Genomic DNA, 57,671 nt, shown 5'->3' with positions numbered 1-57,671 from the left:
CCTGATTGCACTCGGTGCTCATTCGCCATTTGAGGTACTTTCCGCCGCTTTCGGACCCTTGAGGTGTTGGGACTTCGATCCCGCGAATTTCAATGCCATGTTGAGACGCCCAAGATATCTGTTTTTACGAAGAAGCACTCCTCCATCATCGCGAGCAGGCGAAGAGAAGACCTGTTACGCGAAGCATCTTTCGATACGCATGAATTTCGAGTTGAGCGAAGAAGGCCCGCCGTGAAAGCGAAGTTATGGGCGAAGAGCCAAGGCCTACACAATCACTCTGGTCCCTCGATTCGGCACTCCCAAACGCTACCCAAGGGAATGGGCGAGGCAGCTGAACCTGCACAGGCAGCCGAGCCCCGACGAAGTTCGGGGGACGGTCAGTCATAGAGTTCTCCGAACCTTCAAGATCATGAGCATATTTCGGCGCATCTATGCAATCGGTCCGGGAATCTGTCGGCCGGCCGTGCTTAGGGCCGCCAAAACCCATAGCTCACCTCAATGCTCGCTTCACGACTCCGCCCGCTCCGGGTTCGAAGTTTTTCGGCAGAGTACATGTCTTCGCAAAACGCGACATACCTTCGCATCGATCGGCGCGAATCCACCCGGGGTGGCTCAGACTGGATGCTCCACGGCGAACCTCCCCCCCTTGCAAGAAATCAGCGAGAAACAAACTTGACGACGCCTCGCTTCATTGCCATTGGTCCCCCTTCTATCGCGGGAGCCTGCAAGGCAATGACCCGTTGCGACAGAGGTCGGCAGCGACGGAACGGGCACGGGTTTTCGCTGCTGGAGGTTCTGGTTTCCATCGCGGTGCTGATGCTGGGTTTGCTCGGGGCTGCCGGCATGTTGTTGCAGGCCATGCGCACCACCACGGAATCGGGCAACTTCACTGCCGCTGTGAATTTCTCACGCGAGTTCTCCGAAAAAGTTCGGACCAACAAGACGGTTGCCGTTTCCACCGACGCGGCCAAGAACAAATACCTGCTCAGGCGCAACCCGGGTGATGCGACCCCCGCTTCCACCGGAAAGAACTGCAGCAGCATCGCATGCGAGCCGCAGGAGCTTGCCGCATGGGATGCGCGTGAGTGGGTGGCACGCATCGATAAGGCGCTGCCGGGCGCTAAGGTGGCTGTGTGTTTTGACAACGCCGCACTCAAGGCCGATGGCTCCTACGACTGGGAGTGCAGCAACGCCGGCATCTTGGTCGTCAAGATCGGCTGGACGCCTCGCGACAATAGTCGCGCGGAGCAATCGACGATAGACAAGGGGGCGGATCTCGCTCCACGCATCGTATTTCCGCTGGCTCCCGGCCAGAGTTATGCCGGCACCAGTCCGCCGAGTTGAGACGCATGAAAAGCATCGAACGCATATCGCGGGCTCAGCGAGGCCTGACATTGGTCGAACTGATGGTCTCCATGGCCTTGGGACTGCTGGTTGTGCTGGTGGCAAGTGCGGGCTTCATTGCAAGCAAGCAGCTTTTCACCACCGACTCCCAGTCCCAGGCCTTGCAGGACTCCTCGCGCTTTGCGAGCTATCTGGTAAGGACTATCGTCCAGCAGTCGGCGTATACCGACTACACGCCCGACGTGGACACGCGCGCTGTAGCGAGCGCACTCACCTTGGCACCAACCGGCAGCATCTACGACCTGAGCTTGGCCGGCGCAACGCGTGTAGGCAGTGCAGTGCCGGCGTCAGCAATCGGCTATGGCACGAACGACAGCGCGCCCAGAGGAGATCTGGGCAACGATTCGTTGATGGTCCGCTTCTTCGCTCGTGCCGACTGGGAGGTCGGCGACAGTGACCAGTCGGACGGAACCATGATCAATTGTGCGGGCTTACAGCCCGAGCCTCCGGGCGCATCACCTTCTCTGGACGATCGGGCCTGGAGTGTTTTCTATGTTGCGCAGGGAACTGCGGGCGAACCGGAACTGTTCTGCAAGTACCGCGACAACAGCGGCGCATTCAAATCTGTCTCCGTGGTACGCGGGGTCGAGGTGTTCAAGGTCGTGTATGGCGTGGACACGGACAACGACGCAGACATGACGCCGAACGCATGGATGGATGCCGGACAGATCAAGGATGCGGAGATCGCCGGCGCCAGGACCGAGATCGAGAAGTGGCGCAGGGTGACGGCAGTTCGCATCGGCATGGTGATTCGCAGCGCCTCCGGCGCAGCTCGCACGGGGAGCGCGCCGGAGACCATCAAGCCCTTGGGTGCCGAGTTCGACGACGTGAGCTTCACGCCAACCGACGACGGGCGACTGCGCCGCGCGGTGACGCAGACCGTGGTCATCCGCAATCCGCTGAGGGCGCCCGCATGAGGTGCACAGGCGTTCCCGCGAAGGCCATGCGGCGTCAGCGGGGCATGTCCCTCATCGTCGTGTTGTTGCTGCTGATCATCACCACGGTGCTCGGCGTCGGGGCGGCCTCACTGTCCCTCGTCAACGAAAAAGGAGCTCGCAACGATCGCGATCTCGAAGTCGCGTTCCAAGCCGCGGAGGCCGCCTTGCAGGACGCCGAACTCGATATCACCGGCCCGAATCGGTCCAGGAAGGCGCGGCTGTGTGCGTTCAGCGAGAAAGGCGACGTCTCGGCCTTCAAGGCGGGCTGCGGGGAGGATGCGGCGAGCCGCGGCCTGTGCCTGGGCAGTCCTGCAGGCGACGCCCCGGCTTGGCTGGGCGTGTCATTTTCAAGTGACGACGCGAGATCGGTCGAACTGGGCACCTTCACCGACCAGACCTACTTAGCCGCCGACAAGGACAACCCGCGCGGGGTTTCGACCGCGCGAAGGCCGCGATACGTGATCGAGGCCTTGCCGAACAACGGGGGCTATGCCCCAAATGAGTTGGTCGGAGCGGGCGCTGATCAGCGCACATACCTTTTCCGTGTCACGGCCATCGGCTATGGCGTGCGCGCGGAGACGCAAGTGGTGCTGCAGGGCATCGTCAGGAAGTTCAACGCCAGCCCCGGCTGCTAAGCCGGGGGAGAAAAAATGAAGATGCGGATTCAACAGAAATTTCGGTGGTTTGCGGCCGCACTGTGTGTCATGACCGCACAGGGACTTGCCATTGCGGCGCCTCCCATGGCCGACATCGCCCAGGGCCCGCTGTTCGCTGCTGGTGCGCTGGTGAGCCCGAACCTGGCGCTCGCACTCTCAGTGGAGTATCCGACCACGGGAGAGGCCTACAAGCAGGCGTTCTCACCAAGCGAGACTTATCTGGGCTATTGGGATCCGATGGGGTGCTACGACTATCGCTACGTGAACGATAGCAGCGGCTATTTCGTGCGTGTTGCGGATGCAAGCAAGACTGCAAGCGCCATCGAATGCAGCAACAAGTGGAGCGGAAATCTGCTGAATTGGTCCGCGTCGTCAGCCATCGACATGATGCGCTACGCACTGACCGGCGGCGATAGGATCGTGGACGCCACGACTCAGACGGTATTGCAGCGCGCAGTGCTTCGGCCCGACGACTACAAGGCAGGCAACTTCCCGCGCAAGAGCATCGCCGGCAACCTGGACAAGTTCATTCCGTTGACCAAGTTCAAGGGCCTCCAGGCCAACGGCACGGTCGAGTTCGGTAGTTGCTACGAGAAGCTATACGTCGGCGTGGCGGGCCCGGGGGGACAGAGTTGCGCTGCACGTGCCGACGGCGAGAGGTACGGTCCTCAAAGCTCGGCTTCCACCAATGTGGCAGGGGCCTACTTCGCGCGCGTGGAGGTGTGCGCCACTGTCCAGGAGGCAAACCAGAGACCCGAGTTGTGCCAAAGATATCCAAACGGGCAATTCAAACCGGCAGGCACAATTCAACGGTATGCGGAAAAGATCCGTGTCGGCGCTTTCGGGTACCTGCTCGACTCGGCCCCCAGCCGCTATGGCGGTGTTCTGCGTGCGCCCATGCACTATGCCGGGCCCAAGACAGTCGACGCCTCATTCATGAAGGTGGCCAACCCCAACGCCGAATGGGACGCCCAGACAGGCATCTTCGCAATCAACCCGTTCGGCGGCGAAGAAGGCAGAAGCGGCGCCATCAACTATCTCAATCAGTTTGGGCGCACAGGGGCTCCCGGAAACTACAAAGCCGCAGACCCCGTGGGTGAGCTCTACTACGAGACGATGCGTTACCTGCAAGGGCTTCAACCGACCCCACAGGCAACCCAGGGCATAACGGCAGGCATGAAGGACGGCTTCCCCGTCTACAACAACACGGCCTTCTGGGGCCAGGGGGCCAGGAAAAACTGGGATCCGGTCGTGGCAAGTTGCCAGCGCAACTACATCCTCGCCATCGGCGACCAAGAGACGCATCGCGATCGGTCATTCCCGGGCTTTCCGATCGGTGTGGCCCGGGGGCGGTCCGATGGGGACTTCTCCCGCAACGCCAATCCGGATGATTTCGAGCCGGACATCTCGCGCTGGACCGCTCTGCTCGGTGCATTCGAAAACAGGGAAGCCATTCCATATACGCATCCGTCCGGCAAGACCGGACTGACAACGGCGGGGAATCTGGGGCCGGTCACCTGGCAAAGGGGCGAGAACTCCCGCCAGCTGTCGGCGTCGATCATGGCGAACGCGGAGACCGGTTCTGCCTTCGGCTCCTATGGAATGGCGGGCTTGGCCTATTGGGCCAATACACAGCAGATTCGCGCCGACTATCCCGACGCCCGGATCAAGACCTACATGATCGACGTCGACCAATACGGCGATGGCTCCTCCAGGGGCGCGCGCCAGTCCGACGGCTTCACCAACATGCGCGGAAGCCAGATGTATCTGGCCGCCAAGTACGGCGGCTTCGACGACTCGAACAACGATGGCAATCCGTTCAAATCGTCCGACGGCAACTATCGTTCGGAATGGGCCGACGGCGTCGACGACGACGGCAATCCGAAGCCGGCCAATTTCTTCCTCGCATCGACGCCGTCTCGAATGATCGCGGCGATTCAGAGGATCTTCAGGGAGGCGAGCAACAGCAGCGGCACCGTCATGGGGGGCGCGACCAGCGGTTCGCGCGTCGCAAGTCCCGTATCGGTCTATGTGCCGGAATTCGATCCGGAGAGATGGTCAGGATCGCTGCTGGCCTACGCGTTGATGCTCGACCCCTCTTCCGAGGAGATCGTGCAGGCCCCCGATCCAAGCTGGAATGCAGGAATGTTGCTGACCACAGGAAGCTCGACGGGCGTCGCTGGCAGCAAACCGCCCGCGCAGACTGCCAGAAAGATCTTCTCGCTCCTGGGCAATGGCAGTGCCGTCCCCTTTCTCTGGACCTCGCTCGACGATTCGGCCAAACGACTTCTCAACACCGCCCCCTATGCCAGCCCGCCCGAGCAGGATGCGCGCGGCCAGGAACGGCTCAACTACCTGCGTGGCGATCGCAGCGCGGAGGCCGACGTAGCCGGCACGGCCACCCCGCTGCGCAGGCGAAGCTCGATCATGGGCGATGTGCTGAACTCCGCCCCGATTTTCGTGGGCGCGCCGGGCGGCAAACACTCGGGGGCCCTCTATGCGGCTTTCGTGAGTACCCACAAGAGCCGCAAGCACGCCGTCTACGTCGGCGCGAACGACGGCATGCTGCATGCCTTCGACGCCCAGACTGGCGTAGAACTCTTCGCTTATGTACCGCGGATGGTCTTTCCCGCGTTGGCGGCCTACACGAGTCCGAGCTACGAGCATCGCCCTTACGTCGATGCACCGCCCGTCGCAGAAGAAGCGAAGGTCGGTAGCGCTTGGAAAACCGTGCTGGTGTCCGGCGTGGGCGGCGGTGGGCGCGGCGCGTTTGCGCTTGACGTGACCGACCCGAGTGCCTTCGACTCGGATCATGTGATGTGGGAGTTCAGCGGCACCGACGACGCCGACATGGGCTACGTCACGCAGTCGCCCAAGATCCTGAGCTTCAAGACCCGGGCTGCGGAGGGATCGAACGCTGCCGTCTACAGGTCATTTGCCGTAGTGCCCTCGGGCTACAACAACGGCAACAGTACACGGCGGGCCGCATTGTTCCTGCTTGCACTCGACAAGCCCACTTCCCAAGCCTGGCAGCTCGGCACCAACTATTACAAGATCCTTCTGCCAGATCCGGTCGACGGCATGGTCAATGCGTTGTCTACACCCAGCGAATACGCGACCAGCGATGGCACGGTCAGGTTCATGTACGGCGGCGATACGCAGGGCAATCTCTGGAAATTCGACTTCACGCAGAACGCGCCATGGTCCGATGCCAACGCACTCGCGTTCGAGAAGAAGCCGCTGTTCGTTGCACAGGACGCCAACAGCAAGCGGCAGCCCATTACGGTCGCGCCTCAGGTGGCCCTTGGGGCGGGCGGCGGTGCCGTTGTGCTATTCGGCACCGGCAAGTACATCGAAGCCGATGATGCACGGGCCGCGAGTTACGTGCCGCAGTCAATCTACGGTGTCTTCGACAACGGCACGCGGATCACGAACGGTCGCGCGAGCCTCATGGTCCGGACGGCGGCGCCCGGTGATGACAAGAGCAAGCTCACCGTGACCGGCGGCACCTTTGCCTACGGCGCCTACGACGCCAACAAACCCGAATCGACGCCGCGGCGTGGCTGGTATTTCGATCTGGCGGATGCGACCTCGCACGGCGAGCGCCAGGTGACGGCCATGCAGTTGGTGGACGGCCGCCTGATCTTCAACACGCTGATGCCAAACCCAAATGTGTGCGGTGCCGGCGGCGGTGGACGTACCTGCCTGGTCAATGCGGCCACGGGGTTGACAGAGGGCCAGTCCTGCAATATCTCGAGCATCGGCATTCTTTCGTCGCCCATCGTCATGCAAGAGGGCTATGGAACGTTCACCGGCACCAACTCGCTTGGCGCACGCACGGAATCCAAGCGGCTGCGCACCCTGAACCTGGGCACCGGCTCAGGCGATGGCAAAGCTGGCCAGAAGATCGAAGACCTTGGAAAGATCAGCGCGCTGGCAGCGCGCATAAGCTGGCGGCAGGTGCCCAACTACAAGGACGTCAAGACTCGGCTCGATGGTGCGAAAGCGCAACCCGGGAAGGGAGGAAGCGCACCATGACCAAGCGACGGATGTCTGGCGGCTTCACCCTGATCGAACTGATGGTGACAGTGGCCATCGTGGCGATCCTTGCAGCGGTGGCCTACCCTACTTACCTTGATTATCTTCGGCGGGGCTGGCGCGCGGAAGGAAGGGCCGCGCTGATGCGGGAAATGCAGCAGCAGGAACGTTTTTTCACGCAATTCAATACGTATAGCGTTTCGCTGTTGACCAAGGAGAGCTCGAATCCCGATGCTGGAGTGGGGCACTACACCCTCAAGGCAACGGGCTGCAAAGTCGCAAGCGATGTTCGCGATTGCGTCAAGCTGACTGCTGCCTTAAACCCCGGATTCGAAGATCGTGTCGTGGCCAATATCTGGCTGCAGAGCTCGGGTGAAAAAATAAGAGGCTGCACCGGGACCGACTCCGACACCCCCACATCGAGGTGCTGGAAGTGAAGCGGACGCGGCTACTGCCCAGCCAGAGACTGCGCGGTTTCACGCTCACCGAGTTGCTGACAGTCATCACGATCGTCGCCGTGCTTGCCGCCGTGGCAGTACCGTCGTTCAGAAGCCTGTTGCTCAACCAGCGCCTGGCGTCTGCCGCGAGTGCCATGGTTTCTGCGCTGAACCTGGCGCGGAGCGAGGCGATCAAGCGTTCGTCTCGCGTCAGCGTGCTCCCAGCTCGCGCTGCCTGGGGCACGGGATGGGACGTCAAGGTGGATGCCATCGATGAACCGCTTCTCGGCTTTCCCGGACTCGAAGATGGCATCGCAGTGGATGCCACGACGGGCAACGGTTTTTCCGGAAAAGTCACCTATGACCCGAACGGGTTTGCGCGCGATGCACTGGGGCGCTTCGGCGCGGGATGCCTGGCATTCAAAGCTGCAACGCAGAGGCGCGTCGCGGTGATCGTGTCGGACACCGGGCGCCCCCGTACCTGCGATCCCGATCGGTCGGGAGACTGCGGATCCAATGAGTGCGGCGCCGCTTCGCCCTCCTCCGCTCCTTCGTCTGCGCGGGGACCTTGACGGTGTCAGTCATCTGACTCAGATGACCCTCTGAAATCAACGCGCACCCGGCAAGACGCGCCCGCCTCTTCGCAAAAATATCCGCCCCTTCGCGGCACACGATGTCGCCGCCACGTCGAGCCATCAAACTGCCTCGAACGCGAAGGATCTCATGCCTCCAGGCCCCCCCCTATCCGTCGGCCCGAAGTCCCAGCCAACCGGGCCAGGTGACATCGAACTCAGCCGCATTCCGATACCGACGACTTCCGCCCGCTCCAGAGCCAGCAGCTACCACACTGCTCCCGAGGGGCTGACGCGCCAGGCAAGCCCGGCGGGCAGTTCCGGCTCATCGGCGCCGCGTCGATCACCCCCGCCCCGCCGATCCGCCTCCGAGGAGTCGCTCGACCCGAGCTTCTTCTCTGCGCGCGCGTCCATCGAGGAATCTCCGCCGACACCGCCGCCTGCGCACCTCGACGAAACCCGCGAACTCACAGAGGCCGTACCGGGCTCCTTCCCCGCCCTGCCTCATCGGCTGCTCGCCCATCCGACCATTCATCGTGCCCCGCCGGGACTCGCCTCGCTGGATGCGCCAATTGTCCCGAGCCATCGAGACGTCAATCCGCGCATGGACATGAGCACGCTGTCTCAGAAGCTCCCCGAGGACGTGACTGGATGCGTCGCCTACATGCTGAGCTCGATGCGCAAGTCGCCCGGGGACATCCCTGCGCTCAAAGAACTGGCGACCCAACAGGCCGAAGTCCTCGGCACACACAACATCCGCACGAGAGAACAGTTCGTCTCAATGCTCAAGCAGGTGCAATGGCGCGATATCGGCACAGGCACACTGCACGGTATGGCGTCATCGAACGGGTTTACCGTGGGCAGCGCACTCGTCGATTTCAAGCTCGCCGACCTGACCCTGTCGGGCCTGTCCAAGGCGATGCCCGAGCTGCCTGCGGCGCTGCCTGGCCTCGTGGCCGGTGCCGCGCTCGGCTTGGGCCTGTCCATCATGGATGTGGCGGCTGGCGCCTCCACATCCAAGACCTTTGGCGACGCCTATTTCACGCGACCGCCGGACGACAAGCTTCCCGCGCCGCTTCACGGCGCCAATCCCCCGACCAAGACCAGCATGGCGCGGGACGCGACCATTGCCGCTGGCCTCAGCTACGGCGCCGCGCGCAATGGAGGCTTGCGGGCTCCGATGATGCTCGCGTTCGAAACCGCCGGGCAGCCGGCCGACCGAGCCCTTGCGGACAACATAGCGGATACGGTGGGCGGATCGATCATCGGCGGCGGCGGCATGCGCACGATCCTCAATGACCGTGACGTCAGCGCGGGCCGCGCGGGCTTGCAGTACTTCCTGGCCCGCAGCGATCTGGGCGAGTGCATCGATCATCTGCGCAAGCCCGCTCTCGAGCAGATCGAAAGCGGCCTGCGCCGCACGGTGAATTACATGAAGAGCGTCGGGACGACACTTCCTGAAGCGATCGAGAACGCGTTCGCCAGCAAGCTCGGGTGGACTTCGCACGCCATCCTCTCACCCGGATTCGGCGCGCTGTTTTCGATGCTAACCACCATGCCTAATCAGCTGCAGGAAAGGGGCTGGCCAGAGAAGGACGCGAACATCGCGACGCAACTGTGCAAGTTCGCGGTGCTGCAGGTGCTGTATCACGCGTGGGGCGGCGCGCTTGGGGCCGTCAGGGGACCAAGAGCGCAGACGCCTGAGGCGAACTCGGCAGTCTAGAGTGCTGTCCTGTCAATTCGCCCGCGTGGTCTGGTGCTGTGGCAGTCCAAGAAACGCTCGACTTGATTGAGCCCACTTCAGTTGGTTGGCACGAAGTGCATGCGCCAGCGAGGCCGCCCGGCCAATCATGGCCCTGCCTTGATTCAACGTACAGAGAGTCACGCAGCCAGAGAGGTGGACTCCCTTGTGACGGGGCGAGGTATCCGTTGTCGGAGTCAATTCGCACAGGGTTGTAGAAGCCCTCGTTCCAGTTAACTCTCGCAGGCCAGCCGACTCCCGCATCGCACATCGCCGCGCGCACCGCCGCGCCGCCGCCCGCGCACGCCCCCCGGGGTCTTCTACCGACGTTTTTCCCAGTTTGCGCAAGCGAGGCCGGCTGCGGCTGCGCTCCCCCTTGTGCGCTCCTGCCATCCATAAGTCGGCGTCCCGTGCGGGCGCTAGAGAGAAAACACGTTCATGAACATACACGACTTCAGGCGCTCGTGACGAGGCTCGCCAGTATCGGCGGCGCGCAATGGGCCCCGCGAGAAGGGCGATGACAATGAACCGTCCCATCTTCCGCGAGTAACCGGTTCTTGCGGTTTGTAGCGCAGAACTGGATTTGCTGCTTGTCGAAGTTGTTGTCAATGGGAAGCGCTGGGTTCTCCAGGTAGCGCATGAGCGTGACCAACGCTTCTTCACGCTGTAGTTGATCGCCCTGGCCTTGCCAGTACCGTGATTCTGGTTCGTAGCGCCTTCGCGTCGATTGCCAACGACGTGCTGCCTCTGTTAATTCATACCGCTTGGTAGCCTGACGGGTTGTTGAAATTTCTCGGGTCTATAACCGGCAGTTGTCGACCGCGACCATTGCTTCAATGGAAAAGCTCTCCCCCACCGCGCGTTCAAGCAGGCAGTCGCAGTTTCTGGAAAAACTCAGATGCCCCCGGACCTCGTCGGCGGCGATTCGGAATCGGCACCCCCATCATCCGAATCCTCGTCGACAGCCCGGCACTGCGCGACGCACTTGTGTTTTCGTAGCCGCATCTTCGGCAGAACGGGGCTTCAACAGAATCGGCGCCAACACATCACAGCCTCGCAATTTGAACGCGCACTTCGCGCGCCGCCTGTCGCGACATGGCGCGTCGGGCTTACCGTCATTGGCATCGCAACACAGCCATCACCCCCTCTCAATCCGGTGAGTTTGATCATGCCCGTAGCCATACTTTCCGTGACGGCCCATCCCTTGAACGACGCATCGTGGAGCGAGCCGGCGGCCATCGGCGCCGGCCCCACCGCACCGGTACTTGCATCACAGGGGCAGCAAGAACTGGACTTGATGATGTCGTCCTACCTGAAGCAGTTGTTGATCGCCACGCACACCGACGCGCGGTTTGCAACTGAAGGCTTCGACAAAGATGCCTCGCAGAAACACGATGACCGAGCGACCGACCCGATCAGGACGATCAACGACCATCTGAATGCAACCCACAGCCTGAGCCACCCCAACCTCAAGGGCATCCGGGAGCCCCGGATGCGGTCGGATGGCAGCGCTCGGGACGACTTCTCCGTCTACCTGGAGCGCGCCGGCATGGTCCTGTCCTTCGTCATTCCCGCGGTCGGCAATGTGCTCAAAGGCGCGGGTGCCGCAGACCAAGACCAAAAGGCCAGCGTCAGTGAAGTTCTGCGCGGCGGGGTCAACGGCTATTTGAACCACTTGAGGAACCTGGAGAAAGGCGCCGTGAACACCATCAAGTCGGGCCGATTGACGCCCTTCAATCTGGCATTCAACCTGATCCAGGAGTCGGTAAAAGACAACCTCAAGGACATCGCCAGGTATGCCGAGGAATAAAACCTTCCGATACCGCAGGCCACGCCATGTGCGCGGCCGGCGGACGCCCCCCGATGCTCAACTTTCCATCGGCGAAAGCTCGCTCCCGGGTACGGCGTAGGCATTGGGCTTTGCAAGCGTCGTACCCAGATCGGGCGGCTTGATTCCGAACGCATCAAGATCGGTCCTGATGCCGTCGTACCAACTGTTGATCGCCTTGTCCTTCTTCTCGTCGGCCTTGATGCCCGAGACGATCGAATAGATCATGCCGCCGAGGGCGGCAACGCCGCCGACGGCACCGGCGACCGTACCCGCCAGGCCACTCACCAGGGTGGCAGCGTCGGCTACCGATGGAATGACCCGTCCGACCACGTAGGACGCCACTTCGGCGCCGCTCACCACCGCGCTCAGCCCGTTGAGCGCCGCGAAGGTACCCTGGAAGCCCGCGCCGACCTTGTCCCCGCGCGCGGCCGCATCCTTGGCGCCTATGGCTCCGGTGATCAGGCCTATCGCGTTGCCGACGACGCCGCCCAGCCCCTTGCCCACGTTCTCCGCGTCCTTGAGCCAGTTCGTCAGCGAGTCCGGCGGAACGGCGGTCTGGCCCGGCACGTTGCCGCGGTTGAACTGGTCAAGCAGGAACTTGGAGCCGCCCTCCACCAACAGACCAGCCGTCTGGAAGGATTGTCCCGTCACCACAGCGGGACCCGACTGCGATCCCGTGGCGCCGCCGGCGGCCAGCGCACCGGCGAGCAGCACGCCAGAGGCTGCGTGCATCACACCGGACTTGAAGGCCTCCGACATCCCGGGCTGCGCCTTCCAGCTTTCCTTGACCTTGGTCATCGCGTCATCGAATTTGGCCCCGCCGCGGCCGATGTCGTCGACACCACGTAGGAAGGACACGATGTCCCGGGAAGACGGGCTGTTCGGGCCCGGGGGCACAATCTTGTCCAGATTCTTCTCGACCAACTGCTCCAGCGCCGGATCGTTGGCGTCCTTGACGCCCAGGCCCTTGTAGAGGTCCGGCAGGCTCTTGCCTTGGAGCAACTGATCGCGGCCGATGCGGGCGCTGGTCTCGTTGAACTTGTCGGTGCCGGCCGCGACCGCCTTGTCGTCCAGCACGTTGTCCAACACGGCCTTGTCAACGCCCGACTGGATCAGCGCCTTGTCCGGCGGCATACCTGCGGCAATCAGGCCCTGAATCTCCTTGCCTGAGGTGATGTTGTCGTAGTCTGCCTTGACCTTGTCCTGAAGTTCCTTGGGCGCTTTCTTCAAGGCCTCCTGCAGATTGGGCTTGATGCCGAGTGCCTGTGCATAGAAGTTCGGTGCCTTGACGAAATCTCCGAGCGCCTGTGCCGTGCCGACGACCTTTCCGCTCGGATCCTTCCGGTCGAACGCGACCTGCAGCGCACGCGGGCTCGAGGTGTCGTCGAAACGCCGCTGCAGTTCGGCCTTGAGCTTCGGGTCGGCTTCGACACGCGCGTGCAAGGCATCGGGCACCTTCTCGTTGACGAACTGCTGCACATCGGGGTCCTTGGCCAGCTGATCGACTTTGGCCTGCGCGTCCTTGTAGAACGCTGCGCGCTGCTGGCCCGGTGAGGGGCCTTCGCCGTGGTATGGGCCCTCGTCACCGGGGCCGGTGGTCTGGTAGGCCTCCTGCCCCACCTTGTACTTGGCCACCGTCTCGCTCAGCTTGATAAGCGCAGCCGTCTTGTCAGCACCGTTGGCCGAGGTCTGGCCGTTGGCGAAGTAGTCCTTGCCGAGCTTGGACGCATCGCCGCCGGCCGCTTTGACGGCATCGGCGGTGGCATCGCCGTTCAGGCGCGTGATCTGGTCGTCGGCGCTCTTGTTGTCGATGCCCTTGAGCGAGTCGTAACCGTACTTTCCGAAGTCCTGCAGCCGGCCCGCCTCGGTACCGTGGTTGGCAACCTCTTTGCCGCCATCCCTGGAGAAACCGTCGATGCGGTCGTTGGTCGGGTCGTTGCCGCTCGACTTTTTCGTGATGGGCTGACCCTTTTCATCGACGTTTTTGATGTAGTCGATGACCTGCGACGCCCGGTAAGCGGCGTCGGCGTCGTGCTCGTAGTCGCCGACTTGCTTCTTCAGGTTGTCCTTCAAGCCACCCTGGTTGCCCAGGTTCCTGAGCGTCGGATTGGCCTCCACGATCTGCTGAGCGCTGCGCTTGTCGTTGTCCGGGCGCCCCTGGTTGTTCATCGGCAGCGAGGGAATGACCGGAGGCGGAGGTGGCGCTGGCGGTGCTTTGACATCGCCGCCCTTGAGCGACGAGTAGCCGAATTTGCCGAAGTCCTGCAGCCGACCGGCCTCCGTGCCGTGCTTTGCGTCGCCTTTGCTGCTGAAGCCGTCGACGGTGCTGTTGCCGACGGCGTCTATCGCAGGCGCACCCCGGGTGCCGGGGCGATTCTTGATTTCCTTGCCGTTCTCGTCGAAGTGCTCGATGTGTTCGAGCACCTGCGCGGCGCGGTAGGCCGCATCGGCATCGTGTTCGAAATCACCGACCTGATTCTTCAGAGCCTGCTTCAGGCTCGGGCCGCCCTTGTCGCCATGTTGGTCGCCCAGGTTCTTCAGCAAGGGGCTGCTGTTGATGATGTCCTGGGCGCTGCGGTAGTCGCCTTCAGGGCGCGTCTGCTGAGGGCCAAAGGTGTTATTCGCGGGGTCGGGGGCGGCGCCCGGATCCTTGAGCGCGCGCTGAACGACGTCCAGCATGATCGTTTGCACGTCCGGCACGGCGCTGGCGCCCTGCTCTTGGTTCACGGGAGGGGCGACGCGGGTCACCGGAGCGATGGTCATGGGTTCTCCATAAGAAAAGTAGAGGGCTTGCGTTCGCGGCCAAAGCGCGGCGTGGCCGGCAGACAGCATTGCGCTAGTACGGTCCACAGCGCCGTGGGCGATGCCGCCGCGCCGCCATTGCTTTGGCGTGAATTCGTAACTGGCTTCATCGTCTGCCTCGTTGATCGCGATGCGCCGATATTGCGCAGGACCATGGACTCATCGGCCGATGCTGAAGCGATCGTCAGGAAGTCTTCAGGCTGCGGCGCGGCGCGCGCGCCGGTGCTCGCTCGAAAATCGACGCATCGATCAACCGGCGCTGTACTCGGCCTGCCGCATCAACCATCCCTTGAAACGAGAGAGGCCCTTGGATATGTACTCGTCCTCAGGTCAGAAGGACCAGGGTCCACAAACCCATTCCGCGCAACTGCGGGCAGACAGGTCCGGCGAAGTTTTCAGAGCATTGGAAGAGAGCCTGCGGGAAGCCATCGACCTCGTGAAGAAAACAGATCCGGACGGCCGGCCCGAAGCAGCGATACAACAACTGGACGTCGCGTTCGAGGCGGCCCAGCGGATTCTGGCGAAAGCCCGATCCATTGCTGTGTCCCGGGCTTGAAATCCGGCAGCACACCTCAAAGCGAATCATCTCGCTTCGCGAGCATGAACCTGTTGCTTACAAACTTGAAGCCCAGCGCGGTATTCATAACGTTTGGTTTTTTCTTTCCGAGGTATGTCGATGAAAGACGCTCCCGCTTCCCAACGCTCCCCGGAGGGAACGGTGCCAGGCACGGTCTATCGCTCGCTCTTGCAGATTGCCGCGCTGGGCAGCGAGTTGGGCGAATACCTGGCCGCGAGCCAGATCGCCGGCGTGCTCCAGGGCCTTCGCCCAGGCCTGCCGCAGGCAGGCATCGTGCGGGCGATGAACACCTTCTGCGGCGGCGACACGGGCGCGGGCATTGCCGAGTTCGGTGAGGTGCTGGCGCAGTTTCCCGACAGCCATCTCGCCAAGGCGCTGCTAGCGGTCTGTATGAAGATCGACAATCGCGCCGGGTGGCCCCAGATGCTCGAAGCGGTGATCGACGACGGTCGCGACAATTACGCCGTTGGCCTGGCCTGCACCATCCTCGGACGTTCGCAGGTCGTGGACGAGCGGCCGTACGAACAAGCCATCGGTGCCTTGCCTGCTCACGTTATGTGGGCATGAACGTGCATCGAACAGACTCGCCGGCGTCGGCGCGACCGCCTCCGGCCGCAGCAGCTACGGCGCAGTGAAAGCATGGTGGTGCGCCACGGCAACTGCCAGCGCGCCGTCGGGGAACAAAACAATGCCCCCCGTTCGCGTACCCCAATAGCGGAAATGGACGTTATGTCATGTTCGCTGCAGAGAATAAGAAAACGAGGTTTTCTGCACACCCAGTGCGGCCTCGAACTTCTCCGCAGAGAAACAGAATGAACAATAGCAGCAGCTCTCTCCATGCAATGCTTGCCGACATCCGCAACCTGAGCACCGCAACCGACTGTTGCACGTCCGAACTCCAGACTCTTGCTGAAGAGGCCATCGGACATGCGCGCGCCACAGGCGATGCGCGACTCATCGTTCATGCGCTCCAAGCCGCGTCCTCGGTCTGTGAACTCGCCGGGGATACGGCCGAATCGTACAGACTCGCGCTCGAGGCCGAGCAATTGGCCACCGCGCAAGGGTTGCGTCTGGAGGCAGGATGGTCCCAGATCCAACTCGGCAAATGCTTGGCCGTCGCGGGGCAACTCGATCGCGCAATCGCGCGGATGCGTACGGGCCTGCAGTTGTTCCGGATGCTGGGCGACCTCCGAGGCAAGATCTCCGCCTTGCAGATGCTCGCTCGGCTGCACATGGACCACGGACAATACAAGAGCATGCTCATCTACCAGCAAGCGGTGCAGCACTTGCTTCGCCCCGACAGGTCGACGCCGCAGAGCAGCGACGCGTATGTGCACATTGCCGAGGGACAGGCCAGCTACGCTACCGCGCTCACGGCACACGGCCTGCATCTCGAGGCGAAGAATCTGTCCCTTCGCGCTCTCGACCTGCTGGCGCAATACAACGAGGCGGACGTCGAGAAGTTGACAAGCAATGCACGGTTTCGCCTGATCGACACGACAGCGCGACTACACCTTCTGCAGGGAAAAGACGCATTGGCTCTGCGTTGCGCCAGCACCTTGCTGCGCGGCGGGCGCCGCCGGGGCGCGGTTCGGCTGGTTGCCGCGGCATGTGACCGCTTCGCGGACGTTCGGCTCGCTCAAGGGCGGTGGATCCAGGGAATTGCCTGGCTCCAACGGGCTCGCACGCATTGGGCGCAGATCAATCAGCATCGCGAGTTGATCAAGGTGCTCGACAAGCTCTCCGATGCCCATGAAGGATTCGATCAACACGCCCAGGCGCTCGTCCACTACAAGGAAGCCCGCCGCATCGAAGAGCGGGGCCGCTGCGAGCAAGCGGCCCTGCGTTCAGCGCTGACGGCCATCGACGTGAAAGCCGCTGCGCGCAACGACGAACAGGAAGCAGTCAGCCATAATCATCGGCTAGCCGCGCTGGGACACATGGTGGCCTGCATCGCACACGAGGTCACGCAGCCCCTGGCTGCCATGCGGCTCGTGGCCGAGAACGCTGCAGTCGATCCCGCGCATGCACAAGAGAGTCTTTCGAGCATCGTGACGCGCGTCGACCAATTGATGGTCTATGTGGCCCATCTGCAGCGGTTCAGCCGACGCGAGCCGGTCCGGATGCAGGCCGTGCACCTGTCGACCATCGTGGAAGCAGCACTCGCGATCGTGGAGCCAAAGAAGAAGTGCTGCGGCGTCGCGCTCAGTGTCGAGCGGAATGCGGCAATGGAAAGCATCGTCCTGACCGACCCAGCGTGCGCCACGGGTGCCCTGGTGAATCTACTGAGCAACGCCTTCGATGCCGTGGCTGGAGCGCGCGAGGCCAAGGTGGTTTTGAGCACGCGGGTTCGCGGCGAGCGCGCCGTTCTTTCGGTACGCGATCACGGCCATGGCTTGAGCGCTCAAGCCATGGCGCATCTGTTCGAGCCATTTCATTCAACAAAGCCTCTGGACAAGGGCTGCGGCCTTGGCCTTTCGTTGTCTTCGGAATTGACCCGCCACATTGGAGCGCGTCTCAGGGGCATGAACCACCCTGGGGGCGGAGCGCTGTTCACATTGGACGTGGCCCTGGCATCCGAGGTCCCTCAGCACAAGACTGCGGTGCATGATCCGATTTGCCCCGCATGTACGTCGGCAGCGTTTGACCTGGACGCGTATTTTTTGCCGGTCCCGGCGATCATGCCCCGATCCGCCACCGTGTACGCCTTGGCCTCCTGAATTCATCGAATCTTCGGGGCCGGACACGATGGCAAGAATTCTGGTGGTCGAGGACGACCCTTTGATCGGTGCGGTCCTGCAAAACGCATTGCGGCGCGCAGGCCACGAAACAACCCTCTGCGCCAATGGCGAAGAAGGCTTCTTTCTCGTCATGACCTCGGCATTCGATCTGCTGATACTCGACGTGGTTCTGCCAGGCCGCAACGGCCTGGATATTCTGGCCGGCGTGCGAAGGTCCAATGCGGCTATTCCGGTACTGATGTTATCGACGCTCGACGAGGTCAGCGACAGAGTGCGCGCGTTATCCCTGCATGCGGACGACTACCTCGGCAAGCCGTTCGCGCTGGAAGAGCTCCTTGCACGGGCCGGCGCCCTGTTGCGCCGGGTACGGCCAATCGAGGAGACCCGACTCAGGGTGGCGGATCTGAATCTGGATCTTCTGACCCGCAACGTCACGCGTGGCGGCCATTCCTTGAAGCTCACGCTGCGCGAGTTCGAACTGCTCACGTATCTGATGAAACATTCGGGGCGAGTGGTCTCGAAAAACATGCTCGCGCAAGACATTTGGGAAAACATCGATCGGGCTACGCCCATTGACAACATCATCGACGTCCACATATCGAGACTTCGACGCAAGCTAGATGCAGCCGGTCGAACGGAACTGTTGCGAACCGTCAGAGGCATTGGTTTTTGCCTAGACGGGCACGAGGTGAACAACCTCTAGCCAATACGACGCCGATACGTCTAGCCGGACGTTGGCAAGTGAGCGGCGGCTCGATCGGGTAAGTGATCTTGCGCGGTCAGGGGTTCGTCCGCTGCTCTTAAGTGATCCCATGACCGAACCGCCGAGGTCGACAGAACCAAGTCGCCTGCTGAGCGCAGTTAGGATTCGAATTCGTCGGGTGCTCGGTAGCCGAGCGCCGAGCGGATCCGCTCGGCGTTGTGGCCCTCCTCGATGAACCACGGCAGCCGCGTTGCCATGTCTCGTGCAGGTCTCGCAGACTGACTCCTTCAGTGCGCATCGGTACGTTTCGCTTGCGTATTGACCGCCTCCGTCCGTGTGATGAGTAGAACCGGGGCGCAGGGTCAAATTGGTTCGCTTCGAGCGCGCCGCCCGAGGACTTGGCGGTGCCGGCGCGGCCGTCCGTGGCGGTGACGATGTAGAGGAAGCCGGACCGAGAACGGCATCCCCCGCTTTTTGCAACGACAGCCCCGGCTTCGTATGTGGATCCGCCCGCGACGGCGCATTTCCGAAGAATGCAACCCAGCATCGGAACGCAACCGGATCGACGGCTTCGTCGATCCCCATTGCGTTGCTGGACGCTTTGTTCAAACTTTCAATCTGAGATCACGTATGGAATCGACACGACTTCTTCGACCAGCACTAGCCCTCGTTTGCAGGCTCTCGACAACCCGCCGAGGCACAAGGGCGCTCGGCTTCGTCAAAGCAACCGGTTACGCCGTCCGGCGCGCAATGGAGCGGCCCGCAAGGCCGCGCCAGCCCCTCGGGCGCCGCGAAACGATCATGAAGACGTCATCCGACAGGAGTGGGCATAGCGAAGCCCGCAACAGAAATGCGCAGGGCCGCCAGTGACTCATTTGGTCAGTACATCAATGGTTGAGAAATCTCAGCTATCTGAGAGTCGCAGGATCTCTGAGTGCATCAATCAACACGCATCCACCAGAGCGCTGCCGGTTCGCATTTCGCGCCTGTTTTACGCGTTGACGTCGCCTAGGGAACCCGGCGCAGCGCACATTGTTCGTTCGTCCCCTTCAACGAAATGCCATCGACCCGTCGGCACTCACGTAACGTTGAGCCGTACAGTAAAAAATGGGAATAGCAGCGCTATGGATATCAACCGAAATAACTCGCCGACTGCACGATCTACGACGCCTGAGCTTGCTTCAGCAATACATCCTATTCAGTCCCGTGTGGGTACAGAGTCCGCGCGGTCGCGGGCGGGTCCCTCATCACTGCATGGGTCGATGCTTGACTCAACCCGAACAAGCAGGAGCGGATCGATGGCACCGCGCTTGGCCTTGTCGCGCAGCGAAATTCCGGTGCCAGAGCAACAGGGCGTGCGTCGCCTCTACAAAAGCTACTACGAAGACGGCCGGTACTATCAGGGCACAACAAGCACGCTCGCAGAAAAGCGTCAGCGCGAAGGCATGGATCCTTCGAAGAAGACCTCTACTTCCGTGGACGCCGCCCACCAACTGGGCATCCTCGATGACCACGGCATCTCTGACTTTCGAGACACCGCTCTGAGGCACATGTATCACTCCAAGCTAAAGCACGGCAATGACCTCGCTATGGGAGCGAACGACTACGCGAGACTTGCGACCACAAATGGTGGAGAACCAAAGATCGTCAGATCGATCATTCCGGATGACGTTGCGCAAGGTATTAACTTGCATCCAGATCCGGACACGGGGGCCGTCTACCTGCAATCCGGCAAACCGTACAACCCCGCCGTCAGGCACGACGGGAAGTTGGACCCGGGATTTGTTCTCGGTAGTCAGAGCGGTCCAGCAGACCCTCCGCAGCCAGCGATGCCCTCATGAACAGGTTCAATAATGACGAGCGCGCTCGAAAGGCCTTGAGGATCAACACGCAGATCGGCCCGGAGCTTTCGGCAGAATTGCTGAAGGAAGTTCAAACCCCGTCTCCCAGCGACTTCAAGTAGGCGAAAACTTCTTGTCGTGATTCGGACGCTTCCGCGCAGCCAATCAACCGATCTGTGCGCACTGTCCAAGCCATGCGCTTCGAGCGAGCCGGCTTCGGCGACTCACGCACCTCCCACCCGGCAACTGAACTGTCAGAGCAACGCAATTGCGTCTTGATTCAAACCGCAGTCATTGCCACCGGCGCCAACGACCTTCGTACAACCCCATGCCGCGGAATTGACGCTCCATCAAGTGTGCTTGATCCTGCAATTCGCGGATTCGGTCGTGGACCATGCGCTGAATCTGCGGCGAGCCATACCGATCCGCCAGTTTCCCGATCGGGATCCCCCTGGAGTCCAGCATTGGGTTCGCTCCCGCGTCGAGCAGCGCCTTGACCACCTCCGGCCGACCGTCAACGATCGCTTGGCCCAATGGGCTGCTCGCGTCAGGCGCGCGAGAGCCGTCGACGTCGGCACCGTTCCTGTGCTTTGCCAGCAGACGAATGGCAGGCACGTTGGCATATTCAACCGCGATCTCCATGGCTGTGCGGCAACCTTGCACTCCGGTCATCGACATGTCGGCCCCGGCATCCATCAGCACCTTCAAACCCTCCAATGCCGTCGGATGCATGGTCTTGGCGGCGTATATGGCAGCGGTTTCGCCCCGGCGATCCCGAGCGTTCAGCCTTGCGCCGCCCTGCAGCAGAAGCGACAGCGATTTCGACGACCATGTTGCAGCGGCCATCAACGGCGTGCGGCCGCTGCCAGGATCGCCGACGTTGCAATTCGCGCCGTAGTGCAACAATACTCCGGTACAGTCCGGTTTGTCCGCGCAGATCGCTCGCTGCAGTGGAGACACCCCCATGCGGTCAGTCAACTCCACGTTGGCCCCGACTTCGATCAGTCGCTCGATCACGGTCCGGTTTCCGCGACTGGCCGCGTATGCGAGCGGAGTGACACCATGGCTATCCTGAGCATCCACGGCTGCGCCGGCCTCGATCAAAGCCCCTGCGGCACCAGCATGGCCAAAATGGGCGGCGTAGCACAACGGGGGCAACTGTGCGAAGTCTCGCGGGAGTTCGTGCGCGTCGCCGATCTCGACAGTCGCATCGGCCTGCGCCAACGAACGGATCACATCTGCCTTCCCGGCGATCGCCGCATAGTCGATGGCTCGCCTGCCGTCCAGGCGATTTCGCGTGCCAGTAGCCGCCCCCGCAGCGAGAAGCAGTGGAACGGCGTTCGAGGCCTTCTTCGACGCATGCATGAGCACCGTCTTCCCCTCGTCGTCGGGAATCTCCAAGTTCAGGCGCCGCGAGCTGGACAGGATGGCATCGATTGCCTCCACATGGCCCTTTTCGGCGGCGATGTGCAACGGCGAGCGGCCGTAGACATCGGGCGTTGTGAAGTCCGCCCCATTGGCAACGAGGAAGCGCACCGCATCGGCTTTGCCACTTGCCGCTGCGTGAAAAACCGCTGAACGCCCGAATCGATCCAGCTGGTTGATCTTCGCGCCGAGTTCTAGAAAGCTATCAATAACGCCGATGCTGCCTCCCTTGGCCGCGCTCAACAGGGGTGTCAAGCCTGAATTGTTCGCCATGCTCATCCATTGGCTCACGATGTCTCGGCGGACATCGGCTGCGGGCTGACCACGCCCCACGCGGCACCGTTCGAAATCCGTCTGCACCACGATCTCCATCAGGTCGTCGACGATCGATGCCATGCCGTGTTCGGCGGCTGCGTGAAGCGCCGTCATGCCATCAGATGGCCTTTGGAGCAAGACATTGAGACTGCCAACGCGATTGAGGATGTGCTTGGCGATCTCACTGTCGTTGTGGGTGATCGCGGAGACCAGCGCAATGCCTCGCTGGGTCGCATTCTTCATGCCTTGGACGCGTTCGATCGCACGATCGACAAGCCCCGCGTTGTTGTACGAGCCCGCGGCGCGGTACCTTTGCAGGCCCGGCGACGACATGTGATCCATCAAGCCATCGAAGCTGCCGATGTTGATGGCGCGCCAGACGTCGGGGTACTCCACCTTGGATAGAAGCATTTCGTCGAACGTGTTGTCCAGCGCAGAGAACATCATGCCGTCCTCGACACGTCGAAGGCCCTTGGCTTGCTTCAGCTCCAGCATTTCACGAACCGTGAACGGATAGCGAATCTCGGCACCGTCGCTCGAGTCTTCCTTTACGTAGAGCGAATCCGGTCCAACGGACTTGATGCGCCGCGCCCCGGCACCTCCTTCGCCGTTCCTGCCTGGGGCGAGTTCCGGCAGGCTCGAAACGACCTCGAGCTTCTCGTGCTGAAGCGCCTCTTGCGAACGCAGATTCCTGGCGATGTCGCGCATCAACAGCACCTTGCTGTCGATCAGGCGATAAGACTCTCCATCCCTTGCGGCGTTGTAGTACTCGTTGACGACAGTGGCGAAGGGTATGCCGCCGTAGAGACTTTTGAACGAATCCTCGAGATCCTTCTCGTAGAGCTTCTGCATCTCATAGACTTGGTGCTCGCCGAAACTGCCTTCTCGAGCCTGAATGTCTTTGTACTCCCCGAAGACGCGGTTGATGTCTTTGAAGCAGTCGTCGGCCAGCCCTCCGATAAGAGAGTTGGGCGTCAGCAGCGGTGAGATCTTCTCCAGACATTTGGTGGCTTCGGCCTCGCCGATATGCGGGACCTTGAAGTCGTCATCGATCGCCTTCAGGCCGAACAGCGGACCAAGGAAGCTGCGGTATTGGTTGACATAGTGAATTTCTTCGCCGTCGTAGCCCGGCTCTCGGCCATGTTCCTTTGTGCAGTAACTCAACACCGCGTTGGTGAACATCGTTTCCCATCGGCCGCGCGCATGGTTCACGAGCCCCGCAGCCGCGAATTGAAGTGCTTGCGCGTGCATGATGAGATTGGCGCCCACGCCTGGCCCACAGACCACCAGCCCCCGGGCCAGTTCACCGATCTCTTCAAGCTTGCGATCGAGCGGGATGTCGGGCAATTCAAGCGCCTGCAAAATACTGTCCATGGCCACCTTGCCGTCCCCGAGCAGCATGCCGATTTGCGTCGAATAGAAACCGCCCGTCCCCTCCTCCAAGCCTGATTCCAGCCTGCCGATGAAGGTGTCGAGATCCGTCTCCACATCAATCGATTTCTCTGGGGCGTTGGCAGCAATGAACTGCTTCAGCTTGTCAATGCCCATGCGGTATTGCCGGCCTACCGCCTGGCGCTTGGCCACAACACTCTCCGAGCGGGCCTGGAGAAAACCCTGGATCGGTAGATCGACTTCCTTTTCGTAGGAGACCGGCGCTTCCTTTTTCTTGGCCGTGTCGTAGGGAGAGCTCTTTAATCTGGCGTCAACGGGAGGCGTGTAGAACTTCGGAGTAAAACTGACCAATGATGGGCGTTCCAGTTGGTTATGGTTCTCGGCTCTCCCGACCAGTCCCATGCGGCCAATGCCTCCGGAGGCGAGGGAGCCACTTGGACGCCGAGGGCAAGACAACCCTCCGCTACTTTATCTACGGGAGCCGGCGCCGCCCCTTCCACCTCCAGTCAGCCCCCGGCCGAGGACTTCATTTCCCTGGCGCTGGCGAGGACCTTTGCCGCATATTCCTCCGGATGGATCACACGGCCATAGATATCCGTCGCGCCTGGCTTCCAGTTGGGGCCGCCGTTATATTTTTGCAGCATGTTGGTCGCGCTGCCGCCGTGGTCGGCAAGGATGACGCCGGCCAAAGCGATCTGGTCTTTCACATTGCTGTGGTCATACGCGTGGCCCATCTTCGCTTGGAACTTCGCCGCGTAGTCCTGGCGGGTGCCGGGTTCGATCTGCATCACACCATCGCCTGCGCTGTCGCTGCCCGCCAATTTCGTGCCGAACTGGCTTTCCTGTTTCGCCTGTGCGGCCAGGATGTAAGGGTCGATCCCCGTCTTCTTGCCTGCTTCGACGCAGCCCTGCCATTGCGCGGCCGGCATGCCCGCAGGGGCCTTGCCCGTACCTGCCGTGGCAGTAGCTGGTGCCGCCTGTTGCAACTTGCTCACAGGCTGGGGAGGGGCGCCTGTTGTCGGCACCTCTAACGGATCCGCATCCTGAGCGGCGCCCTCCCCGCTCCCTTGCATGCCCGTGCCTTGTGGAACTCCAGCGCCTTGCGGAGCGCCCGTGCCTTGCGGGGCGCCAGCGCTTTGTGGCTCCCCGCCGCCCTGCGGGCCGTTGTAGCCGGTCGGCTTGCTGCCTAAGAATGCGTTGTCGTCCCCGGTAGACTCTGCGCCTTCCTGCTCTTTCAGTTTTTGCAGCGCAGCTTGCAAAAGCATCTCCACCAATTCGATGAGTACCCGCCTCGCCTGCGGGTTCTTCAGCGCGTCGGCCAACGAATGATGCGAAGGCGACGACAGCGCCGTGTGGCCGTGGAGTTGATGAGGGGCAACCGATTGAGTTTGCATAGCGACAGCTGGCATGACGAAAGCTCCGGGTTACGAACAAGTGCCTTGATGTTGGGGGGCTTTGCGGGCCATCTGCGGACATCCAGCGAAGCAACGTACAAGAAGGCGAATACATGCCACTCCTTCCTCAGTAGCACTACGGATTCGCATGGTGCAACACCGCTTCGCATCTCCGTCCACAGGCACAGGTGCCCCCATGCGACACTGCAAGAGCACGCAATGAACAACGCATTTCTTCATCCACATCAGCGGCCGTCACTCGAGCAGCTGCAGTCGCCCGAGTTTCGGAACCTGGCGGCGTGCCTCATGCTGGGCTGCCAGTTCGACATCGCCGAAGAGACGGCACCCATCGCTGCGGTGCTTGAGCACTGGCTCGGCGATGCCCGCACCGTCAAGATGCTGGTGGCAATCGGGGCGCTGTTGAACGGAGATCCTTCCGTTGCACAAGCCGAACTCGTACGTGAGCGCAACTCAGGCCAAGCCGATGCCGGCGCCCTGGTGCTTGCGATGGCAGACAAGCTGGCCGGCAACAGCGACGACTGGAAGACACCTGTGGAGCGCGTGCTCGCGACCAGCGTCGACCCGGCGTTGCGCTCGATGGCCTACCAGATCCAGATGCTCGACTAGAGGCACCACGTAGAGGCATCACGCCCGCCAGCGCGGCCTTGATGCTGCGCGCCTGCCGTGCCTTATGACGCCGCTTCGCCGTGCAGTTCGGCCAGCAGGGCGCGACCCAAGTCGTTCTGGGTAGCGCGTTCCGCCTCGAACGCCAGCAGCCGCCATGCCGGGTCTTTCTGCGCATGCAGCGTGTATGCGAGCAGGACTCCGAGGAGGGGTATACCGTTCGCATGCCGCTGCGCGGCTTCCAGTACGTCGCGCGCCGGCTGCAGATCCCCGGCCACCAGGTGGCGCTGGGCCAGCGCGATCGACAGCTCCGGAAGGTCCGGCCGCGCCGCCTGCAGGAGTTGCAGGGTGGCGACAACGTCGTCGGTGGTGCTGTCGTCGGTGACGATCGACAGCACCCCTGCCAACATCTCGAACAACTCGCGCGACACCACGGAACGAGGCAAGGAAGAAGCGGACATGAGAGTGGACTCCACGATGCGTCAGATGCGTTGCGGGTACACGCGGCCCTGGCTGATCGCCTGCCCGGTCACAAGTTCGACTCGGCGTATGCCGTTCTTGCTGTGTTTGCCCCGGTCGTGACCGTCGAGTTCACAGCGGAATTGACCGTTTCCGACTCGGCGTACACCGTGCTCGCCGTGGTCGTGGCAATGCTCTTCGCAGCGGCCTTGCCCGCTTCCTTGGCGACCTGACCGTTCGTGATACTGGTCGAGGCGTTCACGGCGTGCTGCGACCACGTCCTCGCGCTGCCATTGGCCGCAAACTTGCCGGCCTCGCCGACGATCTTTCCGCCACCAGGGATGAGCATGCCCGCGGCCGTCGTGCCAACGCCGATACCGGCCTTGACCGCCGCGCCCTTCACATCGCCTTGCTCCAAAGCTGCGGAGCCGACTTTGGCGAGCCCTGAGGCGGTCTTGGCGCCCACGGCGCCCGCAGCGGCCAGCCAGCTCACGCCCGGTATCTTCAACGAGGCAACGGCTGCGAGCACCGACGAAAGGACGTTGGTAATGGCCGAATAGGCCTTCAGGAAAAAGTTTGCGACATCACGCAACTGGCCGCCCTTCTTGGACTTGTTGTCTGGCTGGTTGTATGTGCCATCGGACATATCCTGCGCGGCCTGGGTCTGCGCCTTGCCGGCGGCAGGGCCGGCCTGTGTTGTCCCGGACGCCTTCGCCCCAGCGGCCCCATCGGGCGCCGCGGTCTTCTCGGCGGTGGCGATCGTCTTGTTGCGTCCCTGAAGCACACGGTCGAGATCGCCCTGCCCGATGCTGCGGTCGTCTGCAGCATTGGCGAGGTTGCCGCCAAAACCGTGCTTGCCGTTGTCGAGCATCGAGAAAACCAGCGAGCCCTTCTTGTCCTGCAGCGCACGCGCCGCGTCGCGCACCTCGGGCTTGGCCGCCGGGTCTTCGGCGATCCGCTTGAGCTTGGTGTCAGTGAGGTTGCCCTTATCGAAGAAAACATCGCGGTTCTGGTCGAGCACCTCGAGCGTCTTGTCCTCGTCGGCCGTCAGTTCCACCGATTTCGCGACGTGGGCGCAAAGACCATCCTTGCGAATGCCCTCGTCCGCGCCCTTGCCCATGTCCTTCTGCCACGCGTCGGGGTTGTCGACGTAGAACTTCGCTGCGGCAACCAATTGCGGCGGGCACTTGCCCTGCTCGGCGGTGCCGTCGACGATCTTTTGCAGGCTCTCCCGGGACACGTTTTTTGGCAGATGGTCCGAGTAGCGGAACAGCTCGCGTTGCGCGTCGTTGTTCGTGATGGGGCGCGGCTTCGCGTTTGGCTCCTTGCAGTCGGACGGGATGTAGGTCTGCTCGAAATCCTCGGCCTTCTGCTCGGCGAAGGCCCTGTTGCTCGAGTTCGACTGCAGAATATTGATGTCCTTGGCGCTGAACTTGCCATCGCTCTTGCCAGTCCTGGCTTCGTCGAGTGCCCCCATCATCTCGGGGTCGTCCTTGAGGTTCTGGATCGCCCGCTTGAGGTCGGGCGGGGTGTTCTTGTCGGCGAGCATCTTGTCGAGCCCCTTGCCATCGACGGCCTTCTTGAACTTGCCCTCGTGACGCCCGAGGATTGCGACAGTCTCCATGCGCTTCTGCTCGACCGCGGGGTCGGCGGCTTCGCCCTCAGCGCCCGCTTGCGGAATGGACGGATCGCTATCCGACTGCACTGGGTCGGAGTTCACCGACGAATCCCCTCCTGACACGAGATTGCACAGTTGCTGCACGAGTTCGGCAAACTTCGCGAAGTCGAATGCGCCTTCGTGGCCAGCTTCGGCCTGCTTGTTCGCCACATGCTCGAGAGCCGGTGACGAAGGCTGCTTGTCGGGGGCCCCTTCGGATGCATTGGCGTTACCGCCAGCCCCTTGAAGCGCAGACTTGAGCATGGTGAGGGCTTCGCTCCAGACCCCCGCAGCGAGCATCGAGGGCAACGCGGATCCTTTGGGAGACGCCGGCTGGCGTGCGCCCGCGGTTGCGGTGCCAGGCGCGCCAAACAGCGATGACTGCGGCTGCCGCGATACGGTTGTCTGCATGGTAGGTCCTTCGAAGGTGGAGGGAGGGGGGCGCGCCGGTATGGATCGCCGTTCGACAGTAGCGGCAGTAGCCGGCGCGGGCCGGTGCAATCACGAAGCGGCGTTACGCGGTCCGAAGGAGGCGCCACGCGGATGGCATCCACGATGCTTCCATGTGAAAAGGATATCCAGAACGAGAGTCAGGGAATGACTGAGCAAGTCCACAGATGACGATCTAAGCTTTGATCGCACGTGTTGAAACGTGCGCCAACGACGAGGCAGATCAGTTGTCCGGACGCCTAGCTAGTACATGCGATCGGTGAGGCACACACCCCGATCGATGGCTCCCACGCATACGTCGAGTTGATGGTTTGAGCCGCCAAAACGCGGCTAAACACGTTTTCTTCATATGCCGCGGTAGGTTATCTCTATTCTCACGCTACTGCCCGTGAGGCAACCGCGTGCGTTAGTCGTCCGTGAAATCCCTTCGCCGGCAAGGTCAAAAAAATCCAACAAAACACCGATCCTTGTACGCAGGAAGGTGCAGCCTGGCTCCAAAGCGAAAGGACCAAGGTGTGCGATCGTGTGAAGGCCCCGGCATCGAAGCCCGCACCAAGAGGTGATGGGCTGGATCATCACGGGCGATTTTCCGGAGAAGACTTCGCGCACCGGACAAGACGCGGTGGCGCCTTCCTGCCGCTCGATCTGGGGCGCAACTACTTCAAGGATCTCCGTTGGGCTTACATCGGTGAATGGAACGCCAGCGGAAAAGGTCATCCTGCAATTCATACGTCGGCAACACTGCTCAACGACAAGCTAACCGAAACGGGCTACGACGTCTATGACACGAAGTTCTTGCCTGTCGGCAATCGCCTCTGCGTGACCGAGTTGTGGGGCTGACCGGGCCTGTTTATTCGTAAGGCTCTCTTCGGCAATTTTTATGACAAAACAACGAGTCTATCTCCACGGTAGTTGCCTCTTGCAATAAAATTCTGCTTCGATACCGCGTGTCAAAGTGGCCGCTATTTTGCAAATGCAAGATTTCTTATCAATTCCCGATGGAAATTCCAGTGCAAAAATCGATGAATCAAGAGGCTAAAAATTCGTATCCGACCTCGCGGCCGGGTCAGGTGCCAGTTGTTTACCATCGAATTCATCGTATTTTCCGATGAAGTATGAATGCACAGAACCCGTCGCGCCGCCCAGCGAGTTGAAATCCCTGTATTTGATGATTTTCTTAGAATGCGCCTGTTGGAATTCGACTTCCCAGTTGCCAAGCGTGTCCACCATCGGATAAAAATTCGGAAATTGATGGCCGGTTGGGTCGATTGCGATTTTTTTCCCCTCAACGTTCGCGACGATGACGAAATGGGTCATCGGGATTTCGTCGATCTTGGTATTCCATATGTACATCGCTCGGGCTGAATTCGGAATACGCTTGTTGTTGAGAAAACGTTGAACGCGGCCTGCACATTCGTGGCATTTCCCAATCGGCCGTTGCATGTCAACGTATGCCGCGATTAAATTGCTTGACATGATTAAATCCTCCATTTCTGCCGGATCACCGTATTGTGAAATCGATTTGCCGTAGGGGAGCCCGTTTACGCGCGGCACCCTCCCAGTACCTTTCGTGGCGGTGAAAGAGATGGGCTCATGGCCTTCCGGGAGGTTCCCGCGCTCGAACGCGCCATGTTGAGGAATGCTCTTTTCCACATTGGACGAGCTTCGCTTCCGGGCGGACAGTTCACTCAACACCGGCGACCCGGGTCTAGTCGCAACAATCTTCGATTGGGAGTCTGTCTTGTGCGTTTCTATCTCGCCGGACTTGATCAATGGAACTGAGATATTGGGCTTGACGTGCATGTAATTTTATGTTCCAAATTAATTTATTCATCGAAATTTCTTTTTATTTCCTTTTGCCTCTCCGTTTTTCCATCAGTTGACACTTTCGGGTGCCAATTGGCAAAATTTGCAGCGAACCGAGTTGCATCCGGCATGGCACAAAATGATCATCGGGATTGCATCATGGAAGTTCCGCTATTGCGAATTTTGGTCTTGGTAGCCGAAGCCACAGAAGATTAAACAATCACTAGGCAGATTGCGTAAAAGAGTCACCTAGGCCCTCGAACATACGAGATGCAGATGCAATGCGCCTGCCAACGCAGCAGATGAATGCGCATCGCTCGCCATCGAACCATTCATGACTTGACCAGACGGCCGCTGGATGCGGACCCGATCGGCGATGCGCTCGACGAGGGGGTTCTCATGCATACAGCTTCGCTCATGTGTCATTCACTTCGCATTACTGAGGCACGCATTCCCATTGCCGCTTGTACGCTTGGAGCGCGCCGCGCAACTTCATGCAAGGGTAGTCATGCCGATCATCAATCCAGCCACTGTTAGAGCAGGCTTCGCCGCAGCCCAAAAGCTGGCAGGAGCGATACCGACTGAAACGAAGCAAAAAATTGCAACGGCGGTTATCGACGTGGCTGTCGATGCCCTCTCGTCGAAGTTGTCGCAGAAGATGGGCTCACTTTCGGGGCTGTCAAGGAAGCAAGCCGGACCGGTCTTTGGCACATCGCCCTCACCCGGACGGGTTCCCATTTCGAACCTCGCCAGCGCATTCTCAAAGTTGCGAAGTGCCGGAAGGGAGCCCGCAGCGTCGCCGGGGGAACGCCTTCCTTACGGCCAAGGAATGGGCGCTGACGGGCGCGTCAATCCGGCTCACCAAGTACCCAGCGGATTTCCCCGCCCCACGGCGTGGGCTCCGGCGAGCGAGCCCGGGATCGGGCGTCCAGCACCGGCAGAGCGCCACCGCACGCCTTACGCGGCCCCCCCCGACAGCACAAGGCCGGCGACCACCGAGACGTCGCAGATGCCCACGGGCGACGCAGGCGGCATGTCCGACTCGTCGCCCTGGCGCGACGGAAGTGCGGATCCCGCCTCTCAAGCAGCGCAGCACAACATCGATGGCGGCGCACCGTCCGAATTCTCCGCGCCCACCACCACATCAACCTCCAACGCTTCCACGACGCCGACCGAACACGGCACGAGCGGCCAAGCCAAGCCTGCGAACAGCGTCGATCGACCGGCGGGTGCAACCGTATCGCCCTGGCATGAGATGCTCGGCATCAAAAGCAAAGTCGGTGTCCCCGATCTGAAAGCGAAGGCCGGCGCAGCTCACTCCATGCCCGAGGCACGCGAAGTACTGCAGGAATTTGCGGCGCTGCGACGTCAAGTCGTCAGCAGGGCGGGTGGCCTGTTGATCGAACACCGAGACGATCCGCAAGCTCAGGAAGAAATCCGGTCAATGCGAAGCTCGGCCTACGCGGAGATCGATGCGGCCGTCGCCGAGATCAAGGCGAAAATTGCCGGCGAGAGCGATGAAGACACCTACATCGCGCCGAGAGACACCCGTGGCACACAGGTCAGCAACAAGGCGGCTGACATGGAAGCCTATGAGGCAATGGGGACGATGGAAGCGGCCTTCAATCTTCGAAAGGCCAGCATCGATTTGCTCAAGGCCACATCGAAGGCGTAATCGGCGTATGAAAATCGACCCGGCACATCTCGAAGATGCGAGTGCAACTGGTCGAACGATGCATCTACTCGGCCACCTTGACCTCGAGCGCGACATCCAGACCCTGGACATCGGGCAGTTCGAGGCACTGACGAGCGACATCAAGACACGCCAGAAGCAAGCGGCGCCCCTCTTTCATCCGGACAAGAATCCGAACGACGCCGTCGCCGCCAGGTCGATGGCCCTGATCAACAATGCAGTCGGGCTGTTCAATGACGAGATCGCGGCGCGCGCCGAGGCTCTCGTGCGATGAGCCTGTCGCAGGACTTCATAACCCGTCATCGGGTATCGAACTTGGCTCAAGGTCGCTGGGATACCAGGGATAGATGCCCACCAGGGAGCCCGATCTGCTCAACCTCTATCGCCTTGCGCGGAGATTTATCTGTTCGTATTTCTGAACATTGTTTCGACGATTCGCGCACGCCCCGAAGCCCAGCGATTTCTCCAATACCTGATGCAGTCATCAGTTCCCCACCCTCTCTCGGTCACGCAGTGCGTTTCACTGAGACCGATGCCTCGCGCGTGCCTAATCGCGTGTTCAGTTCGCAAGAGGTATGACCACGAACAGGAGCGCATCTACCGCGGCTCCCCCTGAAGCTGTCTCGGCCTGGAAGCCGAGATTCTCAAGGTTCACGACTTCAAGAGCACCTTCGTGGGCGACACCCCCATGGTCGTCACCCGTACCGCAGACGGCCTAGCCGCTGGGTTAACCATTGCACCCATCGAGGCGCGATGGCCTACGCGACAAGCGTGGCAACGCCGCCTCGCAAACCGGCGTGTACCACCGGTGGAGCTATAGCTGCGAAGGCGACCTTCAGCGCATGCCCTTCCGCCGCGGCCGGAACGGCCAGGCAGGGATGCCAGAGCTTCACGCTCGAAGGCAATGGCCTGCGCAAGCTGTGAGTGGACAGCTACAAGGGCCTGATGCCCGCAACCTTCGGGGACGAGGCTTCGTCCCTGTCCGGTACCTCGGCCAGGAGATGCAAAACATCCGCTCGATGGACGACGGCTTCCGTCTGGAAGATGCCGAACTGCTGGGCCAGCTCAAGGAGTTCGACGAACTCACGACCAACCACATCCAGCCGATCTTCGCGCGTTGGTGGTCCAGCAGATCCACGACACACTGGTGGCACAACAGCAGCTGCTGTCCGAGGGGTCAACCCACTTCGAGCCGATGTTCCACTTCTTCGGCTACACCGACGACACCGCCCCGAGTTGCGCGAACTGCGCTTGCTGCAGGCCAACCTAGTGGGCCCGGCCTGCTTCATCTCGATGGAGACCACCGAGCTGGTGCAGCGCGGGACCCTGCGCGCCTGCGACGCGCTGTCGGTGCTCGACAACATGGGCCGCGACGCGCCCGACCAGCGTGAAACCATGATCACCGAAAACCTCATCCGGCGCTTCTGGATGGGTTACCAGAAGCTGATGGGGTACTGAGCGCATGAACTCATCAATGATCGCTACGGTCTGGTCGTGACCTCCAACAACGGCGAAGCAATCGCTACGACGTCCAGCTAGGTGGTCGTGATCACGGTCCAAAACGGCGACTCCAATGTCTACTAGGCCGGCATCGACCAAGACGAGTTGGCCCGGGTGAGCGGGAACTTCGATACCGCAAGAAACGCGTGGTGTTCTCATCCTGCGGTGCAACCTTGGTGGCCACGCCGATCTGAAGGAGTTGCTCCCATGAGCATCGCAACGCTACATGCCGATTGGCACGATGTGGATATTGCCAACAACTTCGTGAAAGTGGCCGCTTGGCCGCTTGGCCGGTGATGGCCGGCGGCAAGGCCATCGCCATGTTCAGGCTGGGCGAAGAGGTCTTTGCGCTGCACGACCTGCGCACCCACCGCGCGGCAAGACTCTCCCACAGACGGGTCGAAAAACGGTCAGGTGGAGCGCCCGCTGCACCAGGGCACTCTCGACATCCGCACCGGTACAGTCTCCAAGGCGCCATGCACCAAACCTGTCCGGACTTTTCCGGTGCGAGTGGTGGCCAGCCGCGTTCGGGTACGAGCCCGAGAATGACTCGAGACGGAACTCTTTGGAAGCAACCGCTACTGCAGGGGCTGGGGATCGATCGGTGGTCCACCCGCACCGATCGGCACGGCACGCGCGTCGCCTTTATCTTCGGTAACGTTGAGTCATGTACGCGAGGTAGCCATTCAGGTTCTGCCCTGGCTTGACCGCCACACTCATCCGGTCGCGTTCTGCCATGGCCGTCGACATGCCACTGCACCAAGCTTCGCGAGCGGCTGCCATATCCTGAACCATGCCACCGATGGCGAATTCAACTTTCGCGCCTGCGCGCAGCATGCCTGTGAGCGTCTGCACGGCGACAACCTTGCCGCCGATATTGACGGTGGCGTGATCCGCGGTCTCGCGCATCATCGCGTCGGCCACGATCCCGACCCGAGATGTCTGGCTGTAGCGCAGTACCTCTGGCGACGGAAACATCAAATCGCCATTGCGCCCTGCGCCTGGAAGACCGGTAATGACGAGACTACCCTGCTTGAGCTGCCGCCCGCCGTCCTTCAAGTACTCCTTGACGTGACTGAGCCCCAGGACACCGCACCCAGGTGTTTCCCCTCCGGCCTGCGGATGAATGGGCACCGCCGAGTCCGTGAAGGTAGTCAGGTTCATCGACGCATACGGAATCTTGCGGTCCATCAGCTCGTTGCGAACCAGTGCATTGCTCGCCATGTCGTAGCCGACTACATTGAGCACCCGGCCGTTGGGCAATGCGATGTAGGCGTCGCTGTGCCCAGCCCCCTTGTTGACGCCTTGCGCGCTCAGGATGTTTCCCTTGTCCAGCTTCGTGACGTTAATGAAGGCGAGAGGGCGACCCTCATTCTGGGCACGTGCACTCAAATCTTGTAGCTCGTCTGCCGCTTGGCTCGGTGTTAGGCCGATTCTCTCGGCGATTTCGTTTTCGACGATTGGCCGCAGCAGCGGATGATTCCGAATTGCGGCGGCATATTCCTGCCGCTTGGCCGGATTGCTAATGCTCAAGTTCTTTCGGCTACCGCCTGCTGCTTGGCTGAGTTGCTCGGCGAAAATCGCCTCGAGCTTGTCTTCATCAGCGAGACGACCGGCTGCGTCGAGAATGTCCGAGTTCGAAGCGTTGGCGATTCCGCCAGCACCCCGCCAAGCCGCTTGTGACTGCGACACCCGGTTCCCGTCCCCATTGACAAGAATCTGGGAACCGAGCTTGGCGCTTACCCGGTTTGCCGCACCACGCAATTTTTCGACGGGAACCCGAAGCCCCAGCTGCTGCTCATTGCTCTTGGATAGAAACTTTTTCTTGTCCGCGGACAGCGGCTTCAGATCGGACATCGCGGCCGAGTGGGACGTCGCTGCTCCCGCGCCAGAAGGTGTCGGCCTTGCGTCCAGCGGGCCCGAGCGTCCAAATGGAGCACACACATCCAGCGGGGTCGATCCTTGTATCTTGGGCACGTTCAGTTCCCCTCGTAGCTCAAAGCAAACTTGTAGAAAGGCCCTGTACCGGTGACTCGCTGAAACACGAAGAGCGCTGCGTCAACCCGGAGGCGGGTGACTGGCGAGGTCGCGCGTCATAATGGGCCGGAGCGCGAGGAATTGACGCGTTTATCGTTCGCCAGCGATCCGGCTCAGGCCGCGACGTCAGGACGGGGATCTTGCCGATGGATGCCATGCGAGCGACTGTAGACGTTGTCCAGGCGGCTGCATCGCCTGGAACGAACCCACATCTCTTCGCGAAGTTTTGCGACTGCGATGCAGAGAACGTTCTCAGAAAGCTGCAAGCGGTGGATGAAGCCATCATCAAGAAAGTCGATGTGCGGCAGCCGGAGGCCCGCTTGGTCGAACTTCCCGACGATACGCCACACTGGTTGCACGCCGACGAACCTTGGCGCCCGATGCAATGCAGCGTCTCAGGCAACGAGCGTCTGCACCTCGTAGCCCAACTCGGAGATAGACCTGAGCGTCGTGTCCAGCAACGCCTGCCCCGAAGCGTTCTGGTCCAGCGCGTAGCGAAAGCTCAGAAAGATGTTGTGCGTCGTGGGATGCATGCAAACCATCAGACGCCCCCCCGTGCTCAAGAGGAAATTCAGCTCCATCAGGTTGCGCAAGCCATCGGCGGCATCGCCCACCAGCGGTCCCATGTCGACGTACACACGCACGGTGTCTGCGGCGTCGCCGAGGCCAGGGATGAAGCTGACGACATGGTCCTCGATCTTGAGCTTCGCGCCTTGCGCGAGTGCATCGAAATCCTCGAAGCCGATGAGTTGGCTGAATTCCTTCAACACGGTGGCAAATTTCTTGGAGTCCATGCTGTTCTCTTTCGGATAGTTCATTGAAGGCGTTGCGCCGTCTCCGGCGACGAGGCGGTTGTTTGCGGGCGAATGCCGGCCATGGGCGCGTTGTCCTCGGCACGGCTACCGACCCCTGCTGCACCTTCGTCCTGCGGAAAGAGAATCGACGTCAGCAGACTCACGTTGATGTCTGCGCCGAACGACTTCAAGCCGAGGACGTTGACGTTCAACTTCTCCGCATCGGGGTTGCGATTGCGAAGGATGCCCTCCGCCGCGACCTTCACCTTGTTCAGGTCCGTCGCAGTCGTCACCACGATCTGGTCATTGGTGACCGTGCGCTTCGTCCGGTCGATCTCGGCATCGATCTCATCGAGCTTTTCCTTCACTGCTTTGGCGTACGATTCGATCTGGTCGAGCACCTGCACATCGCCCATCCCTTGCGCCTTCAGCTCTTTCTTGATGTGCGGCGTGAGCTTGGGGTAGTGTGTGCAGCAGAGCCACACGGAAGTCAACTCGCCGATGTCGCGCATCTTCTTCAGCTCGCCGACGATGTTGCGCACCGACTTCTCTACGTAGGCCTTGTCCTCGGGCTTTTCGCTCTCGTGCAGACCGCCGTTCACGAGCGGCGCCCACTCGGGGCACGCCATCAGGCCGGGCTCCACCTTGCCACCGGAGTACTCGCTGATCTTCTTGGGATACGCGCCGCTGTCTTTGGTGAATTGGGTACACAGCAGCACCGGGTGCTTGTCGCCCGACTTGGCGACGGTACGCGCCGTCGCGTCGACCAAGTCTACGATGTATTGTTCGCGATGGGCCGCGCCTGCATCACCGGGCGCGTTGGGTGGAATGTGCAGCGACTCGGGCAACGTGGTGGCCTGCGTATTGCACATGGTGACGACCAAGTCGGCGATGAGCAGCGCCGTCTGCTGCATCCTCCCCGAATACACGACCAGATTGGCGCGCGTATGGTCCCCGTATGGGGCGTTGGCATGATCGAGCACAGGCACAAGCACAGCCGGTACGTTGTAGCGATACCGCAGGAAGCCCGCCAGGTTCTTGGCGCCGATCATCCCGCCATCGCTGGAGTCGGTGACGGAAATGACGAAGGGATTGCCCTTTTCGACGTGCACCACGCCGGCGGGAACATCGCGCGCAATGGCTGCCATGAGCTTGCGCAGATCGCCCGCGTGGGTCTCCAGATGAAACCCGTCGACGCCGGAATTGTTTTCGCCGATCTTCTCGTTGGGAATGCGGCCGCGGGTTACGCCATCCACCGCCCCGGCCTTCATGGTCGCCCCCATGGCGCGCACGTAGGAGTCGGGCGTGGGCATCTTGTCGAGCTTGCCGTGCCGCTGGAGTACCGCGGCGCCAATCGCCGCCGCGCCCAGATTGGAGTTCCACGCAGTGAGCATGACGTCGGACTTGACCGTATTGGCCATGTTGCTGCCGTCCAGTGCCTGCGGAATGCCTTTGCCGGTGACGCCGGCCTCGTTGCCGCCGTCACCAACGCCCGCTGTGAACACGCCCTGCCTCTTGTTCGCCTCGACGAGCACCTGGTCCACCGGCCCGTTGAAGGGGCTGATGTCCAACCCGCGCATGTTCCGGTAGACGTGCGTGCCGTCGGCCTTGACGTCTTTCGAGCGGCCTGGCAATTCGACCGCGATCACCGCATCGGGCTTTAGCTCGTTCAGCAATTGATTGGCTTCGACCTCTGCTTCGGCGCCATGTGCAGGATCGAACTCGACGACTTGCGTGTAGCTGGCCATCTCGGCGTCGATCTCCTGCATGGCGGCGAGCAGGATCGGTCGGTTGTTCTTGTCCGTGACGAAAGTGACAAGTTTGCCCGCCTCATCGAGTGCCTTGCCCAGCACCGCCGTTGCCATGCCGTCCGTCTCGGGCATCTGTGGCGCGACCGAGAAGCCCGTGAGCAACATGACATGCTTTTTGTGGTCGAGTTCTGCGGCAATCGTCGCGGTGGCTCCCTCGGCCTTGAACTTGTCGATACCCCGGCCCACGAACGAATGCAGCAATGCGTCGACATTGGGCGATTTCAGCGACAGCGCGCCGGTGCTGCGCGGCGCTCTGGAGCCGCCGGCCGACACGCGCAGCGCCGCGGGCTTTTCCGGAACCTCGGGCCGCCCCGCCGCGCGTGACCGCTGGGGTACTGCGGCGCGTGGATCGCCAGCGAGGTTCGGCGCATTCGCCTTCTCGAATTTGCTGACGGCGGCGGCAACATTGGGGCCCATTGGAGGGGCTTTACCTATTGGGGGCATGGTCGATCTTTGTCCGTTGATGACCCGATTCATGCTATTTGGCGCACCCTCTTCGACCCACCCCAAAGTGCGAAGTGGGTATTGGGCAAACGAAGCGTCGCGCGACTGTTACTGGGTGCTCGCCAACCGGGGCGTATCGCTCTGCAGCACGCCTGAAGGGACTTGCGCCGGATGCTCGTACTGAAGGGGCTGGCAGGGACGGGCCAGCAGGCCCGAGGGCCGGCGGCTCGTCCTTGCCGCTGGTCCATGGGATGCGTCGCCCAGCATCGCTTCGAGAGTTGGCGGTTCGCATTTCTGGACACTACTTCGGGTTTTTCAGAGCTCGCTGACCATGGATGGCGTGTACTTAAGTCATCACCATATGCCGGGGCGTCAACGATGCTGCCGAACCATCCACCGACGACCCCATATGCCGCCTCAACGCCTACGTCGCGCTCGCGCGGGACCTTGCCAAGGCCGCAGTTGGCCCGATGCATCGAAGTCGGTGCTCCAGTGGAGGGCTCCGCCTCGGAGGTCTCGAGTTCAGCGCCACCGCATCCACGCCCGGCATCGAGTTGGACAAGCTGCGCGAGCGAACAGCCGCACCCATTTGAGCGAGGGTCTGCTAGACCCTCGCTCGGGCAGCCCGATCGCATTCCACGACGGCTCAACCGAGAACACGCACAACCAGCGACCAGTCCCCGATTCGAGCCTGATGTGCAAATTGCCGGTCGCGACGGGGCAGATATTTGAGTTGTAGCCGGTCGCGCGCTGGACCCCTTATCACCGCCGATGCCGCCTGCAAAGATCAGGTGGCAAGCCCTTTTTGACACAAGTGAACCCCCTCGTGAAAGACCCTGCCCGATGAAGAAGATTTTCACGTCCTGCGCCGCCGCGCTCGTGCTGGCGGCGGCGGCCGTTCCCGGGGCATCGGCCCAGATCGTGGTCGGCCAATCGGCCGACCTCTCAGGCCTCGTGTCCGCCAGCGTCAAGGAAGCGGTGCTGGGCTCACAACTCATCATCGATCAGGTCAACGCCCAAGGCGGCATCAACGGCGAGCGCATTGAAGTAATCCGCATGGACGACGGCTTCGACCCCAAGCGTTCGGTGGAGAACACGCGCATCCTGATCGAGGACACGAAGGTCGTTGCACTGCTGCTCAACCGCGGAACTCCCAACGCACTGGCGGTGATTCCCCTGCTCGATAAATACGGCGTGCCGCTGGTCGGTCCATCCTCCGGCGCGATGGCGCTGCACACGCCGGTGCAAAAGCACATCTTCAATGTGCGCTCAACCTATCAGCGCGAGGCCGAGAAGGCCGTGCAGCATCTGCACACCATCGGCATCCAGCGCATCGGCGTGGTGGAGGAGCAGGATTCCGCCTTTGCCACAGATGCCATGATGGGCATCACCAGAGGCTTCGAGAAAGCGGGCACCAAGCCCACTGTGCTCGTCATGGCGGACCGCCGCAAGCCCGACTACAGCACCATCGTTCCGCCGTTGACCCAGGCGAACGTACAGGCCGTTCTGTGGATCGCTTCAGGCACCGCAGTCTCCGAAGGTGTGAAGGCGCTGCGCGCGGCCGGCTCGGCCGCGCAGGTGATCACGCTGTCGAACAACGCGGCCTCGGGCTTCATCAAAGAGCTCGGCGCTTCAAGCGGGGGCGTGGTCGTCACACAGGTGTTGCCCTACGAGCGCTCGTTCGGTCATCCGCTGATCCAGGAAGCCATGGCACTCGCAAAGGCCAAGGGGCAGAACGAGCTGTCGCCTGCGCTGCTCGAAGGTTTTGTCGCCACCAAGGTGCTGGTGGAAGCGCTGCGCCGCTCGGGACCTAAGGCCACGCGCGCCAAGCTGGTCGCCACGCTCAACCACTTCCAGTACGACGTGGGTGGCGGGCTCGACGTGAGCTACTCTCCAACGGACCACACAGGCATCGACTTTGTCGACCTATCGATAGTCAGCCATGGCCACTTCAAGCGCTGACGATCCTTACGCTCAGAACTTGAATTTCTGCAGGTTCTACCGCGTCACGCTCTTCGCGTCGCCCAGCACGATCTCGCCGTTGTCCAGGACGGTGTGGCCGCCCAGGCGGCCCGCGGTGAAGCTCTCGCCCTTCTTACGCCTGTGATCATGCACTGGGCCAGCGCCTGCGCTTCGTGGTCGGTCAGGCAGTCCAGGTCGCTCACGTTCCAGCAGCTGTCCCGCGCGTGCCCAATTCGATGTACTTCTTCATGACGGTCGCGAGTGCCAAGCCGGCGAATTTGACCGATGCCAGGATTTTCCGAGCGCGCACGCCGCCGCTAGCTCGATATCGGCCGGCACGATGAAGGCCTTGAAGTTCGGAAAGGCCTCGGACAACCAGTGCCGCCTGCTGGCTGATCTGCTCGCTCTTCGCCGTCGAGCATCTGCACCCGCTTCATCTTCGCGAATTCGGGGTTGCTCGCAAGCTGCGTCTTCATCAGCGCGATTCATGCATTCTGGTTGGTGACCGTGGGTATGCTCGACAGCACCGCGAACTTTCCGCTGTAGCCGATCAGCGCACCCATGCCCCCGCATCTGCAGCGAGACGGTGTCGGACTGCGCCTGGTTGACGAAGAGCATGTGCGCTTCCTTGGTCGCACCGGAATCGTAGGCCATCACCCGCACGCCCTGGGCCCCGGCACGTTTGAGCGCATGCGCGTCGGCGCTCGAGTTCGTCAGGACGTTGACCTTCTGCGCCACCAGCGCAGCGGTACGGCTTGGCCCTTGATATGCCCATCGCCCAGGGCGGGCTGGTGCACGCCGCCGAGCAGCCTCACGCAGGTACTCTCGCCTGCGCCGTTTTCGCCCAGCAGCGCCAGCACCTCGTTGGGCATCAGCTCGAAGGTCGCGCCGCTCGGTGCCACGGTGCCGCCGAACTGGGGGATGAATGGATTTCCATAAGGGCTTTCCGGACTAGGCGCCGGGTGAACGCCGGAACGCCTTGTCGCTGCGGTACTCGACGGGCGTCATGCCCCTGATCCGACGGAAGTGACGGTTAAAGTTCGAGATATTGTTGAACCCGACTAGGTAGCAGATGCTCGTGACCTGGTGGTCGGTCTGGCGCAGCAGGTGGCAGGCCCTGGTGATGCGCGTGCGCGCCACGAACTCGGTGAAGGTGCTGCCGGTGACGCGGCGAAAGGACCGGGAGAAGGAGTGCATCCCCATGCCCGCGAGCGCGCTCACGCGCGGCAGCGACAGATCGTCCGCGTAGTTCTCGCAGATATGGTCGACCGCCTTGTCGATCCGGCTCAAGAGACTTTCGCGCTTGTCTCGAAGGTGGGGCGCGCGGCCGCGGACCGCCGACAGCAGGCGGCATGCAGGCCACTGCGCCAGTTGCGTGAGCAGCGCCGCCAAGTCGGCGAAGCGTGCCAAGCCGGTTCGGGTCCGGATGCGGTGAAAGTGTTCGTGGATTTCCGCCTCCATCCCGGCGAATTCGATGGCGTGGGTCGCCCTTTCCAGCAGGCCCACGGCGGCGCGCAGATCGGGGAAGAGCCCCTCCGTCTGGCGCAGGAACTCGTCGTTGAACTGGATCACCAGGCTGCGCGTAACTACGCCGCCCGCCGGTGCATCGAGGGAGACGAAGTTGTGCGGCACGCGCGGCCCGATCAGCACCAGAAAGCCGGGCTCGAAGTCCACTATGTCGTCGCCGATATAGGCCTTTCCCCTGGTCTCGACCACCAGATGCAGCTCGTACTCATCGTGATAGTGCCAGCGGTCCAGGCGCGAAGGCACGCCCTGAACCAGGCAGCCGATGCCGCTGGACGGCGCCGTTTCGAACCCGAGCGCGGGATCGCGCAGCAGCACGTGCTCGTATTCAGCGCCGAGCAAAGTATGGCGAGCGCGCGATGCGCTCGCTGGCGCGGGCGGGGCATGGGTGGAGCGCGTCGCAGTGTTCATTGCACGGGCTCCGTGAGGCTCTGTGACAGCGCCTTCGCCCTCGCGCCGAACAGGGGCGCCAGCGCGCGGTACATCTCGCGGAAGTGGCCGTAGCGGGTATCCAGTACCGGAACCAATGCAGGGTCCGGCAGGTGGCGCGACACCACGCGCGCCTGCATGCACACGCTGAGCGGGCTGCGGCCCAGCGCCAGCCAGCCCAGTCTTGCAGCGCCAAGCGCCGCGCTCAGATCGCCGCCTGCCGCGCGGTGCACCGGCTTTCCAAGCACGCTCGCGAGCAAGCCTGTCCAGTAGGCGCTGCGGGCGCCTCCGCCCACCACGACCAGCGAGCCGATGCAGGTGCCGGTCGACTCGATCGCGGCCATTGCATCGCGCAGGCCGAAGCACACGCCTTCGAGCACCGAGTGGCCGAGCAGCGCCGCGTTCGTGTCGTGCGACAGCCCGAAGAAAACTCCTCGTGCATCCACGTCATTGTGCGGCGTGCGCTCGCCCGAGAGGTACGGCAGGAAGATCGGTGCCTGTTGCGCCAGGCCCAGCCAGCCGGGGTTTCGCGCCATGTCCTCCTCGATCACGCGAAGCAGCGCGTCTTCATCCTGCGCACCGGCAACGCGGCTTATCCAGCGCAGGCAGCTTGCGCCTGAAAGCATGGCGCCCATCTGGTACCAGCGCCCGGGCAACGCATGGCATAGCGCATGGATCGACGCCGCCTCGTCGATGTCAGGCCGGTCGGTCACGACTACGAGGGATGCGCTGGTGCTCAGATTGATGAATGCGTCGCCCACCTCGACCGCGCCGATGCCCAAGCCTGACACCGGCGTGTCGCCGCCGCCGGTGGCCACCACGGCATCGAGCGGCAGGCCCAGCGCATTCGCGATCTGTGGCAGCAGCGGCGCGCCCGGCTCGCCGGACTCGCGCACGCGTGGCAGCTGCGAAAGCGAGAGCCCGCAGGCCGCGACCAGCAGCTCGCTCCAGCATCGCTGTGTCACGTCGAACCACAGCGTGCCCGCCGCGTCCGACACATCGGTCGCGCGCTCGCCGGTCAAGCGCAGCCGCAGGTAGTCCTTGGGCGAGAGCACGCAGTCGATGGTGGCAAAAGCCTCGGGCTCGTGCCGTGCTATCCACAGCAGCTTGGGCGCGGTGAGGCCGGCCATCGGCCGGCTGCCGGCGAGCGCCGCGGCCTGCGGCACCCTGGCCTCGATCCAGCGGCTTTCCTCGGCGGCACGTCCGTCGTTGTGCAGAATCGCCGGACCAATGGGCTGGTCGGCACGGTCCAGCACGACCGCGCCGTGCATCTGACCCGCGAGCCCGATGCAGGCAATGTGCGGCCACGCATGCGGAAACGCGGCACGAAGGCTGATCAGCGCTTCGCAGGTGGCTGCCCACCACTCTGAGGGATGCTGCTCCGACCAGCCGGGCTGCGGGCGGGAGATCGGCAGGCGCTTGTCGACATGGCCGAGCACTGCACCGCCCTCGTCCAGCAGCAGGACCTTCACCGCGGAGGTGCCGAGATCGATGCCCAGCGAAACGGGCTTGCTCATGCGGAGCACGCTCCCCGCATCGCATGCCACTCAGCGCTGCCTAGGCGCAGCCGCAGGAACGGCGCACGACGAAGGTCGGCGCTAGGCGAACGGTCTGCCGGGCTCCATCGGGCGTCTTGATGCGCTTGTTCAGCAGCTTCATCGCGCGCAGGCCGATGTCCTTCACAGGCTGTGCCATGACCGTGAGCCGGGGCTCGAAATAGTCGGCCCAGTCGAAATCGTCGAAGCCCACCAGCGCCATCGCAGCGGGGATATCGAGACGCGCATCGCGCAACGCGCTGGCTGCGCCGATGGTCATCAGGTTGTTGGCCGAGACGATGGCCGTCGGCGGCCTGCGCAGGGCCAACAACTCGGCTACGGCCGCGCGTGCCGGTTCGATCATCGATTGGCCGTCGCGCACAAGCGATGCGTCCCAGGGCAGGCCCGCCTGCACCAGCGCATCGCGGTAGCCCTGCAGACGCTCCGCAGTGGTCGAGAGCCCCTGCGCACCGGCAATGAAACCGATGCGCCGGTGTCCGTGACCGATCAGGTGCGCAACCATCTGCGCGGTCGATGCCACGTTCTCCACCCCGATCTGGTCGAAGTTCTTCGACATGAGCCGGTCGACCAGCACGGTCGGCAAATTGGCCGCCTGCAGGTAGTTCAGCGCCCGCCGTTCGGGGTCGGCCGTGGGCGCCAGCAGGATGCCGTCCACGCGACGCTGGTGCAGCGTCTTGACCGCTCGTAGCTCCTGTGCCGGATCGTCGTGGGTGTCCACGAACAGCATCGCCAGGCCCAGCCGGCTGCACTCGGCCTCGATCGCATGCACCGTGCCGGCAAAGTAGTGGTTCGACACCGCCGCGATCGCTACACCGATCGTGCTCGACGCCGAGCGCGCCAGCGAGCGCGCCAGGATATTGGGTGTGTAGCCGACCTTGGCGATGGCCTCGTTGACGGCACGCACCGTGTCTGGATGGACCACGCGGGTGCCGTTCAGGACATGCGAGACGGTCGCTGTGGAGACCTTCGCCGCCAGCGCGACGTCGTTCATTGTTGGCAAGGGGGAGCTGCTCCTGTTGGCCGACCGGCAGCAAAAGCCGGGCGGACACGATTATTCCCTCGATTGGGGCGGTGCCGCGACGCGTCTTGCTCAAGCCAGCGCCTCCGCGGGAAGATCCTCGGGCCGCTTGGCGCCCGTCATGACCGCCACGACGTCGCTCATGCCGATGGCCTTGGGGTTGACCACCGCGGCGCGGCGGCCGAGCCGCGCGATGTGGATGCGGTCGGCAATCTCGAACACGTGAGGCATGTTGTGGCTGATCAGGATGACCGGCAGCCCCTTGTCGCGCACGCGGCGGATCAGCTCGAGCACCATGTTGCCTTCCTTCACGCCGAGCGCGGCCGTGGGCTCATCCAGGATCACCACGTGCCGCGCGAAGGCTGCGCTGCGTGCCACCGCCACGCCCTGGCGCTGGCCGCCCGATAGCGTTTCGACCGCCTGCACCATCGAGCGGATGCCGATCTGCAGCAGCTTCATGTGCGCCTCGGCTTCGGCCAGCATGCGCTTCTTGTCGACGATGCGGAACAGGCGGCCGAGCAGACTGTCGCGCAGCAGCTCGCGGCCGAGGAACAGGTTTTCGGCGATCGTCATTGCGGGTGCCACAGCAAGGTCCTGGTACACCGTCTCGATGCCTTCGCGGCGAGCATCCATCGGCGACTTGAAATGAACGGGCCGGCCATCGAGCAGGATCTCGCCCTCGTCGGGAATAGTGGCGCCCGAGAGCGCCTTGATGAGCGACGACTTGCCCGCGCCGTTGTCGCCGATCACCGCGAGAATCTCGCCTGCGCGCAGCTCGAAGTCAGCGCCGTCGAGTGCAGTGACTTGGCCGTATCGCTTGACCAGACCGCGCGCCTGCATCACCAATTTGGGAGCTGTGGGGGCGTTCATGCTCAGCCCTTCTTGCGCGAGAGTTCGTCGGTGGCCACCGCCAAAATCACCAGCGCGCCGGTGATCAGCACCTGGTAGACCGAGGACACACCCATCAGCGTGAGCCCGTTGCGAAACACGCCCACGATCAACGCACCGAGCAAGGTGCCCACGATGACGCCGCGCCCGCCGAACAGGCTGGTGCCGCCGAGCACCACGGCCGTGATCGCATCGAGGTTCTCGGTCTGGCCCGCGTTGGGATCTCCCACGCCGGTGCGCGCCACCGACAGCAGCGCCGCGATGCCGTAGAAAAGGCCGGCGACCACGTACACGCCGAGCAGCACCTTGTCGGTGGCTATGCCGGTGAGACGCGTGGCCTCGGGATTGTTGCCCACCGCATAGACATGGCGGCCGGGCCGCGTGTCGCGCAGCCCCCACCACATGAAGGTATATAGACCGAGCATGAGCACGGTGCCGTAGTTGATCTCAACATCACCGACCGACACCGTGCTGCCGAACCACGTCATCGCCGAAGGCAGGTCGGTCACGGTCTGCGCGTTGGAATAGAGCTGCGTGATCGCGAACGCGATGTTCATCGTGCCCAACGTGACAATGAAGGCAGGCAGTCGTACCCGCGTCACGAGCAGCCCGTTCAGCAGGCCGAATACCATGCACGCCGCTATGCCGCAGGCAATGGCAAGGTACGGGTTCATGCCACCTGCCGTCGCGAGCTTGGTCATGACGATGCCGCCCAGCGCCATCACCATGCCGCACGACAGATCGATGCCGGCCGTGAGGATCACCATCGTCTGGCCAATCGCGATGGTGCCGACCACCATCACCTGCTGCAACACCAGCGAGAAGTTCTCGATGCTGAGAAAGCGGTCGCTCTGGAACGAAAAGAAGATGCAGGCCAGCAGCAGCGCGATGACCGGGCCGAGCGAGGACGGCTTCGGCAAGCGGTGCCGCAAGCCCAGTCCAGCCGATGCGCTCGATGTGCTCACTATGGCCGCCGCAGCGGGAGAGAGAGGCGTTGCGTCGCTCATGGCGGCGTTCCTACCCTTACTTCGCGCCCCAGCACAGGTCGAGGCCCACGGTGCTGTCTTTGCTGTCGATACCGGACATGGGCTTGTCGGTGATCAGTGTGACACCGGTGTCGGTGTAGCCGCTCGCCTTCTTGCCGGTCTTGGCGAAGGCGATGCCGGCCTCGACCCCCAGGCTGGCCATGCGCAGTGGGTACTGCTGCGAGGTCGCGGCGATCAGGCCAGCCTTGAGGTTCTTCACGCCAGTGCAGCCGCCGTCGACCGCGACGATGACCACGCCCTTCTCCTTGCCGGCCTTCTTGAGCGCTTGGTAGGCACCGGCTGCGGCGGGCTCGTTGATCGCGTAGACGAGGTTGATGTCGGGCGACTTCTGCAGGCAGTTCTCCATCGCGGTCTGGCCGCGCGGCTGGTCTCCGTAGCTGTCGGCCATGCAGACCACCTCGGGCGCGGTCGACAGCTGGTTGCTCTTGGCATCGGCCACGCCCGCGAGACCGAAGCCCGCCAAGAAGCCGTTGTGCCGCTGCGCGCCGACTGGGTGACCGGGGAACAGGTCGATGGTGGCGATCTTCGGCAGCTTGCCCGCGAGCGCGGCCTTGGCATACCGGCCGATCAGTTCGCCAGCCGTGTAGTTGTTGGTGGCGAAGAGCGCGTCACTCGCCTCGATGGGGTCTGTCGGGCTGTCGAGCGCGATCACCATCACGCCCTTGGCTTGCACCCGCTTAATGGTCGGCACGATGGCCTTCGAGTCACTGGGTGTGATCAGCAAGGTGGTGGCACCGGCTGCGAGCATGTTCTCGATGGCCGTGACCTGGCCCGCGTTGTCGTTGTCGAACTTGCCCGCGCCCGTGAGCAGCTTGGCACCCCCGGCATCTGCGGCCTGCTTGGCGCCTTCCTTCATTTTCACGAAGTAAGGATTGGTGTCGGCCTTCGTGACCAGCCCGATGACGGGCTGCGCGGCGAAGGAGGGAGGTGCCGCTGCAAGGGCGACCACGGCGGGCATGCACGCCAAGGCGTGACGAATCTTCAGCATTTCTTGTCTCCGTATAACCGACGCCGAAGTGGTCGGGGTACCGCTTTTTAACCGCACGTAAGCGTTTGCGCAAGCGCTTGCTTTTTCGAACGAACGAAGAATAACGAAAATACAGAGCGTCCTCCTTGACTCTCAAGGTTCGCGTTTACGCGCGTAAAACCGACTCGCTTAGAGGGCGGCGCGCATCTCCGGCCCTCCATCCAACGCATCAGCCCCGGATGCCGGCACGCCCTGCCGCACTCCGTTTGGCCCAGCCCCGACAAACAGACCTCGAAGGTTCCGCTTGCCGTGGCATCTTTGGCTTGCCAATCCGGCTAAGGAAAATCTACTCGACGGCCTCATCTTCCTCTTCGTCTTCTTCAGCGCGGCGAACCGTCACAAAGTTTGTAGCGTCTTCCACGAACGCCATGAGCTTTTCGTCGGGCGCCATCCCGCGCACTTCGGTCTGGAAGCCGTCGCCATTTTGGTAGTCGACTTGCACAAGCGCAAAACAGGCCAGCGGTTCTTCAATTTCTCCCTCATCGCCGCCGTCGTACACAGCGACCCACCCTTCAGCGGGCATGATCTGAAGGATCTTCACGTCTTCCATCGATTCACTCCAAGTTCAAAGATTGCGTTGCGCCGCGCAGCATATCCCATGGAAAAGAGGCTCGAGCGACGAAAAATCTAGCAGGAGCCGGCGTGCGATGACGCTCGATCTCGCCACTTGGCGGGCGTAGAGCGAAACGCACCGCAACGGCTTCGCCCTCGCACACGACGCTTCGCTTGTGCGTCGACGCCGCCAGCGAGGCATCTCGAAAATGGCGTCGTCGCGCATCGCGTACACCGAAGGGTCAAGCCATGACGTTCAAAGCGAAGCTCTCGGAGCCGGGCATCCAGATGAAGGCGCTGTTCAACGCCGGCGCGCAACCATCCACAGCTGCGCCGCAGTCCACACGGTCCGGCGAACGCCCCGCGTCACTCCAATCGCTGTCGCAGGTTCAGCGAGAAGACGCGTCACAAGGCGGTGGCTCCACCGCGCCCCAACACTCCACCGCGCCGAGCCGCTACGACCTCTCGGATAAGCTCGCAACGCTGACGCAACTGCACAAACCCGCCGTGCTGAAGCAGGAGCTTTACGACCGGGGCATCGGCGGCGCCGCGCACGCCAGCACAAGGTTCTTCAACCCATTGCGCCGCACCGACGTCTCCGCGCAGCCCACCATGGGTCAGCATGCGCGGTTGGATGGGCAGGCAGTACCGACAATGCCGGCGAAGATGCGCGATGCCGCGCCCATCCCGACGGGCGCGGCAGTCGAGGGCCCGCGGCTGAAATCGCTCAAACGGGCCCCTGCTCTTTCGGTCATGCTGCAAGACGCCTATCCCCTTGCTGCGGGCAGCGCCCGCACCGCCCTCGCCGAGGCGCTCGTCGACACCGCAGCGGTGAGCGCGCTGACGCATGAAGAACTTCATCTTTTGACCGGAGCGCTCACCCAGGCGCATCCGCAAGACATCGCCCGGGCCACGGCCTGCCTGACCGGCTTACGGGAGATGCGCCTGGTCGACGAACTGGCGCATCCGCAATCCTCGCCCGTCACAGCGCAGGTGCGACGGGCGTGGACGTTCGCCGTGGCGCTGGATACGCTCATCCCCGGCAAGTCCATCGACATACTCGACAAGATCACCGACCGTGCCTCAAGCGGCGACGCCAGCTCGCGCCGTCCGCAGTTGGATACCGACCAGCGCGACGCCGTGCTCTGCTATCTGATCGCGGCGAAGAAGGTCGGTGGCACATCTGTCGATCCGTACAGCATCTACACGACCGGAAAGCTTGCTAAATGCATCGACGCATCGCGCAAGCAATCGCATCGCAACGGTGCATCCGCGCAGGACTTCTGGCCGGGGCGATCGGGCGCCGCTCTGCCCACGCGCGAGAGCCTGACGGGGCCTTCCGTGCGCTTGAACCTGCACGAGAAGGCCTTGCTCGCGATACACGACATCATCGACCCGAATATTAATGAAGTTCACGGCTGCAGATTCACTGCTTACCGCGTGCTCAATGGCCTTGCGAGCGGAAAGGCAAGAAAGGCCGACGGTTCACCGAGCGACGAGCGCTACATCATGGACCGCACGCTCAAGGGCCGTACTTGGATGGACCGAGCCCGGGCGCCCCGAAGCGGGCGCGCCGCGTTCAAGCTCGCACTGACCCATCATGGCAAGAGCCCGTTTCTGGTCGTGAACAAGGTGGCATCGGAGGCGGGCATGACCCTCTCTCACAACGGCGGCATTCACCACGGCCACGCCACCAAGGAAATGATCGAGACACTCGAGCAGGCGCTCGAACAACAAGGCGGGACGCACAATTCGCCCCTGCCCAGTCGCGACAGCCCGATCCATCCCTCGGCCGTTCGGCCTACGGATCCGGAGGGCTTGAAGACTCTGCGCAACATGGTGCGCAAATCGTTGCTCGATGGTGCCAAGGCAGAAGTCGGCCCCCTGTTTCCGCGCTATAACCTCTCGCGCCCCGTGCTGCCCGATGCGATCGTCAACGCGCGCGCATCGGTGCTGGCCTGCATCCGGCAAACCGACGGATCCGACGGCGCATCAACGGTTTGGCCCAAGGACATCCTCGACGCCGTCGACGCCCTCCTCGCCGACGCCACGCCGGCTCCCACCGATCCGGCACAGCTCGAAGACTGGGCTCGGTCAATGCGCACTGGCACCGAGCAAAACCGGCCGCTGACGCCCCAGTGCCTGCTCGATTGGGCTGCGGACGTGGGCGGGCCGCGCGATGCGGATGCCGCAATGGCACTGCAGCCAAGTCCGGCCGCGCCCGGGGAGCCTGACTGGGCGAGGTTCGCCTCCCACTACGCGCGTGTGGCAATGAACGAGGCGCCAGAGCCGGAGATCGTGTCGCTGGAAGGCAAGTCGCATGAAGAGGCTTGCCTCGTCATCGCCGAAATGATCCGCGGCAAGGTGGCGGGCGACAGCACCGGCGAAGAACTCGCGTCCGGCTTCACGCTGGAGCATGGCGGCAACTCGGGCTTCAACACCCGGAGCGTTTCGCAGAAGGTGTCCGGCGCCCTGAAACTGGGTGCTGCGCGCGCCTACCTGGAGGCCGGGGTGCAATACACGCGCCGCGTGAGCTTCGAATCGAGAAGCGCGGCAGAGCGCAGCGGCCTCGTCATGCGCGTGCAGACATTCCTCCGCATGCCGGTGGGGGTCGGTGCCGCCGTCGGGCCTTCCGGGGGCACCGATGAGATCGGCGCTTCGCTGGCTGCAGGGGGTGGTGTGTCGTATGCATGGAAACTGATCGACGAAGAGGGTGTGAACTGGAACTTTCCGCGCGACCGCTCGGGTGGCCTCGCCAACGACTTGAAGCTCGCGGACAAGAAGGCGCGCCTGTTTTTATTGCTCAACGGCGTCGCCGATCCGCAAGGTGCGCCCTACCTCAAGCCCAGCAATGCGCAAGACCGAAGCTCCGGCGGCGTGCCCGAACTCATCAACCTCGCGCTGCAGGAATTCGGCCCGGCACTGTCGATCAACCGCTACGAGATCGAACACTCGGTCGAGAATGGTCCGACGTACGAATTCACGGTCGGCGCCGGGGCTCACATCGGCCCTGTGCCGATCGGCTTGGCGCCTACGAAGATCCAGCATGAAGTGCGGATGAACACCACGCGCCAGCAAGACCTGACCGGCGCGCTGCGGGTGGACAAGGAGACGCGAAACGAACACGTCGTGGACCGCGCAACGGGCGCTGTGGCCGCAACGGTCTTCGATCGGCATGAAGCCGATATCGGTGATGCATCGACACTGGACGCGCATGCGGATGTCATGCTGGTGGCGCCTCGTTCTGTCGACTTCCGGCGCAAGGGAGAAGCCGAAACGATGGTGCGCATCCACCGCAACGACAAGACACTGCCTACGAGTTACTTCTCCACGGCCCAGGACCGTCCCAACGACTTCTACAAGGCCTATGGCGCACGCATTGAAGGCAATTCCCAGGACATGAACAGGAAGTTCTATCCGGCCAGGCAAGCGGTGGATGCCGTGCGCGAGAGCGGCAAGCAGGTGGCTGCGGTGAGCCAGTTCGTCGGGCGGCACGCGCAGCGGCAAGACATGACGATGAAGTTCGCGGACTGGTACGAGCTCGGCGACCTCGACGATAGCGACACCGCATTGCGGGCTCAGGCCAGTCTCGAGGCGGCGCGCGGCGACGACGATCAGGCGAGGGCAACGCGCGCGGAAGCCGATCAACTGCTGCGCGAGCCGGCCAACCAGCAAGCCCGTTACGTCATAGCGGCCAACACCCGCAGCGTGGGGACCACGCTCGGCCCCAACGGCCATCTGGGTGCGACCTACAACGAGCAGTACACCTTCACCGAACGCTCAGTGGACTTCATCTGATCCCGCCGCAACCAGGGCAGTCGAGGACGCTCGCAGGATTTTTCAGCTCTTCGCGGGCACAGATGCCTCTTCGCTGGCGTGACGCCATGCCGTTGGCTGTTGCCGCACGCTGTGATCCTTAGAGATGGAATCAAAAATGTTCAACCGCAAGCCAGCACTGCGTGTTTCCGGTAGTCACTCTCCCGTGCGCTCACTTGTATCCGTGAGGTGACCGAATGAGCATGCTCGGCAAAATTCGGCGTCTGATCGAACCGCAGCAGGGTGTTCAGGTACCCCTACCGCAAGAGCGCACAAACAATCCTAGGCCGACAACGCCGAACGTGCTCGGTCTCCGGCGCTCGAATGCGACCAAAGGCACACCCGTAGGCATGGCACCCCGCAACGGGCAGTTGCCCAAGGTCCAAGGGCTGGCGCCTGGCCCCGGCAAAGAGCAGGTATGGCAGAACCGGCGGCACCAGCTTCCTGCGGCGCTGACACCTGGGCGTCCCGAACAGCAACATCGGCGAGAAGAACAACGGCTCACGCCTCAAGAAGCGGCGATGTTTCAGGCAGCGATACCCGCGGCGCACTACGGCGAGCAGCCTGCACCACACGCTGCAGGAAACCTCCTGCCGCGTCAACGACAACCACAAGCGGCGCCGCAGCGACCAGCACAGGCGCCGCATCCAAGGGTCAGCCCGGCAGAAGTTCGACCGCCGAGCACAGGGCGGCCGTCCATGCATCCGCAGCAGCGGTACGCCACAAATGTGCCAATGGCAAAGCTGCCGCCCAACATTGCCCGCCTTTACCACCAGCAGAATCTCAAGTTCTCGCCCGAAACCCACCCGGCCTTCACCAATGCCAACTTGATGAACCGGCCTTTCAAGGTCGGCTCAGGCGCTTTCAACACTGTGTACGCAGTGCAGTTGAAGAAGCCCGATGGTGGCGTGCTCGACGGCGTCTTCAAGCCGTTGAGCATTACAGAAAATGGTTGGGTTGCCGCGGCGACGGGCATCCCTCGGAATGATCCGCAGATCGCGATGCGCAATATTGCGACGCTGTCGTATGCGAAAAAGCTCGACGTTGACGTCATTCCCGACACTCACGTCGCGGCGCTCGAAGTCGGACCCGGGGCTCAGATCGAGGGGCCCAAATTGGGCCTCGTGATGGAAAAAGCTCTCGGCATGGAGGCTGGAAAGGCCCCGATTGAGATGCTTGAACGCCGGGATGTGTGCGCGGAGGTCACGAAGCTGCAACTTCTGGATCACCTGACCGGTCAGGGTGACCGTCACTCCGGCAACTACTTCATCGACGTCATCAAACCGAGCGACGAGGTAAAGGTCATGGGAATCGACAATGACCAGTGCTTCGGGCACCGGTTGACCAATCCGAACGAAATTCAGTTCATCAACAACCGAACTAACTATGGATTTCGCGGAACCTCACTGCCGCCTGTTGTGGATTTCGAGATGGCAATAAAGATCAGCTCTCTCACGCCCAGCGACATCCAAGTGATGCTCGGCGACAAGTTGAGCGAAGCGGAAGTGCGGGCCGCTGTCGCGCGCCTTGAAGGCGTCAAGAAACATATCGTGCAACTCGAAGCTCAGGGACGCGTCATCGATCCAAAGGACTGGGACCATTTTGATGTGCGACAACTCCTCACTGCCGAAAATTCATACATCGGTCGTGAGCGCGAACGTGCGCTTGCGAAGCAGGCACAAGCACTAGACCCTCAGCGGCCAAACGCCGGCTGGTAAGGTGCGCTTCCCATGACCATATCGCTTCACGATTTCGATGGCAGCGCGGCTGCCGTCTCACCGGCCCAAGCGCTATATGCCGCCGAGAATCTACCATTTCCACCGATACCCGAGCAGTTGGTGACTTCGCTGAAGGCGCAAGGCCCAAGCTGGTATGCCACGCGGCTGGTAACGTCGACACCGTACGACCTTGAGCATTTTTCGTTGGAGGTGGAAACGCAGCCAGACCTGCCGGACTACGCCGTCGTAGGCTTCGACGGCTTCGGCACAAACAGCTGGGCGGCACACTACTACGTCGTCAACAAGTCGCTCGCATTGTTTATCCAGTTGCCGTGGGGCGGGGCATACACCGAGCCCGTGCAAGCCCGGCAGGACATTGCCGCAATGGTCGACTGGGCGGCGAAATTGCAATCCAAGCTGGAACAGGCCGAGCTTCTGCACAGGATTCCACAAGGTGTGCGGCTCGAGGTCATCGCGAGCAGATTCGGCCGGGCCGGGTGGCGCTGGATCGGCGGCGGGCTGGACGCGGCCACGATCCCATGGAATTCGCCAGCGGGCATGTTGGACGCGATGCTTTCGGAGGTCGACGAACTCGCTGACGGTCGTCGTTCGTTCCAAGCCAAGCCTGAAGCGTCTTGAACGCTCGACGGATGCGCTGAGTTGCTCAAGCTCTCATGACACATTGCCACACGAACGCGTCGAACATCGCGTGGCGTGCGCTCACTGGGCGGCCATAAGCGCTGACACGTCAACGTCTGAAACACAGCAATGGGTCGGGCCACGCAACCTGATGGCAAAGTCCGTCGACCTCATTCACAAGAGCCAGCTCACGAATTTGGGCGGTGCGGCCGGATGCTTTTCCCAGGTACTAGCCCGAAGTTTTGGTGGCAACCAAGACATAGCTATGCGTATGCCAGCGTCTTCAACGTCCATCTTTGTATCGTTGTATTGGATCCTTGCGAAATGAAAAGACGATGAAGCTTCACGTACGAACCTCCGGCAGAACTATTGTCGTGCTCGCGGTTATCGCGGTTGCCGGGCTCCTGGGCGCATGCAGGACGGTGTACCAGCCCAAGGGCGCCACCGGCGGCTATGCCGAAATCCGCCTCACCCATAACAGCTACATCGTTGAGTTCTCCGGCAACGGAAACACCTCGAAGGACGCAGTCTGGAACTACTGGCTCTATCGGTGCGCAGAACTCGCGGTGCAAAAGAACTACTCGTACTTCGCCGTGCTGCCAAAGGCGAGCGCGGCCGCGCCCGATGACCAGCAGCCACCGGTCTTTCGCCCCGCGCAGAATGAGACGAACGAACCGGAATGGATCGAGCCCAATGGAGACGGTGGTCAAGACGGCAGCGGCAGTGCCCGCGCGCCCACCTACATCTTCGTGCCTGAGGGTGGTGGTAGACCCATCACCACCTGGACCAGCAAGGCCACGATCCTGATGTTCAAGACTTCGAGTGAGCCCGGCGCGCGGTACTCCTTACGCGCCAGCGCGGTGATGGAAGCGCTCAAACCCTTCGTCACCAGTCGAGGGCGCAGCGCCACGCTGAGCTCGGAAGAAATTGCCAGGCGCGCCATGACTTTTCCCGCTCCGGTGACGGTGGTGCCGCCGACCTCGGTGCCGGGGGCCGGCGGCAGCGTGGGCCGTGTCGAGATGAAGGATCTCGCCGGCCTGTTGCCAAAGTAGAGCGCTCATCTTTCTCGCGGAGTTCCCATTGAAAAAGACCATAACAACAGTCTTGGCCGCGGCCACGATTTTCTGCACCCTGCTGCCGGGGCTTGCGAGCGCGCTGACGCCCGAGGAGCTTTTCCTGAAGGTTTCGCCCGCCGTGTGGGTGGTAATTCCGCGCGACGAGCAAGGGCGCGTGCTCGGTAGCGGCAGTGCCGTCGTCGTGAGCCCCGGGCGCCTCATCACCAATTGCCATGTGCTTCGAAAGGCCACATCGCTCACGCTGCGGCGCGAGCGCGAGGAACTGCCCGCGAGGCTCGACTATCCGGACCCGGAGCGTGACCTTTGTCAACTCAGGACTGACAACCTGCCGACTTCGGCACCGGCCACCGTGGCCACGACCATTCCGCGGGTCGGGCAGAAGGCCTTTGCAATTGGCGCGCCCCGGGGCCTGGAACAGAGCCTGAGTGATGGCCTGATTTCAGCGCTGCGGCGCAATGCCGCCGGTGAGTTGGAGTACATCCAGGTGACGGCGCCGATCTCTCCCGGTTCCAGCGGCGGCGGGCTCTTCGACGAGCAGGGGCGCCTGATTGGCATCACCACCGCCGCCGTCGGAGGCAGCGCGCAGAACCTGAACTTCGCGCGGCCTGCCCAGTGGATTGCCGAAGTGCCCGCGCGCGGCCGCGTGGCCATGGCCGAATACAGGCGCACCGAGAAGCCCTCCGCAACAGCTACGCCGCCGCTGGCGCCCATGGTCGTGCAATCGAGCGAGGCGGCGCGGCCTCTTGCGTCGGCTGCACCTATTGTGTCGGCTGTGCCCGTTACGTCAGTTTCGCCGGTTGCGTCATTCACGTCGGCATCAAAGGACGATGCGCGCCCGGCCGGGCAGAACGCCAGCGACGCGGAGCAGCTGGCCAAAGCGCAGCGCTGCAGCACGGAACCGCGCGCCTCGCTGGTCGGCAAGAATCCCGGCGTGGAGACCTACACCGTCGCCTGCGCGGACGGCTATGCCCTACTCGTGAAGTGCGAAGCCGGCAGTTGCCAGGAACTCAAGTAGTGTCCGCGCCGTGCGGTAGCGCCGCCGGTTCGCGAGGCTGGCCAGCGCATCAGGCCTGCCAGCGGATTTTGAGCGGGTGCGCGGGGACGTCGGCGTTCATCGCACGGCCAGCTAGGATGGTCTAGCCCGGTGAATGAGTCTGTAGTTGATTGCCTTGGCCGTCGCGACGCCGACCCCGAACGTCAGGATCGCCCCCGAGCGTAAGCACGCCAAGTGCGCGTTGATCACTTCCTACCGGTAGTACGGCGAGTGATCGATGAAGCGGCTGGCAGGGGTGTGGTCCAGCAGGTCCGACGGACGCCATGCTCTTGCCACTGGCCCACGGATGTGCGGCGCGCACCATCGCTTCGAGAGTTGCCTCTTCGTATTTCTGGACACCGCCTCGGATTTCTTCGGCCGCACAGGTCGTGAATGGGGTGTACTTATGCCGTCCCTGCCTGCTGGGGCGTCAACGAAGTTGCCGGACAAAACGTCCCGCTCCAAGAACTCGCTATCGAGGTGCGAGGTCTTTGGAAGCGCTGGACTGCGCGCGACCCGCGACAACCGCTGGCTCGCCGCCTGGCGGGGCGGTAACACGACAACGAAAAAAGGCACGCGCCGCAGCGCCTCTTCGAAATGCTTTTCAACTCCTATTCATTCGTCTTCGTCTATTTCCCGCTGGTCTTGCTCGGGTTCTTCCTAATCGGCAGGTTCAACATCCGAGCCGCCGCTGGCTACCTTGCGCTGGCGTCGCTGTTTTTCTACGGCTGGTGGAGCGTCCAGGCCCTGCCACTGCTGGTGGCGTCGATCTGCGTCAACTACTGGTTCGGCCTGCGCCTGTCGCCCGCGCCGGGCCGCGACGACCGCAAGCGCAAGACGCTCCTGATCACCGCGCTGGTGGTCAACCTGGGTGTGCTGGCCGTCTTCAAGTACGCCAACTTCTTCCTGGAAAACGTCGATGCCGGGCTGGTCGCGGCGGGTCTCACGCCGATCGATCTGGTGCACATCGTGCTGCCCATCGGCATCTCGTTCTATACCTTCACGCAGATCGCCTTCCTGGTCGACTGCTGGCAGGGCAAGGTGCACGAGCGCAGCTTCATCCACTACCTGCTGTTCGTGACCTACTTCCCGCACCTGATCGCGGGCCCCGTGCTGCATCACGCGCAGATGATGCCGCAGTTCGCGAATCCGGCGACCTACCGCGCCGACGGCAACAAGATCGCGCTCGGCTTGGCCATGTTCACCTTCGGTCTGGCCAAAAAGTTGCTGATCGCCGACCCATTGGGGCAATACGCCGACCTCCTCTTCAACGGCGTGCACAACGGCGTGCAGCCCACGCTATAC

The 57,671-nt window shown here is 62.4% G+C and carries 43 protein-coding genes and 1 pseudogene; 25 read left to right on the top strand and 19 right to left on the bottom strand.

The features are described from left to right. Positions 1–672: 672 nt before the first annotated feature. From pilV to BM133_RS23510, 7 genes are all read left to right on the top strand, one after another. Positions 673–1,344 (top strand): type IV pilus modification protein PilV, encoded by a 672-nt coding sequence (gene pilV / locus BM133_RS23540; RefSeq protein WP_177224922.1) that lies wholly within the window; start codon positions 673–675, stop codon positions 1,342–1,344. A 5-nt stretch (positions 1,345–1,349) separates the two neighbouring features. Then, positions 1,350–2,321, top strand: coding sequence for a PilW family protein (locus BM133_RS23535; protein ID WP_093439085.1), 972 nt, complete (start codon positions 1,350–1,352; stop codon positions 2,319–2,321). A 44-nt stretch (positions 2,322–2,365) separates the two neighbouring features. Then, complete coding sequence (locus BM133_RS23530; protein ID WP_177224921.1) at positions 2,366–2,977, top strand: pilus assembly PilX family protein; 612 nt, start codon at positions 2,366–2,368, stop codon at positions 2,975–2,977. A gap of 105 nt (positions 2,978–3,082) precedes the next feature. Beyond that, positions 3,083–7,036, top strand: coding sequence for a pilus assembly protein (locus tag BM133_RS23525; RefSeq protein WP_177224920.1), 3,954 nt, complete (start codon positions 3,083–3,085; stop codon positions 7,034–7,036). Continuing rightward, positions 7,033–7,473: a type IV pilin protein gene (locus tag BM133_RS35565; protein WP_093439077.1), complete on the top strand. Its 441-nt coding sequence runs from the start codon at positions 7,033–7,035 to the stop codon at positions 7,471–7,473. Before BM133_RS23525 ends, BM133_RS35565 begins: the two co-directional genes overlap by 4 nt. Continuing rightward, positions 7,461–8,045: a GspH/FimT family pseudopilin gene (locus BM133_RS23515; protein WP_256219324.1), complete on the top strand. Its 585-nt coding sequence runs from the start codon at positions 7,461–7,463 to the stop codon at positions 8,043–8,045. The genes BM133_RS35565 and BM133_RS23515 overlap by 13 nt, the downstream gene beginning before the upstream one ends. Positions 8,046–8,649: 604 nt before the next feature. Next, complete coding sequence (locus BM133_RS23510) at positions 8,650–9,768, top strand: hypothetical protein (protein ID WP_093439071.1); 1,119 nt, start codon at positions 8,650–8,652, stop codon at positions 9,766–9,768. A 472-nt stretch (positions 9,769–10,240) separates the two neighbouring features. On the opposite strand, the gene BM133_RS35780 is transcribed toward BM133_RS23510, so the two are convergent. Next, on the bottom strand, positions 10,241–10,576 hold the full coding sequence (locus tag BM133_RS35780; RefSeq protein ID WP_143100211.1) for an IS66 family transposase: 336 nt from the start codon (positions 10,574–10,576) through the stop codon (positions 10,241–10,243). A gap of 414 nt (positions 10,577–10,990) precedes the next feature. Between BM133_RS35780 and BM133_RS23505 the strand changes: the two genes are divergently transcribed. Beyond that, positions 10,991–11,596, top strand: a complete 606-nt coding sequence (locus BM133_RS23505; RefSeq protein ID WP_143100195.1) for a hypothetical protein — start codon at positions 10,991–10,993, stop codon at positions 11,594–11,596. 57 nt (positions 11,597–11,653) lie between these two features. Here the strand turns inward: BM133_RS23505 and BM133_RS23500 are convergent, their stop codons facing one another. Beyond that, a complete protein-coding gene (locus BM133_RS23500; RefSeq protein WP_093439066.1) occupies positions 11,654–14,380 on the bottom strand; it encodes a hypothetical protein in 2,727 nt (908 codons plus the stop codon). Positions 14,381–14,588: 208 nt separating this feature from the next. Between BM133_RS23500 and BM133_RS34770 the strand changes: the two genes are divergently transcribed. From BM133_RS34770 to BM133_RS23475, 5 genes are all read left to right on the top strand, one after another. Then, complete coding sequence (locus BM133_RS34770; protein ID WP_143100194.1) at positions 14,589–14,975, top strand: hypothetical protein; 387 nt, start codon at positions 14,589–14,591, stop codon at positions 14,973–14,975. A 120-nt stretch (positions 14,976–15,095) separates the two neighbouring features. Further along, positions 15,096–15,563: an HrpB1 family type III secretion system apparatus protein gene (locus BM133_RS23490; RefSeq protein ID WP_177224919.1), complete on the top strand. Its 468-nt coding sequence runs from the start codon at positions 15,096–15,098 to the stop codon at positions 15,561–15,563. A gap of 245 nt (positions 15,564–15,808) precedes the next feature. Next, positions 15,809–17,716, top strand: a complete 1,908-nt coding sequence (locus tag BM133_RS23485) for an ATP-binding protein (RefSeq protein WP_177224918.1) — start codon at positions 15,809–15,811, stop codon at positions 17,714–17,716. Between the two features lie 28 nt (positions 17,717–17,744). Next, positions 17,745–18,440, top strand: coding sequence for a response regulator transcription factor (locus BM133_RS23480; protein ID WP_093439055.1), 696 nt, complete (start codon positions 17,745–17,747; stop codon positions 18,438–18,440). 1,298 nt (positions 18,441–19,738) lie between these two features. After that, complete coding sequence (locus tag BM133_RS23475) at positions 19,739–20,281, top strand: hypothetical protein (RefSeq protein WP_093439053.1); 543 nt, start codon at positions 19,739–19,741, stop codon at positions 20,279–20,281. A gap of 291 nt (positions 20,282–20,572) precedes the next feature. Here BM133_RS23475 and BM133_RS23470 read toward each other — a convergent pair whose 3' ends face one another. Both BM133_RS23470 and BM133_RS23465 read right to left on the bottom strand, forming a co-directional pair. Then, positions 20,573–23,815 (bottom strand): ankyrin repeat domain-containing protein, encoded by a 3,243-nt coding sequence (locus BM133_RS23470; protein ID WP_093439050.1) that lies wholly within the window; start codon positions 23,813–23,815, stop codon positions 20,573–20,575. Positions 23,816–23,919: 104 nt separating this feature from the next. Further along, entirely contained in the window at positions 23,920–24,822 is a 903-nt protein-coding gene (locus BM133_RS23465; protein ID WP_093439047.1) for a transglycosylase SLT domain-containing protein, read from the bottom strand. A gap of 204 nt (positions 24,823–25,026) precedes the next feature. Here BM133_RS23465 and BM133_RS23460 point away from each other — a divergent pair, with 204 nt between their 5' ends. Further along, positions 25,027–25,434 carry a hypothetical protein gene (locus BM133_RS23460; RefSeq protein ID WP_143100192.1) on the top strand — a complete coding sequence of 136 codons (408 nt, stop codon included), beginning with the start codon at positions 25,027–25,029 and terminating at the stop codon, positions 25,432–25,434. Positions 25,435–25,496: 62 nt separating this feature from the next. On the opposite strand, the gene BM133_RS23455 is transcribed toward BM133_RS23460, so the two are convergent. Then, a complete protein-coding gene (locus BM133_RS23455) occupies positions 25,497–25,892 on the bottom strand; it encodes an HrpB1 family type III secretion system apparatus protein (RefSeq protein WP_093439042.1) in 396 nt (131 codons plus the stop codon). Positions 25,893–25,960: 68 nt separating this feature from the next. Continuing rightward, positions 25,961–27,958, bottom strand: a complete 1,998-nt coding sequence (locus BM133_RS23450; protein ID WP_093439040.1) for an HrpF/NolX family T3SS translocon protein — start codon at positions 27,956–27,958, stop codon at positions 25,961–25,963. 564 nt (positions 27,959–28,522) lie between these two features. On the opposite strand from BM133_RS23450, the gene BM133_RS34765 reads away from it, so the two are divergent. Continuing rightward, positions 28,523–28,837, top strand: coding sequence for a hypothetical protein (locus tag BM133_RS34765; protein WP_143100191.1), 315 nt, complete (start codon positions 28,523–28,525; stop codon positions 28,835–28,837). Between the two features lie 195 nt (positions 28,838–29,032). On the opposite strand, the gene BM133_RS23445 is transcribed toward BM133_RS34765, so the two are convergent. Beyond that, complete coding sequence (locus BM133_RS23445; RefSeq protein WP_093439037.1) at positions 29,033–29,800, bottom strand: hypothetical protein; 768 nt, start codon at positions 29,798–29,800, stop codon at positions 29,033–29,035. A 1,012-nt stretch (positions 29,801–30,812) separates the two neighbouring features. Here BM133_RS23445 and BM133_RS34760 point away from each other — a divergent pair. From BM133_RS34760 to BM133_RS23430, 3 genes and pseudogenes are all read left to right on the top strand, one after another. Next, a complete protein-coding gene (locus BM133_RS34760) occupies positions 30,813–31,478 on the top strand; it encodes a hypothetical protein (protein ID WP_143100190.1) in 666 nt (221 codons plus the stop codon). 7 nt (positions 31,479–31,485) lie between these two features. Then, on the top strand, positions 31,486–31,770 hold the full coding sequence (locus BM133_RS23435; RefSeq protein ID WP_143100189.1) for a J domain-containing protein: 285 nt from the start codon (positions 31,486–31,488) through the stop codon (positions 31,768–31,770). A gap of 185 nt (positions 31,771–31,955) precedes the next feature. Next, positions 31,956–32,954, top strand: a pseudogene (locus tag BM133_RS23430) (Rieske 2Fe-2S domain-containing protein). A gap of 687 nt (positions 32,955–33,641) precedes the next feature. Here BM133_RS23430 and BM133_RS23420 read toward each other — a convergent pair. The 3 genes from BM133_RS23420 to BM133_RS23405 all read right to left on the bottom strand — a co-directional run bounded on the left by BM133_RS23420 (position 33,642) and on the right by BM133_RS23405 (position 38,055). Next, positions 33,642–34,853 (bottom strand): hypothetical protein, encoded by a 1,212-nt coding sequence (locus BM133_RS23420; protein WP_093439029.1) that lies wholly within the window; start codon positions 34,851–34,853, stop codon positions 33,642–33,644. A 575-nt stretch (positions 34,854–35,428) separates the two neighbouring features. Beyond that, positions 35,429–35,827: a CesT family type III secretion system chaperone gene (locus tag BM133_RS23410; protein ID WP_177224917.1), complete on the bottom strand. Its 399-nt coding sequence runs from the start codon at positions 35,825–35,827 to the stop codon at positions 35,429–35,431. Positions 35,828–35,847: 20 nt separating this feature from the next. Further along, entirely contained in the window at positions 35,848–38,055 is a 2,208-nt protein-coding gene (locus tag BM133_RS23405; protein WP_177224916.1) for a glutamate cyclase domain-containing protein, read from the bottom strand. A gap of 870 nt (positions 38,056–38,925) precedes the next feature. On the opposite strand from BM133_RS23405, the gene BM133_RS23400 reads away from it, so the two are divergent. Further along, entirely contained in the window at positions 38,926–40,044 is a 1,119-nt protein-coding gene (locus tag BM133_RS23400) for an ABC transporter substrate-binding protein (RefSeq protein ID WP_093439020.1), read from the top strand. A 246-nt stretch (positions 40,045–40,290) separates the two neighbouring features. On the opposite strand, the gene BM133_RS34755 is transcribed toward BM133_RS23400, so the two are convergent. The 9 genes from BM133_RS34755 to BM133_RS23360 all read right to left on the bottom strand — a co-directional run bounded on the left by BM133_RS34755 (position 40,291) and on the right by BM133_RS23360 (position 48,082). Continuing rightward, entirely contained in the window at positions 40,291–40,782 is a 492-nt protein-coding gene (locus BM133_RS34755; protein ID WP_143100188.1) for a hypothetical protein, read from the bottom strand. Then, a complete protein-coding gene (locus BM133_RS23395) occupies positions 40,758–40,946 on the bottom strand; it encodes an ATP-binding cassette domain-containing protein (protein WP_305728068.1) in 189 nt (62 codons plus the stop codon). Before BM133_RS23395 ends, BM133_RS34755 begins: the two co-directional genes overlap by 25 nt. 49 nt (positions 40,947–40,995) lie before the next feature. Continuing rightward, positions 40,996–41,979 (bottom strand): helix-turn-helix domain-containing protein, encoded by a 984-nt coding sequence (locus BM133_RS23390; protein WP_093439017.1) that lies wholly within the window; start codon positions 41,977–41,979, stop codon positions 40,996–40,998. Next, positions 41,976–43,514 (bottom strand): xylulokinase, encoded by a 1,539-nt coding sequence (gene xylB, locus BM133_RS23385; protein ID WP_093439015.1) that lies wholly within the window; start codon positions 43,512–43,514, stop codon positions 41,976–41,978. Before xylB ends, BM133_RS23390 begins: the two co-directional genes overlap by 4 nt. A 40-nt stretch (positions 43,515–43,554) precedes the next feature. Continuing rightward, a complete protein-coding gene (locus BM133_RS23380) occupies positions 43,555–44,544 on the bottom strand; it encodes a LacI family DNA-binding transcriptional regulator (RefSeq protein ID WP_093439012.1) in 990 nt (329 codons plus the stop codon). Positions 44,545–44,643: 99 nt separating this feature from the next. Beyond that, on the bottom strand, positions 44,644–45,441 hold the full coding sequence (locus BM133_RS23375; RefSeq protein ID WP_093439009.1) for an ATP-binding cassette domain-containing protein: 798 nt from the start codon (positions 45,439–45,441) through the stop codon (positions 44,644–44,646). A 2-nt stretch (positions 45,442–45,443) separates the two neighbouring features. Further along, positions 45,444–46,424, bottom strand: coding sequence for an ABC transporter permease (locus tag BM133_RS23370; RefSeq protein ID WP_371286356.1), 981 nt, complete (start codon positions 46,422–46,424; stop codon positions 45,444–45,446). Positions 46,425–46,482: 58 nt separating this feature from the next. Then, positions 46,483–47,493 carry a sugar ABC transporter substrate-binding protein gene (locus BM133_RS23365; protein ID WP_093439004.1) on the bottom strand — a complete coding sequence of 337 codons (1,011 nt, stop codon included), beginning with the start codon at positions 47,491–47,493 and terminating at the stop codon, positions 46,483–46,485. Positions 47,494–47,818: 325 nt separating this feature from the next. Continuing rightward, positions 47,819–48,082, bottom strand: coding sequence for a hypothetical protein (locus BM133_RS23360; protein ID WP_093439001.1), 264 nt, complete (start codon positions 48,080–48,082; stop codon positions 47,819–47,821). A 251-nt stretch (positions 48,083–48,333) separates the two neighbouring features. Here BM133_RS23360 and BM133_RS23355 point away from each other — a divergent pair, with 251 nt between their 5' ends. The 6 genes from BM133_RS23355 to BM133_RS23325 form a co-directional block, all read left to right on the top strand. Then, positions 48,334–51,882 (top strand): hypothetical protein, encoded by a 3,549-nt coding sequence (locus BM133_RS23355; protein ID WP_093438999.1) that lies wholly within the window; start codon positions 48,334–48,336, stop codon positions 51,880–51,882. A 215-nt stretch (positions 51,883–52,097) separates the two neighbouring features. Then, entirely contained in the window at positions 52,098–53,618 is a 1,521-nt protein-coding gene (locus BM133_RS34750) for a protein kinase family protein (RefSeq protein WP_143100187.1), read from the top strand. A 12-nt stretch (positions 53,619–53,630) separates the two neighbouring features. Continuing rightward, a complete protein-coding gene (locus BM133_RS23340; protein WP_093438991.1) occupies positions 53,631–54,257 on the top strand; it encodes a hypothetical protein in 627 nt (208 codons plus the stop codon). Between the two features lie 335 nt (positions 54,258–54,592). Beyond that, the gene (locus BM133_RS23335) at positions 54,593–55,309 is read left to right on the top strand and encodes a CC0125/CC1285 family lipoprotein (RefSeq protein WP_143100186.1); all 717 of its coding nucleotides are present in this window, start codon (positions 54,593–54,595) and stop codon (positions 55,307–55,309) included. 28 nt (positions 55,310–55,337) lie between these two features. Next, positions 55,338–56,348 (top strand): S1C family serine protease, encoded by a 1,011-nt coding sequence (locus BM133_RS23330; RefSeq protein WP_177224914.1) that lies wholly within the window; start codon positions 55,338–55,340, stop codon positions 56,346–56,348. A gap of 615 nt (positions 56,349–56,963) precedes the next feature. Beyond that, a partial coding sequence (locus BM133_RS23325) for an MBOAT family O-acyltransferase (protein WP_305728067.1) occupies positions 56,964–57,671 on the top strand: 708 nt, incomplete at its 3' end.

It is taken from the genome of Variovorax sp. 770b2, from assembly GCF_900115685.1.
Taxonomy (GTDB): Bacteria; Pseudomonadota; Gammaproteobacteria; order Burkholderiales; family Burkholderiaceae_C; genus Variovorax.
This window is presented reverse-complemented; position numbering and strand designations above follow the sequence as displayed.

Excerpts from the sequence above, each read along its gene's own strand:
- BM133_RS35565 (WP_093439077.1), top strand. The coding sequence starts at position 7,033 with ATGACCAAGCGACGGATGTCTGGCGGCTTCACCCTGATCGAACTGATG.
- BM133_RS23335 (WP_143100186.1), top strand. The coding sequence starts at position 54,593 with ATGAAGCTTCACGTACGAACCTCCGGCAGAACTATTGTCGTGCTCGCG.
- BM133_RS34760 (WP_143100190.1), top strand. The coding sequence starts at position 30,813 with ATGCCCACGGGCGACGCAGGCGGCATGTCCGACTCGTCGCCCTGGCGC.
- BM133_RS23340 (WP_093438991.1), top strand. The coding sequence starts at position 53,631 with ATGACCATATCGCTTCACGATTTCGATGGCAGCGCGGCTGCCGTCTCA.
- BM133_RS23530 (WP_177224921.1), top strand. The coding sequence starts at position 2,366 with ATGTCCCTCATCGTCGTGTTGTTGCTGCTGATCATCACCACGGTGCTC.
- BM133_RS23390 (WP_093439017.1), bottom strand. The coding sequence starts at position 41,979 with ATGAACACTGCGACGCGCTCCACCCATGCCCCGCCCGCGCCAGCGAGC.
- BM133_RS23445 (WP_093439037.1), bottom strand. The coding sequence starts at position 29,800 with ATGCACGTCAAGCCCAATATCTCAGTTCCATTGATCAAGTCCGGCGAG.
- BM133_RS23360 (WP_093439001.1), bottom strand. The coding sequence starts at position 48,082 with ATGGAAGACGTGAAGATCCTTCAGATCATGCCCGCTGAAGGGTGGGTC.
- BM133_RS23485 (WP_177224918.1), top strand. The coding sequence starts at position 15,809 with ATGAACAATAGCAGCAGCTCTCTCCATGCAATGCTTGCCGACATCCGC.
- BM133_RS23525 (WP_177224920.1), top strand. The coding sequence starts at position 3,083 with ATGGCCGACATCGCCCAGGGCCCGCTGTTCGCTGCTGGTGCGCTGGTG.
- BM133_RS23450 (WP_093439040.1), bottom strand. The coding sequence starts at position 27,958 with ATGCAGACAACCGTATCGCGGCAGCCGCAGTCATCGCTGTTTGGCGCG.
- BM133_RS23405 (WP_177224916.1), bottom strand. The coding sequence starts at position 38,055 with ATGGGCCCCAATGTTGCCGCCGCCGTCAGCAAATTCGAGAAGGCGAAT.
- BM133_RS23465 (WP_093439047.1), bottom strand. The coding sequence starts at position 24,822 with ATGCCAGCTGTCGCTATGCAAACTCAATCGGTTGCCCCTCATCAACTC.
- BM133_RS23490 (WP_177224919.1), top strand. The coding sequence starts at position 15,096 with ATGAAAGACGCTCCCGCTTCCCAACGCTCCCCGGAGGGAACGGTGCCA.
- BM133_RS23380 (WP_093439012.1), bottom strand. The coding sequence starts at position 44,544 with ATGAACGACGTCGCGCTGGCGGCGAAGGTCTCCACAGCGACCGTCTCG.
- BM133_RS23500 (WP_093439066.1), bottom strand. The coding sequence starts at position 14,380 with ATGACCATCGCTCCGGTGACCCGCGTCGCCCCTCCCGTGAACCAAGAG.
- BM133_RS23470 (WP_093439050.1), bottom strand. The coding sequence starts at position 23,815 with ATGGGACTGGTCGGGAGAGCCGAGAACCATAACCAACTGGAACGCCCA.
- BM133_RS23355 (WP_093438999.1), top strand. The coding sequence starts at position 48,334 with ATGACGTTCAAAGCGAAGCTCTCGGAGCCGGGCATCCAGATGAAGGCG.
- BM133_RS23435 (WP_143100189.1), top strand. The coding sequence starts at position 31,486 with ATGAAAATCGACCCGGCACATCTCGAAGATGCGAGTGCAACTGGTCGA.
- BM133_RS23535 (WP_093439085.1), top strand. The coding sequence starts at position 1,350 with ATGAAAAGCATCGAACGCATATCGCGGGCTCAGCGAGGCCTGACATTG.
- BM133_RS23365 (WP_093439004.1), bottom strand. The coding sequence starts at position 47,493 with ATGCTGAAGATTCGTCACGCCTTGGCGTGCATGCCCGCCGTGGTCGCC.
- BM133_RS23480 (WP_093439055.1), top strand. The coding sequence starts at position 17,745 with ATGGCAAGAATTCTGGTGGTCGAGGACGACCCTTTGATCGGTGCGGTC.
- BM133_RS23420 (WP_093439029.1), bottom strand. The coding sequence starts at position 34,853 with ATGTCCGATCTGAAGCCGCTGTCCGCGGACAAGAAAAAGTTTCTATCC.
- xylB (WP_093439015.1), bottom strand. The coding sequence starts at position 43,514 with ATGAGCAAGCCCGTTTCGCTGGGCATCGATCTCGGCACCTCCGCGGTG.
- BM133_RS34770 (WP_143100194.1), top strand. The coding sequence starts at position 14,589 with ATGCTGAAGCGATCGTCAGGAAGTCTTCAGGCTGCGGCGCGGCGCGCG.
- BM133_RS23460 (WP_143100192.1), top strand. The coding sequence starts at position 25,027 with ATGAACAACGCATTTCTTCATCCACATCAGCGGCCGTCACTCGAGCAG.
- BM133_RS34750 (WP_143100187.1), top strand. The coding sequence starts at position 52,098 with ATGAGCATGCTCGGCAAAATTCGGCGTCTGATCGAACCGCAGCAGGGT.
- BM133_RS23510 (WP_093439071.1), top strand. The coding sequence starts at position 8,650 with ATGGACATGAGCACGCTGTCTCAGAAGCTCCCCGAGGACGTGACTGGA.
- BM133_RS23475 (WP_093439053.1), top strand. The coding sequence starts at position 19,739 with ATGGCACCGCGCTTGGCCTTGTCGCGCAGCGAAATTCCGGTGCCAGAG.
- BM133_RS23455 (WP_093439042.1), bottom strand. The coding sequence starts at position 25,892 with ATGTCCGCTTCTTCCTTGCCTCGTTCCGTGGTGTCGCGCGAGTTGTTC.
- BM133_RS23400 (WP_093439020.1), top strand. The coding sequence starts at position 38,926 with ATGAAGAAGATTTTCACGTCCTGCGCCGCCGCGCTCGTGCTGGCGGCG.
- BM133_RS23375 (WP_093439009.1), bottom strand. The coding sequence starts at position 45,441 with ATGAACGCCCCCACAGCTCCCAAATTGGTGATGCAGGCGCGCGGTCTG.
- BM133_RS23410 (WP_177224917.1), bottom strand. The coding sequence starts at position 35,827 with ATGGACTCCAAGAAATTTGCCACCGTGTTGAAGGAATTCAGCCAACTC.